At 36.5% G+C, this 44403-nt stretch carries 28 protein-coding genes (1 of these 28 cut by a window edge); 13 read left to right on the top strand and 15 right to left on the bottom strand.

The window, feature by feature from the left end; translation table 11 throughout:
* Nucleotides 1-47 precede the first annotated feature (47 nt).
* Nucleotides 48-1106 carry a nucleoid-associated protein gene (locus tag QZ657_RS03785; protein WP_276471959.1) on the top strand — a complete coding sequence of 353 codons (1059 nt, stop codon included), beginning with the start codon at nucleotides 48-50 and terminating at the stop codon, nucleotides 1104-1106.
* An 82-nt stretch (nucleotides 1107-1188) separates the two neighbouring features.
* Here QZ657_RS03785 and QZ657_RS03780 read toward each other — a convergent pair whose 3' ends face one another.
* Nucleotides 1189-2277 carry a hypothetical protein gene (locus QZ657_RS03780; RefSeq protein ID WP_291959811.1) on the bottom strand — a complete coding sequence of 363 codons (1089 nt, stop codon included), beginning with the start codon at nucleotides 2275-2277 and terminating at the stop codon, nucleotides 1189-1191.
* A gap of 161 nt (nucleotides 2278-2438) precedes the next feature.
* Between QZ657_RS03780 and QZ657_RS03775 the strand changes: the two genes are divergently transcribed.
* The 7 genes from QZ657_RS03775 to uvrB all read left to right on the top strand — a co-directional run bounded on the left by QZ657_RS03775 (nucleotide 2439) and on the right by uvrB (nucleotide 24671).
* Complete coding sequence (locus QZ657_RS03775; RefSeq protein WP_291965062.1) at nucleotides 2439-15272, top strand: T9SS type B sorting domain-containing protein; 12834 nt, start codon at nucleotides 2439-2441, stop codon at nucleotides 15270-15272.
* A gap of 409 nt (nucleotides 15273-15681) precedes the next feature.
* Nucleotides 15682-17457, top strand: coding sequence for a DUF11 domain-containing protein (locus QZ657_RS03770; RefSeq protein ID WP_291965061.1), 1776 nt, complete (start codon nucleotides 15682-15684; stop codon nucleotides 17455-17457).
* A 65-nt stretch (nucleotides 17458-17522) separates the two neighbouring features.
* Nucleotides 17523-18425, top strand: a complete 903-nt coding sequence (locus QZ657_RS03765; RefSeq protein WP_291965060.1) for an ABC transporter ATP-binding protein — start codon at nucleotides 17523-17525, stop codon at nucleotides 18423-18425.
* A gap of 12 nt (nucleotides 18426-18437) precedes the next feature.
* Nucleotides 18438-19271 carry an ABC transporter permease gene (locus QZ657_RS03760; RefSeq protein ID WP_291965059.1) on the top strand — a complete coding sequence of 278 codons (834 nt, stop codon included), beginning with the start codon at nucleotides 18438-18440 and terminating at the stop codon, nucleotides 19269-19271.
* A gap of 97 nt (nucleotides 19272-19368) precedes the next feature.
* The gene (locus QZ657_RS03755) at nucleotides 19369-21138 is read left to right on the top strand and encodes a T9SS type B sorting domain-containing protein (RefSeq protein WP_291965057.1); all 1770 of its coding nucleotides are present in this window, start codon (nucleotides 19369-19371) and stop codon (nucleotides 21136-21138) included.
* A gap of 18 nt (nucleotides 21139-21156) precedes the next feature.
* The gene (locus QZ657_RS03750) at nucleotides 21157-22623 is read left to right on the top strand and encodes a T9SS type B sorting domain-containing protein (protein ID WP_291965055.1); all 1467 of its coding nucleotides are present in this window, start codon (nucleotides 21157-21159) and stop codon (nucleotides 22621-22623) included.
* Nucleotides 22624-22682: 59 nt separating this feature from the next.
* Entirely contained in the window at nucleotides 22683-24671 is a 1989-nt protein-coding gene (gene uvrB / locus QZ657_RS03745) for an excinuclease ABC subunit UvrB (protein WP_276471951.1), read from the top strand.
* Nucleotides 24672-25322: 651 nt separating this feature from the next.
* Here uvrB and QZ657_RS03740 read toward each other — a convergent pair.
* Complete coding sequence (locus tag QZ657_RS03740) at nucleotides 25323-25748, bottom strand: Hsp20/alpha crystallin family protein (protein WP_291965053.1); 426 nt, start codon at nucleotides 25746-25748, stop codon at nucleotides 25323-25325.
* Between the two features lie 205 nt (nucleotides 25749-25953).
* Between QZ657_RS03740 and QZ657_RS03735 the strand changes: the two genes are divergently transcribed.
* Complete coding sequence (locus QZ657_RS03735) at nucleotides 25954-27222, top strand: DUF2254 domain-containing protein (protein ID WP_291965052.1); 1269 nt, start codon at nucleotides 25954-25956, stop codon at nucleotides 27220-27222.
* On the opposite strand, the gene QZ657_RS03730 is transcribed toward QZ657_RS03735, so the two are convergent.
* Both QZ657_RS03730 and QZ657_RS03725 read right to left on the bottom strand, forming a co-directional pair.
* On the bottom strand, nucleotides 27219-27620 hold the full coding sequence (locus tag QZ657_RS03730) for a TerB family tellurite resistance protein (protein ID WP_276471948.1): 402 nt from the start codon (nucleotides 27618-27620) through the stop codon (nucleotides 27219-27221). The genes QZ657_RS03735 and QZ657_RS03730 overlap by 4 nt on opposite strands.
* A 112-nt stretch (nucleotides 27621-27732) precedes the next feature.
* The gene (locus QZ657_RS03725) at nucleotides 27733-28125 is read right to left on the bottom strand and encodes a hypothetical protein (RefSeq protein WP_291965050.1); all 393 of its coding nucleotides are present in this window, start codon (nucleotides 28123-28125) and stop codon (nucleotides 27733-27735) included.
* A gap of 787 nt (nucleotides 28126-28912) precedes the next feature.
* On the opposite strand from QZ657_RS03725, the gene QZ657_RS03720 reads away from it, so the two are divergent.
* Entirely contained in the window at nucleotides 28913-29290 is a 378-nt protein-coding gene (locus tag QZ657_RS03720) for a DUF1456 family protein (RefSeq protein ID WP_276471946.1), read from the top strand.
* 47 nt (nucleotides 29291-29337) lie between these two features.
* On the opposite strand, the gene QZ657_RS03715 is transcribed toward QZ657_RS03720, so the two are convergent.
* From QZ657_RS03715 to QZ657_RS03700, 4 genes are all read right to left on the bottom strand, one after another.
* Complete coding sequence (locus QZ657_RS03715) at nucleotides 29338-29673, bottom strand: hypothetical protein (protein WP_291959794.1); 336 nt, start codon at nucleotides 29671-29673, stop codon at nucleotides 29338-29340.
* A 362-nt stretch (nucleotides 29674-30035) separates the two neighbouring features.
* Nucleotides 30036-30371 (bottom strand): hypothetical protein, encoded by a 336-nt coding sequence (locus QZ657_RS03710; RefSeq protein WP_291965048.1) that lies wholly within the window; start codon nucleotides 30369-30371, stop codon nucleotides 30036-30038.
* A gap of 227 nt (nucleotides 30372-30598) precedes the next feature.
* Entirely contained in the window at nucleotides 30599-31792 is a 1194-nt protein-coding gene (gene sucC, locus QZ657_RS03705) for an ADP-forming succinate--CoA ligase subunit beta (RefSeq protein ID WP_276471943.1), read from the bottom strand.
* Nucleotides 31793-31943: 151 nt separating this feature from the next.
* On the bottom strand, nucleotides 31944-32582 hold the full coding sequence (locus QZ657_RS03700) for an LON peptidase substrate-binding domain-containing protein (protein WP_291959788.1): 639 nt from the start codon (nucleotides 32580-32582) through the stop codon (nucleotides 31944-31946).
* Between the two features lie 154 nt (nucleotides 32583-32736).
* Between QZ657_RS03700 and lysA the strand changes: the two genes are divergently transcribed.
* Nucleotides 32737-33975 (top strand): diaminopimelate decarboxylase, encoded by a 1239-nt coding sequence (gene lysA / locus QZ657_RS03695; protein ID WP_291965046.1) that lies wholly within the window; start codon nucleotides 32737-32739, stop codon nucleotides 33973-33975.
* Between the two features lie 60 nt (nucleotides 33976-34035).
* Nucleotides 34036-34572 carry a thioredoxin family protein gene (locus QZ657_RS03690; RefSeq protein WP_291965045.1) on the top strand — a complete coding sequence of 179 codons (537 nt, stop codon included), beginning with the start codon at nucleotides 34036-34038 and terminating at the stop codon, nucleotides 34570-34572.
* 60 nt (nucleotides 34573-34632) lie between these two features.
* On the opposite strand, the gene guaB is transcribed toward QZ657_RS03690, so the two are convergent.
* The 7 genes from guaB to QZ657_RS03655 all read right to left on the bottom strand — a co-directional run bounded on the left by guaB (nucleotide 34633) and on the right by QZ657_RS03655 (nucleotide 44189).
* Nucleotides 34633-36105: an IMP dehydrogenase gene (gene guaB / locus QZ657_RS03685; protein WP_291965044.1), complete on the bottom strand. Its 1473-nt coding sequence runs from the start codon at nucleotides 36103-36105 to the stop codon at nucleotides 34633-34635.
* Nucleotides 36106-36249: 144 nt separating this feature from the next.
* Nucleotides 36250-38721: a TonB-dependent receptor domain-containing protein gene (locus QZ657_RS03680; protein WP_291965042.1), complete on the bottom strand. Its 2472-nt coding sequence runs from the start codon at nucleotides 38719-38721 to the stop codon at nucleotides 36250-36252.
* A complete protein-coding gene (locus QZ657_RS03675; protein ID WP_291965041.1) occupies nucleotides 38702-40069 on the bottom strand; it encodes an HTTM domain-containing protein in 1368 nt (455 codons plus the stop codon). Before QZ657_RS03675 ends, QZ657_RS03680 begins: the two co-directional genes overlap by 20 nt.
* Nucleotides 40069-41202, bottom strand: a complete 1134-nt coding sequence (locus QZ657_RS03670) for an imelysin family protein (RefSeq protein WP_291965040.1) — start codon at nucleotides 41200-41202, stop codon at nucleotides 40069-40071. The genes QZ657_RS03675 and QZ657_RS03670 overlap by 1 nt, the downstream gene beginning before the upstream one ends.
* A gap of 95 nt (nucleotides 41203-41297) precedes the next feature.
* Entirely contained in the window at nucleotides 41298-42533 is a 1236-nt protein-coding gene (locus tag QZ657_RS03665) for a DUF4856 domain-containing protein (protein WP_291965038.1), read from the bottom strand.
* Nucleotides 42534-42675: 142 nt separating this feature from the next.
* Complete coding sequence (locus tag QZ657_RS03660; RefSeq protein ID WP_291961466.1) at nucleotides 42676-43545, bottom strand: hydroxymethylglutaryl-CoA lyase; 870 nt, start codon at nucleotides 43543-43545, stop codon at nucleotides 42676-42678.
* Nucleotides 43546-43598: 53 nt separating this feature from the next.
* Nucleotides 43599-44189 (bottom strand): LysE family translocator, encoded by a 591-nt coding sequence (locus QZ657_RS03655; protein WP_291965036.1) that lies wholly within the window; start codon nucleotides 44187-44189, stop codon nucleotides 43599-43601.
* A 205-nt stretch (nucleotides 44190-44394) separates the two neighbouring features.
* On the opposite strand from QZ657_RS03655, the gene QZ657_RS03650 reads away from it, so the two are divergent.
* Nucleotides 44395-44403 carry the beginning of a Dabb family protein gene (locus tag QZ657_RS03650; RefSeq protein ID WP_412759672.1) on the top strand. The gene runs 312 nt beyond the window's last position, so only the first 9 of its 321 coding nucleotides appear in the window; the start codon lies at nucleotides 44395-44397; its stop codon lies off the right edge, out of view.

The raw sequence follows: 44403 nt of genomic DNA, 5'->3' as shown, positions 1-44403 counted from the left end.
AACAAAAAATATTTTTCGATTACTAACCATTTAATTTAGAACATTTTATGATTAACCTATATGCTACCCAAATTGAGAGTATTTCAATACATAGAGTTGGTAACAAAAATAAAAACGAAGGTATCTTTCTTTCAGAAGAACCCTTTAGACTTAATGATGAAACTACCGGTCTATTAAAAGAATATTTTTTTAAACCTTTTAGAGAAAAAGAAGAGAATTATTATAAGCTTGCAAACGAAGTAGATGTTGAGTTTAACGAGCTATATAAAATAGTGACCGAAATTTTTGAAGACCCGTCAAAGGCTCATTTAAATTCAAAGAAAGTAGCTTCGTTACTTTTTGAGCAATCTAACCACCCCCATATTAAAAGTGGGGAAGTCTATGTAGCTTACCTTTCTAACTTACTTTTAGATAATAAGAAGGTTGATGCCATCGGAATTTTTAAAAGTGAGTTAAAACACGATTTTATTCAGTTTGAAGAAAAAAACAGCAACTTGGATATTGTTATTCAACAAGGTATCAATATTAATAAGTTGGATAAAGGCTGCTTAATTTTCAATGTTGAAAAAGAGGAAGGTTATAAAGTACTTTCAGTTGACAGCAATAAATACGATACCAAATACTGGATAGAAAACTTCTTAGGTGTTGAACCATTATCAGATGACAACTTTAAGACAAAAAACTATTTAAAATTTTGCCAAGACTTTGCCAAAGAGGTCGTTTTACCTGCCGAGGATAAACAACAAGAAGTTTTGTTCATGAACCGTGCAGTAAACCATTTTGCAAAGAACGATGCTTTTGAAGAGTCTACGTTTTTGAACGAAGTAATGGAGAACCCAGAATTGATACCGGAGTTTAAACATTACAAAACAGAAAAAGGACCTAAATTTAGTATAGAAGATGTTTCTACTTTTGATATTGCCAATAAAGCGGTATCTGATGCTCGTAAGAAAATTAAAAATGTTATTAATCTAGATACCAATATACAGATTAAAATGGATTTTATAAACCCGGAATCTGCGGAGAAGTTTGTAGAGAAAGGATGGGATGAAGAGCGACAAATGTATTACTATTTAGTATATTTCAATAAAGAACAGAAGAGCTAAATAAACAATTTGTATAAAAAAAAGCCCGTTATTTAAATTTAAATAACGGGCCTTTTTATTTTCATGATTAACTGATAATCAGTTAGTTATTTATTTTAATATTATGTTCTATAATCTGTTTTAAACTTACGTCTTCATAATTTCTTCGCACAAAATTCAGTGCTAGATCCAGCACTTCTCCCATTGTTTTACAATTCTTAAAATCCATATCCATGGTAAGAACTTCAATTTGCTCTCTTAACATTGCTATATTTTCAGGAGTAGAAATATCATCTGTCTTACAGATAGCCCGTAATTTTTTTATTCTATTGCCGGAACTTAAAATTCTTTTGGCTACCATAGACCGTTCTTCCAATTTGTATTGATCTACAGAATCATGTGTTAGTTTCTTTCTAACCAATTCAACCATCTGGTAATTTTCCTTAAAAAATTGAGGCCTATAGACTTTCAACTTTCCTTCAAAGCACTGTTGGTCAAAATCTATGGCCCTTATTTTGTATACTACATGGTCAAAATCGTGTGTAGGCACAATTACGTAATTATATGAACGCATATCGCCCAATAAACGGATCATGCAACGTTCATTGAATTTTACGAATTCCTTAGCCAATTGCGCCTTTTCACGTGGTGTACATTTTGGTAAATTATGCTTTATAAATTCATCACCAGGTATACCTGCAATATGCTCTTCGATCAACGTATCCTTATAGACCAAAAAGTTAAGATTGTACGGTGAAAGCATGTGCTCTAACTCTAGCCCATAAATACGAGATGCATCGGTCTTTTTAATATAGAAATATGTGAAATTGTCATTTAAGATATTTCTGATCTTAATTCTAAAGGGTTTAGAGTTTCCGAACGTACAGAAATCGACTGCATCGACATTTAAATATTGATGAATATTATCGCTTCCATCAGAATGTAAAATAGAATAAACTTTTTTTAAGCTATCGTCAATTTCCTTTCTATCAAACTCAGAATAATATGCACGTACCCAAAGTGTATCCTCATCATTTTTATCGTACACAACGACCGATCCCGAGAACCGAAGTAAATCATCATAAAAAATAGGTATTTCTATCTTTCTACTATAGTGCTCCAAATAGCCATCTAATGCCTCACTTACAGGGTAAGCAGGTTTTTTTTTGGACATTAATCTTTCTTCCGACATGCTGCAAATTTACTGGTAAATTACACAAATAGACCAAATAAATTTCATCAAGCATATATAATTAGCGTGTTCAACAACATATATGAACCTTATACAACATTTTTTTAGTTAGGACCCAAAAGGTCACTTTATTTGTTTTAGTACTACTTATAACCACACCGATGACCACTCTGACTAAATCGCTTATTAAATTATTACTGTTTTTTATAATTGCGTTCAGTTCTTTTTTAGGGACCGCACAGTTGAGCGACCTTCATTATTTACCACCAATGAAGCAAGGTCAAAATAATGCAGCTATACAAAACCAAGCAATTCATTTATCTACTCCAGAAACCACACCTTTCAACGTTTATGCTTATCAAGGTACCTCTAACACAATTGTAAGAACATTTACTATTGATAGACTTAACCCAGGTGTTTGGACCTTACCAAATGGTGATAACAATATTACTTTAGTAAACAATGCAAATACCGGTACAGTACTTTCCAATAGTGGTTTACGTTTTATATCTGCGGGCGGAGAAAAGTTTTATGTGAATTACAGAGGTAATTCTGGTGCACAAGCTGCGTCACTGACAGCAAAGGGTAGACAAGCAATGGGTACGAACTTTAAATGGGGCGGTGTACCCAACAAAGGTGCACAAGTATCCAAATCTAATACGTTAGGTATTATGGCCACTGAAGACAACACCACAGTTGTCTTATCCGGTTATGATCCAGGTTGCGAGTTTAGAGTAGGTAATAACAGAGCGGGAATTACCGCCAATTCACATACTATAACCTTAAATGCCAATGAGTCTTTCGTTTATGAAACTTATATAGGAACCTCACCTACACAAGCACATGAAGATGGTTGGATCGGTGCTTCTATAGTAGCAACAAAAGATATTGTAATCAGTAATGGTTCTATGAACTTTGGTAGTCAAGATGGCCAAAGTCACAGAGATGCCGGTATTGATCAGCCAGTACCTATTAATAAATTAGGAAAGGAATATGTATTTATTAGAGGTAACGGTTCTAGTAGCGGCCTTACAGAATTTCCATTGGTAATTGGTACCGCAGATAATACCCAAGTATTTGTAAATGGCAGTACAACACCAATTGCAACCATTAATAATGGTGAATATTTTAAAATACCAAGCTCTTATTACTCTAGTAACTCTGCAGGTGCAAACATGTTTGTTACAACGTCTAAAGATGTTTACGCGTACCAGAGTTTAGCAGGTGCAGCTGCAAATTACACTCAAGGTCTAAACTTTGTAGCCCCGGTAAACTGTTTGTTACCAGATGTAATGGACAATATTCCAGATATTAGAAACATGGCCGGTACTGATGTTACTGGCGGATTAACCATTATTGCTTCGGTAAATACGTTAGACGCAAATATTAAGGTATACGAAGATGGTGTAGAGGTTTCTAAACCGGCCTCTGACCCAGTAGCGGGATCAGATGACTGGAAGACTTTTTACATTCCAAATTTGGATGGCAATATAAACGTAACTTCGACCGGGCCAATGGCTATCGGTTTTTTTGGGTTTAATGGTGCACGTGGTGTTGCCGGCTATTTCTCAGGTTTTGATACCGTACCGGAAGTTATTTTACAAATCAACGGCGGTGTTGAAGGTGAGTGTTTTTCTGGCTCAAGTATCTTTGAAGCATCAGATGATAATTTCGATGCCTACCAATGGTATTTTGATGGTGTTGCCATACCAGGCGCAAATGCATATGATTATGCAGCAACCATTGCCGGTGATTACTATGTAAGAGGTACAAAAGGACCATGTACCTACGACTCGCAAACTATTAAGATTTTCTATTGTGAACCAGATGTTCAAATTAAAAAAACAGTTGACAAACCAGAAATTACAGAAGGTGAAACTGCTACTTTTACCATTAGAGCAGAAAATTTATACTTTAATGATATTACCAATTTACGGGTTACAGATAATATTCCTGAAGGATTAACATTGGTTCAGGCCAACACAATTACAGGAACATTTAATAAAAATGTTTGGAATATTGGAACTTTGGCTCCTGGTGAAGTTGCTATATTAACGTTAGAGGTAACCGCAGATGAAATAGACATTTTGCCATTATTAAACCTGGTAAACATAGCTACTAACACCCAAGACCAAACGGATGCCAATATTACTAGAGATGAACCCTCTGCCCGTATTATAGTGCATAACGATTTTGATAATGACGGTGTAGTAGATAGTGTTGATTTAGATGATGACAATGATGGGGTGTTAGATGCTGTTGAGCAAATGTGTCTTATATCTAATGACGTAAATTTCACATCACCTTCAAGCACAGTTCAGGGTGGTACCGCCGTAACCGAAATTTTCTCTAACTTCAATGGCTTTTGGAGAAGTTCTACAACTTCAAGAAATCCAGTTTTACCGAATCTATCACATGAGTTATTGGCATTCACATCAGGCGGCACAACATTTTCCACAGGCGTTGCAGACGATAATCTTTATGATTCCAACGGCAATGGTTTATTTGACGGTATAGACGCCAACAATGACGGATTTTCGGACATTTCAGCTACAGAGTCTAGCTGGATGGCCTTGACCCCTTCAAACAACATTTATGGTGAAGCAACTTTTGAAGCGAATTTAAATGATGGAAATAATGACAATGCTCTAGGATTAACCATTGTTAACGACCCTACTACAGATGCATTGAACCCTTTATTGACACATGGACAAAACGGGTTGGATTTAGGATCCGGCATAGTCAACATTGGCGATACTTGGACTTATGAAATAGATCCTATAGTAGCTACCAATGTTGGTGATGGAATACCAGATATATTACTTACCCAAGTGGCTGACCCAAATGGCGCTAGTCACGTTGTAAGTCTTTACGATGCTACAGGTGCCCCGTTAGGAAACGCCGTACGTGTACAAGCGTATAGTGGAGGAGCCCTTACCGGTGTTGTTGGCTCTTACAGATTAGATGTTTACCACGCAAACGGAAGCGTATTCTTTGATAATACAACAAGGGATTATCGCTTGGCCACCGTAGAATTATCAGAGTTTGGCATACCTACCGCCAATTTAGCCGATGTTGCTTATCTAAGATTACAACTTAGTTCAAATGCAGATGTTGCCTTTCTATCCTATAATACAGCGTCCTTTTCTGGATTTTGTGCAAATCTAGATACTGATATGGATGGCTACCCAGATCACTTGGATTTGGATAGTGATGATGACGGATGTAGCGATGCCAATGAATTTTATAAAGATGATGCTGCGGACGGTGGTGATGGCGGCGAGTATGGAACGGGAATTCCTGCAGTTGACCCTACTGATGGTACGGTAAATGCAGCTTCTTATACTCAGGTTTTTGCACCGGTAATTGTTTTGGGCAATACTTCAGAATTATTGGGCGGTACCGATATTAACGGGGAAGATGTAGATTTAGGAGATACTTACAATTATGTATTAAGATTTCAAAATACGGGAGATGATCATGCAACCGGTTTCACCATAAAAAATGTGTTGCCCGACAATGTAAGTTTAGATGACATAAACATTGACGACGCACCGGGTGTAACCAACACCTATGATGAAAGCTCCAGAACAATTACGTTCACCATACCTGACAATCTAGTTCAAATAGACGATCCAGAGTATAAAATAAAGATAACGGTTTCCGTTGCAGGCGACTGTTCTGAATTTGTAGCGGCCTGTGCCTCTCAACTAGAGAACCATGCCTATGCCAATTACACCGGCACTTTAAATACCAACACCTTTTCGGACGAAGATGGCAGTAACCCTGCAGGTGCATGTACAACGACTTTAGAAGTTGCCGCCAATAATGTATCAGATGCATTGGCAAATTGTAACGTTGCCCGTACAGTAGAACTTTGCGGCGCCAGCGGAACACTTTCTGCCGGTATAGGTTTTGACAGCTACACTTGGGCGATTGATAACAATAATAATGGATCAATAGATTCTGGTGATACTATTTTAGATAATGGTACATCAAACACGCTAACGGTTACAACAATAGGCAGCTATATTGTTGAAAAAACATCGGCTTCAGGTTGTGCAAACCATACGGAATTGATTACCGTAGAGCGTTATGGCGAAACACAGACCAACCCGATCATCAGTTACTTTAACCAAGTTAATGGTGACAGCAACCCAGATAATGATATTCAAGGTGAAATTGTAACCTGTTCTAACGATAACAACTCAATGCCACATATTTTCCTATGTGGAGATACCGATAGTGCATTTATACAGTTAGGTATTACCGATGCTTTGAGCATTAAGTGGGAAAAACTTGACGAAACAAGCTGTAATACCGCTACTTGTGGAGATGTAAGTGATGATTGCGCAAACACAAATGGTGGGTGGACATGGAACCAGGTAACCGATGCCGATAATTTTACAATAACCGAAAGTGGTAAATACAGGGTGGTCATAGGTTATGAGGGCGGATGTTTCAGTAGGTTCTATTTCAATGCATATCAAAATACATTGGACATCCCGGAACCAGATTCATCCGATATTATTTGTGATACCGAAGGTTCTATACGAGTAATAGACCTAGGTAGTGGTTACGGATACCAGTTATTCGATGTAGAAAACAATGCTATAGCTGTACCTTTCAGTGCGGCACAAGGTCCTAATTTTGCTATAACGGCCAGCGGTACCTATAAAGTGCAGATTACGCAGTTGAATCCTACCACAGGTGCACCCATTGAAAATAGTTGTGTATTTGAAACAGAGGAAATTGGGATTGCCGAAAGAATTTTTGATACAACGGTAAGTTCAGTACCATTTGATTGCAACGATGCGGGAACAATATCCATACAGGCACTGAACGTTTCGCCAGAGTATAGCTATGAACTATATTTTGACAACGGTAGCGGTGGCAAAGGAGACTTGGTCGCCAATAATCTACTTTCAAAGGACAATACACATACATTTACCGGTCTTTCTGCAGATGACTATGTTGTGGTAACGACTACCATAGATGGCTGTAGTGATGAAAGTACTATTACGGTCGACGAAATTCCCGAACTAAGGTTAACCGCTACAAATCAAGATAATATTACCTGTACTCCCGGTGTAATTAATTTAACGGCCACTGGCGGCACAACAGGTTATGAATATGCCATATACAGTAAAGATGGTGTCGCTCCTTACGTGGATGAGACAACTATACCAGATTCAGAATTTACGACCAATCCATCGTTTTTATTCGGATATGATGGTACGCCTTCTACATATGTACCTAATGAAGATGGGGAATATGTTTTTGTAATTAGAGATGATAACGGATGCTACGGATTGTCGAATATTGTACAGATGCAAGATCTGGGCACCATAAGCATTTCAGCATCAAATACGGCTATTACGTGTGCAGATTCTGCTACCGCTGTATTGACCATTACTGCTTCTGGCGGTAATGCCCCTTACCAATATAGTATTGATGATGGCGCAACCTTCCAGACAGAAAACTTCTTTAACAATATAGCTGCGGGTGTATATAACATTACCGTAATGGATTCCAATAGTAATCCTGGGAATGCATGTAGAGAGACTATAGCTTATGAGGTTGCCCAACCATTTGCATTAACGGCATCACCTTCAATTATTGAAGATGCCTCATGTGATACGTCTGGTGCGGCAACGCCTACGGCTTTGGTAAAGATTTTAAATGCAAGTGGTGGTCAAGCACCTTACCAATATAGTTTTGACGGAGGTAATACATTCTCTACGGTAGATGAACAACGTTTAGCACCTGGCACCTACCAATTGGCAATTAAAGATGCTTTGGAATGTTCTACAGACCTAGAAATTACCGTACCTACGTCTACTATTGCACCAACCTTTACAAATGACATTACCTATGAGTGCGATGGAGACGGCGTAGTAACGATTACCCCTTCAAATACAACGGATTTTACCTATACCTATAAATTGAACGGTACGGACAACGCGCCATTGAACAGTAATATTTTCAATGATGTTGCTTCAGGTACTCAAACCATAACTGTTGGATACACGAATACCATTGCAAGCTCTCAAAGTACCTTGTTCCTTGAAAATTTTGGAGCGGGTGTAACTACACAGATCGCTGAAATTGGTGCAGGATATTGCTACGAACCACAGGATGGCACTGAAACGGATTGTAACTTAGGACCTGCAGGAATACTTGTAAATGCGGAATATGCAGTTACCAACAGAATAACCAACCCTAATGCATCTTGGAGAAGCCCTAATGACCACTCTGGTTTAACCGATGGTAGATTTATGGCAATTGGGGTAAGCACCTCTGCCGGTGATAACAACATTTTATGGTCAAGAACAGGATTAGAAGCACTTGCCGATCAAGAAATCACGATATCGTTCTACGCTTATAACATATTAATAGATAATGCTTCTGGTAACGACCCAGAAATATTGGTAGAATTGGTAGACGGTTCAGGTACTGTAATTAGTAGTCAGGCAACTGCCGCTATTCCTCAAAACAACAATGCAGATGACTGGCACCAAAGAACGGTTACTTTCAATCCTGGTGCAAATACCACAGTTGGTGTTGTATTGCGTACCAATTTAAATAGTGATAATGGTAATTTCTTGGTATTAGATGATATTCAGGCATCACAAACTCCAGAAATTTGTGAGCAAACCAAAGATATTACGGTAATTGTAGAATCCGGAAAAACTTTTGAAGTAGCCATTTTAGGTAGTACAGACCCTACATGTAACGGTAGCGATAACGGTAGTATTCGTTTTGAAGTTTTTAATTTTGATCCAGTCTTAGGATATCAATATTCTGTAGATGGCGGAGCAACTTGGACAGCAGAAACTACATCACCTATTACTACCCCTGCAACATTTTCAGATGGTACGTACACTGTAATGGTAGAAAAAATAGATGACAATTCATGCACCGCAACCTCAGCAACATCTGTAACGCTTACTTCTCCAAATGCATTAACGGCAGATCTTAAACAAACTGCTGAATTTACGTGCTTTAATACTGGGGCAACTTTACAAGCATCTGCAAATGAAGGCACACCAGGTTATGAATATCAGTTAGAATTAACGGATAATACCGTAATAAGGACCTACACTACCTCAACACAGTTTTTGAACGTACCCGCAGGTACCTACCACGTAAGAGTAAGGGACGATAATAATTGTGAAGCAGTTTCAACGGCCACCGTAACCGTTTCTCAGCCAGAGACAATTGCTTTTGGTCTTACCGCTACACAGTGTTATGACGGTCAAAACAACGGTACAGTTACTGCAACGGTAACCGATGGCAATGGTAACTATTCATTTAGAATTAACGGCGGAGCATGGCAAACACCTTCTCCAATAACCGACGTTACCTATACATTCAGCAACTTATCCGAAGGTACTTATGATGTAGAAGTAAATGATATATATGGTTGTGTTTCAGCGCTACAATCCATTACCATTGCACCTTCAATTTCACTAAGTGTGGTGCCTGTAAATGCAAGTTTATGTGCCGATGGTCGTTTAACGGCAACTGCATCGGGTGGTGACAATAATTTCATGTATGCCTTTGTTCCTAATGGAACTACGGTTACGGATGCTGATTTTTCAGCAAGTAATTCTACAACAATTGCCTTGGCAGATATTGGAGATTATGATATCTATGTAAGAGATAAAGCAAATGGTACGGATGCTTGCCAAACGATGGTAACCGAAACCATATCCGCAAATCCGGTATTGGACATTACTGCCGTAGCAACAGACCCAGATTGTCATGACGGTACAGGAAATATAGAAGTTACAATTAATGACGGATTATCTCCTTTCGATTATAGATTGATAGACATTACCAATGGTACACCAGACCAAGTACAAACCAATGTTGTTGGTTCTACTAAAACCTATTATAATCTAGCACCAGGTGATTACGATGTAGTAATTACCGATGAAGCCGGATGTTCTGAAACAGAATCTGTAACGATTACAGCACCAGCTGAACTTACAGCAGATATTGTATTAGCTTATGCAAGTGATTGTAGCGGAGCCGATACTGATTTTGGTTTCGATTTTACAAACGTAACTACAGGTTTAACCGGTACTATAGAATATAGTCAAGACGGTGGTAGTACGTGGCAAACAGGAACTAGTTTTAGATCAGGATTATCTTCTGGAGATGAAGTTTTCCCTTCCATTAGAACAATTGACGGTAGCGGCAATTTAATTTGTCAAACAGATTTACCAAGAGAAATCATTCCTTATCCATTGGATGATTTGGATATTACGACTTCATCCGTAGTTGAAAATTGCGATGAATTAAAAGTAAAAGTACAAGGTGGCGAAGGAGTTCCAGGTTACGAATATACTTTTTCAAGTTATCCCGCAAATTTTGATGAAAGCACCGCAACATGGTACCCCGGTGGCGCTATTGCTTTGGACGGAAGTACGGTGACTGCAGGTCATGGTATGTATGAGTTCACAAATTTGATACCTGGTAGAACGTATGTTTTCTATGTTAGAGATAATAATACACCAGTAACTTGTATTAGACAAAGTACAGTAAACGTAAATGAAATTGCAGGTGGTCTACCAATGACCATTACTCCAGAAATCAGCCCTTCTTGTAGTACATCTAACAATGGCGAAATCACTTATACGATAGTTGACGAAGATGGTTTGACCGAACCTAGTATGCAATGGACTTTATTTGACATCGACAATAACATCGTTGATCAAAGTGCAGGTGTAATAGCCTACAATAACACCATTACCGTAACGGGTCTTTCACCTAACGAATATTATATTCAAGTAACACAAATAGACAGCGGTGGTGCACAACAGTGTATCAGTGCCAGTGAAAATGCTATTCTAGATGAATTGGATATTATTACCGGAAACCCAAGATCGATCCAAGATATTTCGTGTGAAAATCCTGGTCTAATATTAATAGACAATGTTCAAGGAGGTGGTGGTACCTATGCATATACCATTACAGGTCCTTCACCTTTTACTACCATTACGGCAACCGGAGATAACCCTATTGAGATTGCTGCAGGATCACCGGCGGGTACTTACACGGTAACGGTAGAAGATAAATATGGTTGCTCCTATAATTTGGGCAACGTTACCATGAGCTTTATGGCAGCACCAACTATTGACGATGTGGAAATAGCTAATTGCGCTACCAATGCTTCTGTAACCATAAATGTTACAGGTACGGGAACCGTTCTTTATTCTATTGATGGCGGTAGCACATATCAAAACAATAATGGCATATATAATACCGTACCGGCCGGCAGCTATACCGTAGTTGTTAAAGATGCTACAGGTTGTACGGTAAACACCAATATAGTGGTGCACCCTACTCTACAAGCCTCTGCAAGTTTAGATAAGCAATTAGGTTGTGGTGCGGGTTATGAAGCTGAAATAGCTATTGAAGGTATTTCAGGTTCAGGCAACTATGAATTCGAAATTTTAGATAGTGCGTCTGCCAATGTGGTAGCAAAGCAAACGCTTACCGGCGGTGCTATGAACGTACCGGTAAGCGTACCGGATGATACGGTAGACACCATTTACACGATAAATGTATATGATATAGGCACGGCATCACCAAATTGTAGTAGAACTTTTGCGGTAACCATTCCTGCTGCCGTACGTCCAGATTTCACGGCAACCCCTACTAAGGTTAGTTGTACCGGTGCCGAAAATGGCACAATAGAATTGGTTCAGGTCAATAACGGCAACAATCCGCTAACTTATACTCTAACACCTATGCCCGCAAGTGCATCGTGGGATGCAAGTACCCAGTCATTTATAGACTTACCGGGTGGCACATACGATGTTACCGCTAGAAGTCCCAATAATTGTTCTACGGTAAAATCTGTTATTGTTGAAGAAAATGTAGCTATAGCATTTACTGCTCCGGTTCCTGCTCAATTTGGCTGTACTACCGGTAATAACCAAGATAATGCCACTATAACAATAGACCCTATTACAATAGTTGGTGGTAGCGGAACATACAATCGTTTTGAATTTATAGACGATGCAACCAATGTTGTTCTTCAAAACAGCAATAATTTGACCTATACACATACAGATGCCGCTGGCGGGGATATAATTGTTCGTGTTTATGACGACGAAGGCTGTTCTGCGGAACATGTAGTTACCATAAATCCTTATGATATTTTTGTGGACGCAACAGTAACTGTAGACAGGGACTTGGACTGTGTTAACAGTGGTGAGAACATAACTATAGTTGTAAATAGTAGCGTTACCAATACTACTGCAAATCTTGCAAACTATGAATTTAGAATATTGCCATCCGCAAGTTATCAAACTGGTGACAATACATTTACAGATTTGGCAATTGGTACCTATACTATTGGTATTAGAAATATTACTACTGGTTGTGAAATAACACGAACTCATATCGTAGAAGACCCTAATACATTTAGTATTGAGGTTAATAAGCTTTCTGATGTAGTATGTTTTGGAACCGATGGGGCCATTGAGGTAACCTTTACCGATGCTACCTATACAGGCGATTTCAACTGGGAAGTTTTGAATGCCGATGGATCAGCTACTGCACGTACAGATGATGCCGATACTTTTGCAGGAACAGGTACAACAGCTTCTATTCCAGTAGCTGCCGGTAGTTATATTTTAAGAGCTTCACAAGTTGGAACTCCTGAATGTGTTCAAGAAAGAGCATTTACGATTACATCACCTAGCGCAGCAATTACTTTAGCCGCAATAGAGACAAAAGATGTTGGTTGTAGTAATGATATGGGAAGTGCAAATATTACGCCTAATGGCGGCGAAGCTCCGTTCAATATTGTATTAACGCATGTAAGTTCTTCAACAACTTATACTGCAAATCAAGTAAACGGTAATTTATTCACAGGTTTAAGTGATGGTCAATATACAGTAGAAATTACGGATAGTCTAGGTTGTACAGAAACCTTTACCAACGCATTTACGTTGACCCCTCCAGAACCAATTGTTGCAAATATTCAATCTGTAGTAGGTTTGGAGTGCGAAGGTGATACCGACGGAATAATTACCGCGGCATTTACACCAAGAACAGTGTCTACAAATTATAGATACATTCTTAAAACATATGATAGTGACGGACCTGGAGCAAATCTTTTACAGACATCCAGTTCACAGACTACGGCAACCTTCATGAATTTAAGATCAGGCTATTATAGTGTTACTATACTAGATGAACTAAATTGTTCTGACGAAACTAATATTGTTGAGATTGCAGAACCTGTACAAGTTAGAGGTCAATTGGTTACGGCACAAAGAGCAACATGTTTAAATGATGCACAATTATTGTTGACCGCTTCTGGTGGTACGGGGCCATATATGTGGAATACGGATGGTACCTCAACATTCAATGCCATGAATGAAACTAATGGACCTAACACCCATTTGTTCACAGGTGTTCTTCCAAATACATATGAGTACTATATTCAAGATAGTTTTGGTTGTGTATCTGTTGTAAGTAATAGCGTAACAGTAAATCCGATCGTTCCGTTGACGGTAACTTTAGAGAACAACAACCCAACAATTAGTTGTAACGGTGATGATAGCGGAGTTATAAATGCTGAAGCACAAGGTGGTTTGGGCAATTACGAATATGCATTGTTCTCTGATGCAGGTTTAACAAATGTGGTACGATCTGGTCAACCAACCGGTTTGTTCACCGATCTATTGGCAGGAACATATTATGTAAGGGTTCAAAGCGATGATTGTGAAGTATCATCTGCACTAATAAATATTACAGAACCGGAAGCATTGGTTATTGACACCGCTAATACAACCATTAACGATGTTACCTGTAATGGGCAAGAAGATGGCAGTATAACGGTGAATATGATAGGTGGTTCAGGAATATACCAATATGCAATTTCACCAAATTTAGATCGCTTTAGTGATGACAATACCTTTGATGAATTGGCACCTGGCGATTATGTAATCATAGCACAAGATTCCAACGGTTGTTTTGAGCTTGTTGAAGCAACTATTGTAGAACCGGAAGTATTAGAAGTAATAACTGAAAGCACTCCAGAAATATGTGTAGGCGAAGAAGATGGTACAATTGATTTGACTATAACCGGCGGTACCGCTCCATATAGCACACGTTTAGAATCAGAAACAGACTTTGTACAAGACAGGTTAAGCTTCACGAACTTGGCGGCCGGTGACTATATCATATATATAGAAGATGCACAGGGTTGTGAAGAAACAATTATAGTTACCATAGACGCAGGTGTAGATCTTGGAGCAACTGTAGAGCCGGTATATGGCTGTAACGGCACAATACCAAGTAACTATGTAAGCATCACACTTAACGATCCTAGTATAGAAAATGATGTACTATTTGGCTTAGATACCGTTGATCCGTTAGAGATGCAATTGACACCTATGTTCAGGGACCTGACTCCCGGAACGCATTACATCAGTATTTCTCACGCAAATGGTTGTTTAACCACATATGATGTTGAGGTATTGGCATTCGATCCTCTTGTGATTACCGTTGCAGAAAGTAATATCAATCAGATAACCGCAACTGTCGTTGGAGGTAGAGAAAACTATACTTTCTACTTTGAGGATGAGAATAGAGGCTCTGAAAATGTATTCTATATTACAGAAACGGGTACCTATGCAATAACCGTAGTAGATGATAACGGATGTGAAGCTACAGCCAGTCTGTTCATTGAATTTATTGACATTGAAATCCCTAATTTCTTTACTCCAAATGGTGATGGTCAGAACGATTTTTGGATGCCGGATAATATTGAAATTTATCCAGAGATTTTTATAAGTATCTATGATAGATACGGTAGAGCGGTCTACACATTTAAAGATAATGAAGACGGATGGGACGGATTCTATCAGGAAAACGAACTACCTACCGGAGACTATTGGTATGTCATTAAACTAAACGGCGCGGCCGACACTAGAGAGTTTGTAGGAAACTTCACTCTATATAGATAAGTAAATTAACAGAGTTAGCTAAAATAGCTACCTTTGTTTTTTTACACATTAACCACTTAATATCAACATTATACAACTATTAATTGTGGTTTTATGGCAATTAAAGTTTCTTTAACCTTATACCTGGCAGGCTTATAATGAAGCAAAAGTATATTTTATTAATACTACTACTAATGATTTCGTCAATTGGTTTTTCCCAATTGAGTGATTTGCATTACCTGCCACCTTTAAAACAAGGGGGCAATAACCAAGCTGTAACCCAACAAAGCATCTATCTATCCCCCCGGAAACAACCGCATTTACGGTAAATATCTATCAAGGTACATCTACCACCTTATTTACTACTGCATCTATTTCCAAAACTACGCCACAAGAAATCATATTGGCAAATGGTGATAATAATATAACCATGATGACCAACGCAAATACCGGTATTGTTCTTACCAGCGGGGGGTTAAGATTGGAGGCTCCAGGCGGAGAAAAATTCTATGTCAATTATAGGGGGCGATCTGGATCACAAGCAACCTCCTTGACCAGTAAGGGAAGACAAGCAATGGGTACCCACTTTAAATGGGGAGGTACACCTAATAAAGGAACACAGAACAGTTTAACCAATTCGCTTGGTATAATGGCCACTGAAAATGGTACTACGGTAACACTCTCAGGGTATGATCCGGGGTGTGAGTTTAGACTGGGCAACGATCGTGATGGTATAACCGCAGATACCTATACCATAAACTTAAATGCCAATGAATCTTTTGTATTTGAAGCGTATGTTGCAGAAACTCCCGCTAATGCAGATGGTTGGTTAGGTGCAGATGTAATTTCAAATAACCCTATCGTTATCAGTAATGGTGGCCTTAATACCGGAGCAAGGGTAGGTTATTCCGGTAGAGATGCCGCCATTGACCAACCCGTACCTCAAAACAGATTGGGCAAAGAGTATGTATTTATTAGAGGCAACGGTACAAGCGAAACAGAAATACCGATTATAATTGGCACCCAAAACGGTACGGCCATTTATGTAAACGGTTCTACTACTCCGATAGCAACTATCAACAACGGCGATTATTTTGAAATTCCCGAAAGTAATTATTCTGTTTCTTCTGCCGGTGGAAATATGTTCGTAACTACATCAAAAGATGCCTACGCCTATCAATTAATGGCAGGTGCAAGTGCCATCTACACCCAAGGCCTAAATTTTATAGCCCCGGTCAATTGTTTGTTGCCGGATACGGTAGATAATATTACACATATAGAAGATGCGGCAGGTGTAACCATGACAGGAGGTGTTACGTTAATTGCCTCTACCACTACCCCAGATGCGAATATTACCGTTACAGACGGAACGGGAACGGTAGCACTACCTCCTTCATCTGCAGTAGCGGGCACAACGCTTTGGAAAACGTACTATGTAGCAAATTTAACGGGAGATGTAACAGTAGAGTCTACAGGCCCTATTGCCGTAGGTTTTATAGGTTTTAGTGGCGCAAGAGGTATAGCAGGTTATTTTTCAGGTTTTGATACCGTACCGGAAGTAGATTTAGCGGTTACCGGAGGCGGATGCCTACCGACCGCACAGGTAGAGGTTATAGATCCTAATTTTGATGATTACCAGTGGTTTGAAAACGGTTCTTTGATAGCAGGGGCCAATAGCCCCACCTATACGCCTACTACAGCAGGCGATTATTGCGTAAGGGTAACCAAGGGCGGTTGCACCTATGATTCTCAACCACTTACCGCATATTACTGTGAGCCGGATATTGTAATTAAAAAAGTAGCCGACCAAAATACGGTAAATGATGGCGAGGAAGTCACCTTTACCATTACCGTAGAAAGCTATGGCATCAATTCAGTTTCAAACCTTATGCTCACAGATGTTTTGCCAGATGGTATCTCCTTAATATCCGCATCAGTGTCAAAGGGTAGTTTTACTTATCCAAATTGGTCCGTGGGCAGCATGAATAGTGGTGATTTGGAAACTTTGACATTGGTTACTAGGGTCAGTTTGCCAGATGTAAATACCACAACTGCAACATATACCAATAATATAAGTAATTCTCAAGACCAGACCGATACGAACATTACTGCCGATGACCCATCAGAGACGGTAACGGTCAATTTTAATACCCCCACTACGGTAATTACCAACCGCAGAATTACCTTTAGGGCAACAAGAATGTAAGAATTTTTGTAACAAATGATTAAGTAAGTCGTCAAGTAAGCATAATCAATCAAAAAACACTTGACGTGAGTACTATTCTATCAGTCAATCATCTTACTAAAAAATTTGGATATCTAACTGCAGTAAAAGATCTCTCGTTCACCATTGAAAAAGGGAATGTTTATGGTATTTTAGGCCCTAACGGTAGTGGAAAATCAACCACCCTGGGCATTGTATTGAACGTGGTCAACAAAACTAGCGGAGAATTTGCTTGGTTTGGCGGCGACACCTCAACACATGAAGCATTGAAAAAAGTAGGCGCCATTATTGAGCGCCCAAACTTCTATCCGTATATGACCGCTTTGCAAAACTTAAAATTGGTTTGCAAGATCAAAGATGTATCAGAAGATAAAATAGAGGAAAAGTTAGATTTGGTTGGGCTTCTAGACAGAAAAAACAGCAAATTCAAAACTTATTCGTTAGGCATGAAACAACGTTTGGCTATTGCCTCTGCCCTATTGAACGATCCGGAAATACTAATTTTAGACGAACCTACAAATGGTCTAGACCCACAAGGAATTCATCAAATCAGGGAAATTATCAAAACCATAGCCGCAAAGGGCACTACTATTCTTTTAGCTTCCCATTTATTGGACGAAGTAGAGAAAGTATGCACACATGTTGTTATTCTAAGAAAAGGAGAAAAACTCTATTCTGGCAGGGTAGATAGTTTACAGGCCAGTTTCGGTTTTTTCGAATTAAAATCAGACGATTTGGAAAAACTTAGCTCGTATTTACGAACTAACGAACATTTTGGCAGCATTAAACAGGAGAATGGTTTGGTCACGGCAATTCTAACTTCGGAGTTAGATGCGCAAACATTAAACAAGCTACTTTTTGATAAGGGAATCATTGTATCTCATTTAGTAAAACGAAAAGAAAGTTTAGAAGAACAATTCTTAGCACTAACCAAAAATGTTAACGCCTAACTACCTACCATTATGATACGATTGCTTCAAATAGAATTTATAAAATTATGGAACAACAGGGCCAGCAAGGTGCTGATCATTTCCTATTTTGCCCTTTTAACCTCTATAGCGTTGGTAGCGGCCATTAAATTTGATATTGGTCCTATAAAATTTCACTTGGCGGATCAAGGTATTTTCAACTTTCCGTACATCTGGCATTTCAATACATTTATAACAGCATTTTTTAAATTGTTCTTGGCCATAGTCATTGTTTCAATGATGTCTAACGAATACAGTAATAAAACGATCAAACAGAATTTAATAGACGGACTCTCAAAAAAAGAATTCATCCTTTCAAAATTCTTGACCGTCATTACTTTTTCATTAGTATCCACATTTTTCGTTTTTATAGTTTCTTTGATTTTAGGAGTTATTTACTCAGATTTTAATGAATTATCTATCATTTTCACCGATTTAGAATTTCTTTTAGCCTTTTTTGTAAAACTAACGGGCTTCTTTTCTTTTTGTCTTTTCTTGGGCGTTTTGGTAAAACGCTCGGCCTTTGCCCTTGGTTTTTTAATATTATGGCAAGTTTTTGAAGGAATCTTCAGGGGTATTATCAGATGGAAATTTTTTGATAGTGAGACCACTGATATGATCATGGGCTTTTTTCCCTTACAAGCAATGTTCAATCTTATAAAAGAACCATTTTCTAGATTGGGTGCTGTACAATCCGTTGCAAACCAAATGGGCGAAAAGCTTGCATTAGATTATTATATTCATTGGTATGAAATTGTAATCGTTTTAGCTTGGATCGCTATATTCGTTTACGGTTCGTATGCCATATTAAAGAAACGTGATCTTTAATAGCTTCATTAGAATTAAGACTTAAAATCAATTAACCAGAGCACTAAAGCCGTAGAGTTTTCAATTTGTGGTATATTGTATTGATTACAAATATGCTATGAAAAAGAAATGGGACATGAGAATACCCCCAATATTGGTTGCGCCAATATTTTTCATGGCCATTATGTTGAGCATATGCAAAACCTCTGCACAAGAATGTCCTGCACTTATGAGTCCTGCCGATGGATCTACCTTGGTTTCAGTAGACGCCACTATTACTTGGGAAGCCGTAACGGGTGTTCCCGGTTATATTATTTCATTAGGAACCACTCCCGGAGGAAACGATATTCTGAATGAAAGAAATGTAGGTACAGCTACCAGTTTCACCCCAACCACAGGTTTGCCAGAGAATACGGAAATATTTGTTACTATAACCTTATTTTTCTTTAATCAACCAAATATAGTATGTGACAGTCAACGTTTTACAACAGCTGCTTTGACCGGAGTACCACAATGCACAACATCGACCTTGCCGGTAAATGAAGCTACGGACATAAATACTGCTACCAATATTTCTTGGATGGCAGCACCGAGCGCTACAGGGTATTTTATATCCATTGGCACTACGCTGCTAGGAAACGAAATACTTACGGATACCGATATAGGCAATTCACTTAATTACAACCCACCAACAGATCTACCTGCAGAATCGGAAATTTATGTTACAATAATACCATACAACAGAATCGGTATGGCCGTGGGATGCACTACGCTTATGTTCACTACGGCCCAACAGGCTGTATTACCCCTGTGCGCTACAATGCTCTCTCCTATGAACGGAGATACCAATGTACCCTTAAGCCCTACCCTTGAATGGAACGCAGCGCCCAATGCAACCGGCTACAGGGTCTCAATAGGTACCTCGCCATTTGAGACCAACATCCTAGAAAATGCTATTTTTTTCAAGACCTCCACGGTAGTCATAGACTTTGAACCCAACAGAACCTTTTTTATTTCCATTATTCCTTTCAATGCAGCAGGTGAAGCTATAGGCTGTACACAACAAACATTTTCCACATTACTTGGCTGCGGTCCTTATTATGACCCACTTAGTGGAGAATTATTAGTTTTAAACCCCGAAATAACCTTACCGGACACCGTTTCTATTTGTTTGGATAATGATTTTAGCGTTGTTACTGCAACCGATGAAGCTGATGGTTATAGATGGTATAAAATAGATGCTAGAGGAAATGAGACCTTATTATCAACTACAGCAGAAGTAACCATAGACGAAGAAGGAGCATATGTGTATGAAGCCTATGTAAATTTTGAAGAATCTGGCAGAACATTTGAATGTGCATCTTCAAAAACATTTGAAGCCAAAATATCACAAGCACCTGAAATAAAGGATATAAAAGTACAGTTAAGCGCAAGCTCACTTAACTATGAAGTAATTACAGGCATTAATGGCAATTATGAATATGCCATAGATAATAAGGACGGACCATATCAAGATTCTAATCGTTTTACAGATCTATCATTAACGGACCATATAATTTATGTTCGTGATAAAGATGGGTGTGGAACTACATCTAGCATGGTAGAGCAGGATTTAACCGTAAGCGGTTTTCCCAAATTCTTTACACCAAATGGCGACGGCATTAATGATTTTTGGCAGTTTATACCACCAAATGATACTGATGAATACAAAGTTTCCAAAATATTTATTTTCGACAAGTTTGGGGCGTTTACAGCGCAGATTTCACCAAATAAAGACGGCTGGAACGGTAGTTTAAACGGAAGACCGCTACCTGAATCTAATTATTGGTTTAAAGCCATAGCTACCAATAACAAAACCATTATAGGCTATTTTAGCTTAAAACGGTAGGTGTATAATAGTAACCTAATGGAAAATAGAAAAATTTTACTTCTAATAATGTATGTATATGTCCTATTTACATGCTCAATATTTTATGGACAAGATTGTACATCTTTCATTTACCCTGCTAACGGCTCAGATAATCTTCCCTTAGATGCCACCATAACTTGGCAAGAAGTGCTTGGGTACAATGGGTACTTGTTATCTATAGGCACTACACCGCAAGGGACAGATGTATTGGATAGAAAACCAATTGGCGTAAACACATTTTACAAACCACAGTTGGGCTTACCTGCCAATACTACACTTTATGCAACATTAAGCCTTGTACCCTATGACGGCGCACCTATACTTTGTGATGAACTGGTATTTACAACGGCACCCATCACCACTATACCGCCATGTTCGCAATTAATAACCCCGGACAATAATGCGGGCAGTGTAACCATAATAACTGATATAGAGTGGGAATATGCACCCACGGCAACTGGTTATTTTTTATCTATTGGAACAACACCAAATGGAAATGAAATTTTGGACAAAGAGAATGTAAAGAATGTTCTAAGCTATAACCCACCGGAAGACCTTCCACAGAATTCAAATATTTACGTAAAAATAGAACCCTACAATGACCTTGGTAGCAACACCACATGCCCTGAAGAAGTTTTTACCACAAGTTTTGCCCTATATGTGTGCGACCCCTATATATCCGAAACCAACGGCGAGCTAATTTATAGGGCACCACAAATAGATTTACCTAGTATTGTTGGTATTTGCAGTGACGAGTTACCTTACACCATTTCATCTACCGATATTGCGGATGGCTATAGATGGTACCAAACCAATAGTGGCAGCGAAGAAACTTTACTCTCTGAAACGAGGGATGTAGCAATTTATACACCGGGAAAATATCGATTTGAAGCTTATAATTATATAAATACGGATGCAGGCGATATTGCCTGTACAAGTTCAAAATTAATTGACGTTGTAGCTTCCGAAGCTGCCATCATCAACACTATAGATGTCTCTAACTTACCACTTGGAAAAACGATAGTAATCTCGGTAACAGGCAGTGGACAATATGAATATTCATTGTCCGGTAGAGATGGCCCATATCAAGATTCTTCCATATTTACCGAGATGCCATCCCGTAATTACACTGCTTATGTACGTGACAAAAACGGCTGTGGGATAACAGAAAGATTGGTAAACAGAGATATTTCACCAAAGGATTTTCCGTCCTTCTTCACCCCTAACGGAGATGGCATTAATGACCACTGGCAATATGTACCACCCGTTGAAAACTTTGAACCTGTTATAGAAGTCATACACATTTTCAATCAATTTGGTAGTCTAATTCAACAGATCAACCCAAATAGCATTGGTTGGGACGGTACTTTTAATAATAGGGCCATGCCCCAATCAGACTATTGGTTTAAAGCAACTTTTAGTAATCAACCACCCATACGTGGCCATTTTACCCTAAAACGATAGTAGTAACTAAACTTCCTTTCGAGTCCATTTAAATCATGCTTCTTTCGTAATTTTATAGTATGAAATTTAAAGTAGTATCAGAATTTAAACCCACTGGGGATCAACCAAATGCCATTAAAGAATTGGTAAAAGGCATAAATGAAAATGAAAAATACCAGACGTTACTAGGGGTCACGGGTTCCGGTAAAACGTTCACAGTAGCCAACGTAATAGAAAAAGTTCAGAAACCAACATTATTATTGGCTCACAATAAAACCTTGGCAGCCCAATTATATTCTGAGTTTAAACAATTCTTCCCTGAGAATGCTGTGGAGTATTTTGTTTCGTATTATGACTATTATCAACCAGAAGCATTTATACCCACAAGCGGTGTATACATTGAAAAAGATCTTTCAATAAATGAAGATATAGAGAAATTACGTTTAAGTACTACATCTTCTTTATTATCAGGTCGTAGAGATGTTATCGTTATAGCCTCCGTCTCATGCCTGTACGGTATTGGTAACCCAATTGAATTTCAAAAGAATGTAATCTCCATAAAAAAAGACCAGGTCATTGCCAGAACTAAATTGATGCAGCAATTGGTGCAGTCATTATATTCCAGAACCATGGCAGATTTTAAAAACGGTAACTTTAGGGTTAAAGGCGATGTGGTAGATGTTTTTCCAAGTTATGCGGATCACGCCTTTAGAATACACTTTTTTGGTGATGAAATAGAAGAAATAGAGGCATTTGATCCTTTCAACAATAATGTTATAGAGGTGTATGAAAACTTGAACATTTATCCGGCAAATATGTTCGTTACCTCTAAGGATGTTTTACAAAACGCCATACATAACATTCAAGATGATCTGGTAAAACAAATTGACTACTTTAAGGATATAGCCAAACCCTTAGAAGCGAAACGGTTAGAGGAACGTACTAATTTTGATTTAGAAATGATACGCGAATTGGGATACTGTTCGGGTATTGAAAACTACTCCAGATATTTAGATGGCAGAGAACCGGGTACCAGACCCTTCTGCTTATTGGATTATTTTCCAGATGATTATTTAATGGTGATCGATGAAAGCCACGTGACCATTCCACAGGTTCATGCCATGTATGGCGGTGACCGTTCAAGAAAGGTAAACTTGGTAGATTATGGTTTTCGTTTACCTGCAGCCATGGATAATAGGCCTTTAAAATTTGAAGAATTTGAAGCACTACAAAATCAAGTGTTATATGTAAGTGCAACTCCGGCAGATTATGAATTACAATTAAGCCAAGGTGTATATGTAGAACAGGTAATTAGACCAACGGGACTTTTGGATCCGATCATTGAAGTTAGACCAAGTTTAAACCAAATAGATGATTTAGTGGAAGAAATACAAATTCGCGTTGAAAAGGATGAACGTACTTTGGTGACCACTTTAACAAAAAGAATGGCAGAAGAGCTGGCAAAATATTTGGATAGAATAAATATCAGGTGTAGATATATACACAGTGATGTTGACACTCTAGAGCGTGTAGAAATCATGCAGGATTTAAGAAAAGGTATTTTTGATGTACTCATAGGCGTGAATTTATTACGTGAAGGATTAGACTTACCTGAGGTTTCTTTAGTGGTAATTTTAGATGCCGACAAAGAAGGTTTTTTACGTAGTAACCGATCTTTGACACAGACCGTTGGTAGAGCTGCAAGAAACTTAAACGGACGTGCCATCATGTACGCAGATAAGATAACTGACAGCATGCAAAAAACCATTGACGAAACAAATTACAGAAGACAAAAACAAATACAATACAACACGGAAAATAACATTGTTCCAAAAGCACTGAACAAGAGTTTGGACAGTGTGCTTTCTAAAAATTCTGTCTCTACCTATCACTTTATTAAAGAGGAACTACGAGCTGCCGAACCAGACATGGATTACCTTACAAAAGAGCAGATAGAAAAGCTGATAAAAGAAAAAAGAAAGGCAATGGAAAAAGCTGCAAAAGAGCTCGATTTTATGCAAGCTGCTAAGCTAAGAGACGAAATTAAGTCTTTACAGGAGCAGGAATAAGGTAAGCTTTCAATAATTGATAAAAATCGAATAAGATATACTTAAACTTTATATCAAACACCTTAAAATACTGGAATTTAAATATTTAAATTAAATTTTTAGACATGACTAAATTTTTAATATAAGTTGAAATATGAATTTTTAAGCAAATTTTAAATGAACGTTTCAATTTATCAACAACAACTACTGCTTCTCCTTTATTAAAATCTCCTGAAGATAAATAATGCCTTCATGAAAGAAATATTTCATGCGAAGATATTACGAATTTACGTTAATTTTTCAAAGAATAAAATCGACTTTTTTATTGATCAAAAACCAGTTAATTATTACTACTAAAATACTGTTTCAAAAATCACCAAAGCCATGTTTTTTGAAATCCTAAAAAGGGGATGAACCTACTTAATTATTCAACAAAATATGAACATAAAATAATCAATTAACAAAATCACATTCAAGGAAAAAATTTATAAAAAAATTCATCTTGTATCATTTATAAACGAGCTAATTTATCAACTACAATAACTACAAATTACGTTCGGTTTTAGTATAAAAATTTTACACTATTAAGAACGTTAAAAAAGTGCTTTGATCCCTCAAAGCACTTTAACCAAACAACTCAAACCAACCTAAAAAAAGGCAGTAACTTAATACTTATTTTAATTCTATCATTCTTTTTGGCTTAGGTAAGGCCTCCTCCTTTTTTGGAAGGTTAAATTTTAGAATTCCTCCTTCATACATTGCCTCAATTTTATCTGTTGCAACGGTATCAGGTAATGTAAATGCACGTTTAAAAGACGAGATACTGAACTCTTTTCTTGTAAAATTTTCTTTCACTTCTTCACTCTCCTCTTTAATTTCTGCTGAAATCGTTAACACGGCATCATCAATTTCAATCATAAAATCTTCTTTTACCCTTCCAGGCACAAAAAGTTCCAGTTCAAAATCTTTTTCATTTTCTTTAATGTTCACCGCTGGAACGGATGATCTAGAATTTTCAATTCCACCAAACCAATCTGGTTTAAATATCTCATTCATTAATGCAGGGAACAAAACATCATTTCTCTTAGTTAAATTCATAATAGTATCTTTTAAATTAATTTGTTTTATTATTTGATTTGAATAAGACAAATTATATACCAACGTAATTTTAACGACATTTTGTCACTATTTTACCAGTATACAATGTCATTTTGTCACTATTAATGCATATGAGTTTGGAATTTTGGCATATCAGCCTTTTTTCAACAGTCACAATCATTAGATTTAGGGATAGATTTTAAAAATGGACAGACTAACCAACTTTATTGACCAAATTCAATCCAGAATTGCCTTTTTTCCCACAATTATCTCCTTAGGCGGATTACTCACTGCCTTTTTTATGATTTATCTGGAACAAAAAAATATCTCCGCACATATTATGGAAGTTGCGCCAGCTCTGGTTATAGACAACACGGATACGGCCAAAACTATTCTAAGCACACTAATTGGAGGTTTAATTTCATTGACCGTATTTAGTTTCTCTATGGTAATGGTATTGCTAAATCAAGCATCAAGCAATTTTTCTCCAAGAGTTTTGCCCGGCATTGTATCAGATCAAAAACATCAAATTGTATTAGGCCTCTATATTGGTACAATTCTTTATAACATTTTTATTCTCATCTCTATAGAACCTACCAACAACTCATACCAAACTCCTGGCTTTTCAGTGTTATTAGGTATCATATTAGCTGTAGGCTGCCTTGCGGCATTTATCTATTTTATTCATCATATCTCTCAAGCAATACAAGTAGGCAATATTTTGACCGCAATTCATACCCGAACAAAATCTGAAATAACATCAGTAATTGAGAATCAGGAAAAAAACACTTTTAACTTTCCAGATCAGGATCATTGGTATGCCTATGAAATTACCAAAACGGGTTATTTCTACGGAATTCTAAGTGATGATCTGCTCGATTTATGTAAAAAAAACTCACTAAAAATTGCCATTGAATTACATAAAGGTCAATTTATATTAGATGGGACAATTGGTTTTAAAACCCAAAATCCATTAGATAACCACGTAGAACAGAAAATAATGAATACGCTTTTATTTAGTCATGAAGAATTGATAGGAGAAAATTATATCTACGGCTTTAGACAAATTTCAGAAATAGGTGTAAAAGCGATGTCCCCGGGCATTAATGATCCAGGTACGGCCCTAAATACTATAGACTACCTAACTTCACTTTTTTTACGTTTAATGCACAAAGCGGATTATGAGTATATAACAGATAAAGATGGAGAAAATTTTGGCCTAATAAAATGTTCCAAATTTTCTGAAATATTATTTAATGTTATGGCAACGTACAGGCTTTATTGTAAACATGACATCACCGTTATGAGGAAATTAATGCATATGCTAAACACTCTTAAAAATCACGTAATAGACTCTAATCAATTAGAAGTCATAGAATTGGAAATCAATGAATTAATAACAGACGCCAATAAAAACATTGAAAACAAAAGAGACCTTGAACAATTAAGTGCCAATTTTATCTCTTGGTCCTAATTGTAGTGCGATTTAAATATAGAAATCAACATATCTGGTGGCACAACTTTATTTGGGTATTTATGCATTATAGAAAGTACCTGTTGAATTGCACCTGGTGGTAATCCCATTTTTAAACCGATATCATAAATTCGCTTTACCTCGTTAATATCTTGTTCATTATCAACGTTCATTAACAGCACTAACCTATGAAATTGTAAAATACGTTCCGATTGGGATTTAGGGATTACATGCTCCACGTGAGATGTAAAAAGACTATCAAAAGTTTTTTTACTGACTTCCAATTGCTGGGCAACTGAAAAAAGAAAATCATATTCTGATTCTTTCACCTTATTGTTTACTTTGGCAAATGAAATCATTTCTGATAAAATACTTAGCTTTTCTTTATTAGTAGGCATATTCTTACGTAATGATTTGATATTCAGCAGCTACATATTTTAACGTAAAATTTGCCCTATTTATTTCATATTTGATAGATGATACTAAACTCCCCTCAATATTGTGTGCCTTTTACTTTAAAAAATAGTTCTTAATTATACGTTCTCCTTGAATACCATCTTCAGAAAAATGCAAATCATATATAAACTTTCTTATTATTTTTTTTGGTAGGCCCATGGCCATACCCTGACGGTAAGAATTTCTGATCCATTTATAATAGTTTTGGCATAGATTCTTATCACGTAAAGCCGTTTTGTAAAATTTTAAAATTTTACTTTCCATAGAATCAGGTAATATAAATATATCATTATCCTCTACATAGGTATCAATAACTTGCTGGTTAAGACCCAATTGTTGACCTATACAACAAATGAATTCATATTCAGTTTGCTCTAAGCCATTATTAATTATTGAAGATTTAATCATACCTGATATAATCTTAAGCTTTATCATATCTCCCCCCATAATCTGCAATTATATATTCTTCATTCTCTATATTCGCTATCCTTCATATAAATGCTTACTAAATGCCTTTTATAACAACATGCATTATTGTTTGTGCAATTAATGGCTAATATGAACCTCAACTAAAAATCAAATAGCCTAAGGTTACAAGAATTGCCAAAATGAATAGTAATGACAATTCAATTTTATACAGCTAACTTGGTTATAGTTCTACAAAAACAGATCCTACACTAATTAAAAACACAACAAACACTAAAAAAAGCAATAAGCCATTTATTAATTTTCTTTTCATTTATAAACATATAAGATAATTCCTACAAATATAACGGTTGAAAAGCATGAATAATATATAGGGAAACCTCTTTTTGGATAATCTGAAAAGTGTTCTCGACGAAACACCTCATATTATCGATTAAACGACCTGCCAATCAATAATATTAACAAAATATCTAATCCAGAATTATAGAAAATTGTAAGATTATTCTAAGAAATTAATCAGTAAGAAGCTAAAAAACCGCTAAAGAATTTCTAAGGTGGTCGTAAGCAGGTTAACATAACTTATAAATAGTCGTGCGTATGGGTCATTTAACCTGGAAACAGAAATGATAAATTTATCATTTCTACATTCATGGTTACATATGTATGCGGCATAGGAATAAATTTCTACCGAAAAAATTGGTCTCTTTAGTACCATAAATCTATCTATGTAGACAACAGGTCTATAAATACGACTAAGCCGTTAACAGGTCATATTTTTATAATAACTTGCAGTCCTTAAAATTGCGGTATGACAAATAATGATATATTTAAAAAACTAAGGGTAGCGTTAAAATTCAGAGATGACCAAATCGTTGAAATTTTACAGCTGGTAGACTTCAAAATTTCTAAAAGCGAATTGGGTGCCTTCTTTAGAAATGAAGATCACCCTAATTACATGGAATGTGGTGATCAGGTTTTACGCAACTTTTTAAACGGTTTAGTTCTTCATCTACGCGGCACAAAAGATGCTCCTAAAATACCGGGAGAAGTTTTGCTGGCTATGTCAACTAGCAGCAAAAGACCCGTTCAAAAAAATAATGAAAGAAAAGATTTTAAAACAAAGCAAATGAAAAAGGTAGATACTGCCATTAGCTCCGTAAAGTATAAAAACAAGAAAAAATCATAATACACCGCCGGGGTGTATTATGATTTTTTTTAGCCTAAGTCCATAAACTACACCTCTATTCGTACAGGTATGGTATACACTTTACCCTCCTTTACGTTTGTCAAATTAACCTTTTTATAGTTTAATTTATTTTTGACAAAACTTTCCATCTTATCAGATTCAGAATTTACGGATAACACAACAATTTCCCCCTCAGCGTTCAAAGTAAAACGAACCTGGGCGGTTAAATCTTTATGCTCTTCAGAGAAAGTATTCTCCGTTAACATTTCTGAAATCTGTGTGGATAGATTTTTAGAAGGGTTCTCACCTTTTACATCGTTTGCTAATACATTACCTGTTGCAAGTAGCATTGCAGCTACGACTACTAAACTTAATTTTCTCATGACTTTTTGTTTTTTTACCTCAGATTTTCTGAAGTATGATTATTAATTGATTGATGATGAATTACTAAAAAGACGATTATAAAATAAGAATGTTACAATTTAAATTCATTTTAACATCTCTTTAATAGTAATTCTTCAATTACATTTCAAATTTAGAAATACAAATCATTCAAAAAAATAGGATTTTAAAGCCTTAACCATAATTTCATTTAAGTAACATAAAATATAGATTGCCTTGTTTTATAATTACGATTACTTAAAATAAAACATACAATAATTTCCATCCAAGCAAATATTTCATTTTTATAAATAAAAAAAGAACGCCTCTAGGCGTTCTTTAAAATTGATAAACAGTAATTAATCTAATCTGCTATTTCTATTGGAATAACGTAGACTAAGTCCGTATTTCCCGGTACAAGATTTTCAAAATCTATCCCTTTCTTTAAAAATTCCTTTAAATGACTATTGTTAGATTTAATGGATAATAATCTGTACATACCATCATCGGCAACAGCAATTTTAATCTCGGCTTTTGCACCTCTAATTTGATTAGGTATATCCTCATTGGCCAACATTTCATGAATTTGAGTGGTTATCCACTTTGTTCCCTTATCATCATTGAACTCTTTATCATGTGCGGCAATTGTTCCTGCGCTAAATGTGAGCATTGCGATTAATAAAATTTTGACTTTTTTCATATTATATATTTTTAAGGTTAGAAATTATTGATATATTACGTATATCACAAAATAAAGGATTAAAAATAATAATATGATAATTTTAACATCAATTTAATATTGAAATAATAATATATGCAGATTTATACATTATAAACTACATTTTCAATAATTTGAACGTATAATTAAGGTCAAAAAAAAGACCACTCTAATGGAGTGGTCTTTAAATTGTACTAAAAGAAACGGTACTAAGCCAATACTTCTTTTACCTTATCAGCAGCTTCTTGGAATTGTACAGCCGATTGAACTGCAAGACCAGAATTGTCAATAATCTCTTTCGCTAATTCTGCATTGGTACCTTGCAACCTTACGATGATTGGCACCTGCATTGAATCTCCCATATTTTTATACGCATCAACAACACCCTGTGCTACACGATCACAACGAACGATACCACCAAAAATGTTGATTAAAATTGCTTTTACATTAGGATCTTTTAAAATAATTCTAAAAGCTTCTTCAACTCTTTTTGCATCTGCAGTACCACCAACATCTAAAAAGTTAGCTGGCTCTCCACCTGCCATTTTAATCAAATCCATTGTTGCCATTGCAAGACCAGCACCGTTAACCATACAACCAACGTTACCGTCTAGGTCAACATAGTTTAATCCTACTTCCCTAGCTTCTACCTCAATAGGATTCTCTTCTCTAAGATCGCGCATTTCTGCATATTGCTTTCTACGGTATAGAGCGTTATCATCAATAGAAACTTTAGCATCAACAGCCATGATCAAATCATCCGATGTCTTTAAAACAGGGTTGATTTCGAACATGCTAGAATCACTTTCAACATATGCCTTATATAGAGCAGCTACAAATTTGGTCATCTCTTTAAAAGCAGTACCGGACAAACCTAGGTTAAAAGCAATCTTTCTTGCTTGAAATCCTAAAAGGCCCGTTGCTGGATCAATTTCCTCTGTAAATATTAAATGCGGAGTACTTTCTGCAACCTCTTCAATGTCCATACCACCTTCGGTAGAATACATGATCATGTTCTTACCAGTAGCCCTATTTAATAGAACTGACATGTAAAACTCGCTCGTTTCACTCTCGCCTGGGTAATAAACATCCTCAGCAACCAATACTTGATGTACTTTTTTACCCTCTGCAGAAGTTTGCGGAGTAATCAAGTTCATACCAATGATTTGGTTTGCTATTTCTTCTACCTCTTTAAGGTTTTTGGCCAATTTTACACCACCACCTTTACCACGACCACCTGCGTGTACTTGTGCTTTAATAACGTGCCATCCAGTTCCGGTTTCAGCGGTTAATTGCTTTGCAGCTTCAACAGCCTCTTTTGCATTTTGGGCAACTATTCCTCTTTGGATGCGCACCCCAAAACTTGCTAATATCTCTTTTCCTTGATATTCGTGAAGGTTCATATATATGGTGAATTTAAATGTTAAGCAAAAATAGGAAACACGAAGTAATTATTTAAAAATACAGGAGATTAATTAGAATAACTAACAGAATTATCTCCTTAAAAACACAAAACAAATAGAAAACAAGTGAATTTTTCATTTAAAAATTGGTTTAAATCTCCAAATCTTTAAAATCTAATGGGTCAAAATTTTTAAAATGACCATTTAACTCAATAGTCTTTTTAGTTCTATTTACTTCTGACAATACTGTTATAGTCGACGTCAGATGAAGACCTATAAAATTAAGCCGGTCATTTTCTGTAGGTATCTGTAATAATTGGTATTCTTGTTCAAAAGACAACCCAATTTTATGTGCCAAGGTAAAACTATTAAACTCCTTTACATTAAGTTTTGTATAGGGTACGTCCATAATAGCATATAATTGTTCTATACCGTTAATTATCGTCTGTTTTTTTTCATCGGTTGCCTCATAATCGTATTCCATCAATTTTACAATACCGCCGGCGTACAATTTATCATCCATTACATTATCAAAAGCCAACAATTTAAATACTTGCCGAGCTACACAGACTACATCCATCTCTCCGCCCTCATAGGTTGTAACCACTTCTACCAATTGTACCTCTACCCCATATTCCATTTTATTATTGATGAAAACCGGTATGCCAAATGTAATGGCCTCATTTCTGCAATCGTTAATCAACTGTTTATAACGATCTTCAAAAACATGTAACGGCACGGTTTCTCCCGGAAAAAAAATAGACTGCAAAGGAAATAATGGTAATCTCATGTGCTAAATGTACAAAGAGGTTTATTGAGCACCAAAAATTAATACCCTGAAGCCATTGTTCCATATATCACAATTTGTTATTTTTATTGTATTTATGTTATTATTTTTGTTCTTAAAGATTTAGAAAAGTATTTTAGCAAAAAATATAGATAGCATGAGAAATGAGGATTTATTGCAAATTGCAAAAACCTACGGTGATCCGGTGTATGTTTATGACTCGGAAAAAATAGTTTCACAATTCAATAGATTGACCAAGGCATTTGGCTCAGTAAAGAAACTGAAACTTAATTATGCAGCAAAGGCACTATCTAATATTACTATTTTAAGATTGATGAACAGTCTTGGAAGTGGCTTGGATACCGTATCTATACAAGAGGTACAATTAGGTTTATTAGCTGGTTTTAAACCGGAGTCTATCATTTTCACCCCCAATGGAGTTTCTTTAGAGGAAATTGAACAAGCCGCTAAATTGGGTGTTCGCATAAATATAGATAACCTTTCCATATTAGAGCAATTTGGTAGCAAGCATCCAAACATTCCTGTTTGTATAAGAATTAATCCACATGTAATGGCAGGCGGTAATTCTAATATTTCCGTAGGTCACATAGATTCTAAATTCGGTATTAGTATTCATCAGATTCCGCATCTTCTAAGAATCGTAGAATTGACCAAAATGAACATTAACGGTATACACATGCATACCGGAAGTGATATTTTGGACATTGACGTATTCTTATATGCATCTGAAATATTATTTGAAACAGCACGTAATTTTAAAAACCTTGATTTTATTGATTTTGGCAGTGGTTTTAAAGTACCCTATAAAGAAGGTGATATTGAAACCAATGTTGAAGAACTAGGAAAAAAATTAAGCACACGTTTTAATGAGTTTTGTAACGAATATGGCAAAGATTTAACCTTAGCTTTTGAGCCTGGTAAATTTTTAGTTAGCGAAGCCGGTGTATTTCTTGCCAAAGTAAATGTGGTAAAACAAACCACTTCAACCGTATTTGCAAGTGTAGATTCTGGATTCAACCATTTAATAAGACCTATGCTTTATGGTGCAACACATACCATTAAAAACATCTCTAATCCAAAAGGTAGAGAACGCTATTACTCTGTTGTAGGTTATATCTGCGAGACCGATACCTTTGCAAGTAACAAAAGAATAAACGAAATAACCGAAGGTGATATTCTTTGCTTTAAAAATGCAGGTGCATATTGCTTTACAATGGCAAGTAACTACAATTCAAGATTTAGACCGCCAGAAGTTCTTTGGCATAAAGGGAAGGCAATTCTTATACGCGAAAGAGAAACTTTTGACGATTTAATTCGTAATCAGGTTGATGTAAAAGATTTGTTCAGTGTTAAACAAACTGCCAAAGTGAAATAAAGCTGTGCAAAATACGTTAGTTTTGGTATAATTGTTGGACTAAACACTCAAAAAAAAACCATGAAGGCGTATTCTTTCTCTTTTTCAAAATCAGTTTTATTTTTAGCCGTACTATTTGTTTCGGCCGCAAGTTATGCACAAGAGGTAAATTGGATTTCTTGGGATGAAGCTGCTGCATTATCAACAACGGATGAAAACCCAAAGAAAGTCTTCATTGACGTGTACACAGATTGGTGTGGTTGGTGCAAGAAAATGGATAAGGATACATTTCAAAATCCAGAAGTAGCAGCTTATATGGCTGAAAACTACTATATGGTAAAGTTTGATGGAGAAGGCAAGGATCCTATAGAATATAAAGGAAAGACATATAAATTTGTGCCATCAGGAAGAAAGGGGTACCATGAATTTGCAGCTGCCTTGATGCAAGGTAGACTAAGTTACCCAACTACTATTTTCTTGGACGAAGAATTAAACATGCTTTCTCCAATACCTGGTTATCAAAAGCCAGAACCATTCTTAGAAATTGCACGCTATTTTGGTAGCGATATCTACAAAGAAAAAGACTGGAAGGCCTATACTGGTGAAGCCGGTAAATAAGTATAAAAAAAAGAGGTCTTATAGACCTCTTTTTTTTTTATACCTAATACTATTTATTTTCTATCTACTATAATTAGGACTTTCTTTTGTAATGGTAACATCATGCGGGTGACTTTCATTGATACCGCTTGCCGTAATTTTAACGAACCTTCCATTATCTTGTAAAGTAGCAATATCCTTTGCTCCACAATATCCCATACCAGCTTTTAGACCGCCAATGAACTGATGAATACTTTCGTATAACTCTCCTTTATAAGGTACACGACCAACAATACCCTCCGGTACCAATTTTTTGATATCATCTTCAACATCTTGAAAATAACGGTCCTTACTACCCTGCTTCATAGCTTCAACAGAACCCATACCACGGTAAGACTTAAATTTTCTACCTTCATAGATAATGGTTTCTCCAGGAGATTCTTTTGTACCTGCCAATAGTGAGCCTAACATTACAGTATCAGCACCTGCGGCAATAGCCTTTGGAATATCTCCCGTGTAACGTATACCTCCATCTGCAATTACAGGAACACCAGAACCCTTTATGGCCGCTGCAACTTCCAAAACTGCAGAAAATTGAGGAAAACCAACACCCGCTACTACCCTAGTAGTACAGATAGAACCAGGTCCAATACCAACCTTAACTGCATCTGCACCAGCATCTACTAAATACTTGGCAGCCTCGCCCGTAGCAATGTTACCCACGATAACATCTAATTCAGGAAATTTCTTTTTTACTTCTTGTAATACGGAAACCACACCTTTTGTATGACCATGGGCCGTATCTATAACTACCGCATCTACCCCTGCATTGACCAAAGCTTCAGCCCTATCAACTGCATCTGCGGTTACACCTAGCGCAGCTGCCACACGCAAACGACCATACTGATCTTTGTTCGCAATTGGTTTTTGAGTCAACTTCGTTATATCTCTAAAAGTAATTAACCCTACTAAAATATTATCTTTCGTAACTACCGGTAATTTTTCAATTTTATGTTGTTGTAAAATATCTTCTGCTTCGGCCAACGAAGTGCCCTCATCGGCGGTAACCAAGTTTTCAGAAGTCATTACTTCAGCTATAGGTCTTTCATTATTTTTTTCGAAACGTAGATCCCTATTGGTTACAATACCTAATAATTTACCATCTGCATCAACAATGGGAATACCACCAATGCTAAATTCTTTCATATTGGCTTTGGCATCTTTCACCTTAGAATTTAAAGGAAGCGTAACCGGATCTAAAATCATTCCGCTTTCGGCTCTCTTAACCTTTCTCACTTTCATGGCTTGCTGCTCAATGGTCATATTCTTGTGCAACACACCAATACCACCTTCTTGAGCCATGGCAATTGCCATTCTAGATTCGGTAACCGTATCCATCGCCGCCGATATGATAGGTACATTGATTGTAATATTTCTTGTGAATTTTGTCTGAATACTTACTTCTCTTGGAAGCACTTCAGAATATGCAGGTACTAATAATACGTCATCGTACGTTAGACCTTCTCCTAGAATTTTATTTTGGTGGGCTTGCATAGCAATTAAGGATTTAATTGCGTGCAAATATAGTGAATATAGTTAAGATATCTTATTTACTAAATACCTTAACGATCACTTCATATTCAGGTCTTTCTTTTGTTACAATAAATTACTGGAAATTTATGTCAATTATTAATTGAATTATAGCTTAAACTGCAACGTTGCATAAAAGGTTCTAGGTTCAGAAGGTATGATACCCGGGCCAGGGTAACCAGTTGCCCTTCTGGTAAAATAACTATTATCCAAGACATTGTTAATACCGGTTTCCAATTTCCAATTTTTATAGGTGTACGACAACGAAAAATCTAAAATATCATATGCCGGGATTTCCCCCTCAATACCACGTTGATTATCATTAATATCTTGAGGTGCATTGGTAGCATCTGTAAACTGACTTGACAAATACGTATATTGTAAACTACCCAATATGTTACCATAACCAAAATTAAGACCGGTCTTTAAATTTACATCTGGTATAAATTCCACTTTATTCCCCTCTACATTGGTTTCTTCTGAAGACAAATACTCGGAATTGGTCAACGCCAAATTCATGAAATAATTCAGTTTCAGCTTGTCACTAGCCATAAAGAACGTTTCTTTAACGCTCCAATTGGCAAAACTTTCCAAACCGTACATAAAAGCTTTACCAATATTACCCCTGAACCGAACTATGCTCCCTGTTTCTACTTCTTCGCCCAAGGCATTTGTCTGTGTTTCGCTTTTTAAAATCTCTCCTAATCTATTATCGTATAACAAGCTGAACGCACTAACATCATAAGACAGCACATTTTTATATCTGCCGCGAAACCCTAAATCAGCAGTAAAGCCATCTTCATCAGAAATATTCTCATCAATTTGAAAAGTAGGGTTAACCACCCTGATATCACTAAATGTTACCGATCTATAGTTTTGAGAAATATTACCGTAAAACTCAACACTTGAATTTAACCTATAAGTAGCTCCTAAACCTAATAACAAGAAAGTTCTATCAAATTCCCTATTATCTTCCACTTCTTCATTTAAGAGTGGATTACCAGCCAAATCAAGCACAATATTCTTATAACTACCAATACTTTCCGTTTTAATATGCTCTAACCTAAAACCAGGTGTTAGCGTTAATTTGGGAGTTATGTTAAATATATTTTCACCAAAGAATGCCAGATTGGAGTTAGGAAAATTAAATTGAGATTGTCTTTCATAATTTGGAAATTCATCATCTGCAAAATTAAAGTCTGCATTTGCAGCCGTTGAACCCGGCCCTTGCCTTTGATCATTATCTGTTCTATAAATTTTAGAACCAACCAATAGCGCAGATTCTGTATCACCAAGCTTATACCTAGTAAGCAACCTAGCTTCTGCACCCCAATTCTGAAAATTATCTATTAACAATTCTCTTGGTTCTTCCAAATCATCTGGCTGTGATACCCTATTGGTACGAAAACCAAGTGCGCTTCTAGAAGCATCTAATCCAAAGACATTCAAACTAAAATCCATTTTGGATGAAAATTTATGATCTAGACGTAAAGAATACAATTTCCAATCAATATCGAACCAATTTCGCTCCCTATTACTAAAAGTAGGATCTTCTATAAACTGGGCATCTGTTAGACCACCTGGCTGTTGCGCTAAATAATTAAGAAATGTGGTCTCAAGGGTAAGTTTTGTATTATCAGAAACCTGATACCCTACGTGAGCAAAATAATTTCTACTATTATAATTAGAATTTGGTCTAAAACCACTGCCCTCTTTATAATTAAAATAAGTGTAGTAACTTATTTTACCTACCGTACCACTAAGGCTATTGAACGAAGTTTTTAAATCATAAGACCCTACCGTTTGCCTGCTTACCCATTCTATTTTTTTATTAGGATTAGGCTTCTTGAACTTAAAGTTTACAAGACCACCAAATTGTGTTCCGTATTGCAAGGAAGCCGCCCCCCTCACTACCTGAATTTCCTCCAAAGCTTCTGCCGGTGGTGTATAATAACTTTCTGGATACCCTAAAACATCTGCACTAATATCATAGCCGTTCTGCCTTGTATTAAAATTAGCCGTTCTATTAGGATCAAGACCTCTACCACCAATATTTAACTGTAATCCGGCATCGCCATTATCATATATATTCAAACCTACTACTTGGCTATATATCTGTCTAGGATTATTGGCCGCTAAGTTACCGGTAATACCTTCTAAAAGTACCACTTCGCTCTTTTTACCGGCATAGATTGCAGTACCTTCTACTTTTTTTAACTGCTTTAAGTTAAAGACCTCCTCTCTCTTCTGTGTTAAGACAACTTCAGACAGATTGTTTACTTTAAGCCGCTGCAATGTTACGTTAAAAGTAGTATTACCGTTTAAGACCACATCCTGCTCCAAAATTTCAAACTCATAGGCAAAAACAACAATGGTGTAGGTACCTGCCAACAAACTTTCTACCGAGTAGTAACCTTCTGAATTTGTAGTTTCTAAACGCTCTAGCTCTTTAATATATAATTCTGCATCAGAAACAGGCGTACCATCTTCATCGGTTATTTGGCCAGAAATATTAAACTGACCAAATACTGGAAATGCTACAAATAATAAAAGCAAATAACTAAATTCCTTTAATTTCATCTCTAAACGGTGTTATCCAATTTTTATGTAAAAAAGATTCTTTTTCTTTTGCCAAATCAATGGTGGGATCAATAAATTCTGTACTTAATCGCCCATTAAGACTAACTTGGCAATTTACGAATACCTGCACGCTCTTGTGACCGTTTTCTTCAAAATGATTTTTTAGAAAATGCGCGTATTCCAATATAAAATCTGGCTGAAATGCCATTTGTTTTTCTTGAAACGGAGTTATAAAATCAGTATTATCCACATAAAACCACCGACCAGATTCTTGGTCCACAATTTTAAATTGGGCGTAGCCAGATTTTTCCATTAGCATTACGCGCCATGAAAAACGATAGCCTTCTTCTGTCCAAAATAATTCTCCCGGATAAAACAAATACCTAAAAGGGACGGTCAGTTGTAGCATAAAAAACAGAATGACAATCATATGCTTTAACCTCAATTTATTGGATTGTAGCTCCTTTAAAACATCACGACCAATAAATCTACTACCGTCTATTTGAAAAATTTTAAACAAAAAATTCAAAATTTTGCGATGAACCGCTGCATCAAAAAATATTAAAGCGGATACGATCATTACATATGGGAACATACCAATAGGAAACAATACCCTTGTAAGCACGTGAAATACCACCACCATAACAAATGCATATGGCCTAGTTTTTTTATATAGTAATAAAAAAGGTATGGAAAGATCGTAAATTGCCCCAGACCAGCAAAATAAATACTGTACCCATTCTTCTCCCATAAAACTCCCAATCAAAGGAATATCAAACTTGGAGGGCAACCAGATTTTTAAGGGCATAGCGTTCAACAACCAATCTGAATTCAATTTCGCCAGACCGGCATAGAAATAAACAATACCTAAAAGCAACTTAATACTATTGACTGTCCAGCTTGGAATATATTGAAAGCACCTTTTGGGATTTAAATAAGCATCTAGAGAATAGTTTGCGTTAGCTGGCAAAAATATCATTAAGAAGCTTAGAATACTAATAAAGTAATAATGGTTTAAGTATGTGGTTTTGTCCATGAGCTCTATATACGTAAAGCTCAAAAAGAAAATGATCATACTTAATTTATAGCGATAGCCAAGAGCTACTAAAACTGCCGCCAAGCCACAAATCAGAAAAAAAAGGTAGGTATAAACACCTAATGGTTTTACCCATTCAAACCCGTAATAAGAAAAGAAAAATTGTGGTTTAATATAAAGTTTATCGATCCAGCCATAGCTCCAAAACCTAACAATACTAAAAAGCATCATTAGACCAAACAAAATACGAAAGACCGCCAAAGGGGCGGTCTCTATAGGAGCTTTTATATATTTAGCTATTAACGATTCCATTAATCACCATCGGCATCAACAAAATCAATACTTATACTCATTGCTGAAACCATATCTACCTTTAACATTGGTACGGCTTTTTGCACTTCATCATACGCCAATAACATGGAGGTTGGTGGATTGCTATTCTCAATTTCAGCTCTAAACGCAGAAAGATCAAGCACCATACTTTTTGCCGTATTAAATTGACCGTTGATCAAAGTAGACAAATCCTCTCCACTTTTTAAGGTATTCAATGCATCCAGATATGATGCCAAACTTTCACCTTGGGTACTAGAATTAAAATGAGTACCGTTGAAAAAGTCTTGAACAGCAGATAAACCTTCTAAGAACAAATCGTTAGAAATAGTAGCTTCATAATAAGCCTCAACATTTCTAGGTAAGGTACTACCGGAAAAAACACCTAAAGGAATTCCCATTTTACCAGCTCTTAAATACTTCTCGTAATAAAAAATATAATCGTTCACCATACGGTCAACAGATGCCGTAGATGATGCTCCGTCATTGGCAACGAATGTATCCCTATAACCATTTGTCCAATCAGATACCACAGTTTGCGTCAAAGACTGCATATCCATTAAAATATCTTCGGTATATTGTAGGTAAGCCTCTTTGTTGTCTCCATTATAGAATGCAAGTACTTCCGCATCGGTATCACCTAATCCGTTCAATAAGTAATCTAAAGCAGGAAATCCTTTTGCGCTTCTGTTAGAGGATAAGGTCAAGTCATAACTTCCATTCACAATAAACCCATCAATCTTCTCATTATCCGTTGGATATATATTCATGTTCAATTGAAACCCTACAGTTTCTGCAGGACCAATTTCAAACATCTCAACATGCTGCCAAGACTTGTATGCGGTTAACCATGATGCACGCAAAGCGATTAAATTACTTTCATTGACATCTGCTTTAAACGTATTGAATGCACTCAACAAACCTTCCATATCAGCAGAAAAGGCTTCGTAGGAAGGAATAATAATATTATCTGCCCAATTGATCAACATTGCACTACGCTCAAAAGAAACTTCTTCTTTCTCACCTGGAATTATTACCTCTTCATCCTCTGTACTATCACTAGAACATGCCCATGCCAGGGCTAAAACACAAAAAATTACAACAACCTTTTTCATTTATTATTTTTATTTATTCTAATTAAATGCAAAAATAAAAAAAGCAATTCATTCTATATAAGATTGAATTGCTTTTTTATTGAATTTAAACCATCTTATTCAGCAGCTTGTTCTACCGTAAAACCAAATCTTGCGGCAATGTCAGCGGAAATACCATCTAATGTAGCTGCTTCCACATCCCAAAGTCCGTTTTCTCCGTCATCCAATAAATCTACAAGTAACGCATCTACTTCTTCCTTTGTAAAATAGGGCTCTGAAGTATTAGGCTTTCTTGTAAACTGTAAACTATAAATAAAACCATAAGCTTCTGAAAGTGCATGGAACGCACCGCCTATGTTCGCTGATTCTCCTTCTAATTTAGTTTTACCATTTTGTAAATAATAAACCCCTCTAACCGCAATTACCTTAGAAATATTCTCTTTGATGATTTCCGCTTGTTGATTTCTAACCGCGTAATCTTTTGCAACGATTGCGGCACGACCTAATTTATATGCATCAAATATATCCTCTGCTATACCTTCAAAATCAGCATCTGCATTGACACGTTCCATATATTCGTTCAAGAAACTATCTGCTCCCAAATCTGCGTTAGGGTTAGCTTGATCAGCATTTAAACCATAGGCATAACCATAAGCTTCATCCCATTTATGCTCCATTGTAGTATAATCTTTACCCTCTTCCACTACATCGGCGTCATTATTTTCAACATTATCGGCCTCGTCCAAAACAGCTGTACTTAAATAGTTGTTAAGTATTTGGTCCGTCATTAGTCCACCTATCAATGATTTTGCAAATAGTTGGTTGTATTCCAAACCATTGGCATTTACATATCGTGTACTTTCCCCATCAGCTAATTGCCCTGGTTGACCAGCAACAGCAGCTACCTCAAAATTTGGATAAACCTCTGTAACCTGTGCGCTAATAAATTCATCAAAATCACTTCTAATTAAAGCTTGATCGGTTGCATTTGTAGAAAAATAATCTGCAGAAGCTGCCACTTTACTACGAAGGTTTTTATCGGATTCGTTTAGTGCCGCTTCCTCAAAATCAATTTCTCCCTCAACATGAGCGAACATTCTATTTAAATCTTCTACCGTTTTGGTTGGAATATTAAAGTTGGACAAAAGCTCCTGCCCCATTTTAATTCTGGTTGTTTGCCCACCAAAATTAACCGTAGAAACACCGTTTCTAGTAAATTCATAAGAATCCGGCACATCAAATTCAACAAAACAATTATCACATGGTGATAGCTCCAAACCATCATCATCAGAACTACAAGAAGCAAAGGTTAAACCAACAACTGCGGTAATTGCCAAAAAATATTTATTCATTTTACTATCAATTTTTATTTAGACTTGTTTCAAATAACAATGCAAACGTATAACATGTTTACATACAAAACAAGCTTATCTTTAGTAAATCTAAATAAAATTAGAAAATACGAACTATCTGTGTGATTTCTAAAAGATTGCTTTAGTGATAAGCGGAAAATAACTCTGTAGCCTTGTTATAAGAAGCCTCAAATGTCATTGCATTTACCCCTGTAACAACTTTTTGAGCAGTAAAGTAAGATAGCATTTTCTCTGTTGGCATGTTACCGGTTAAATCATCTTTGGCCATAGGGCAGCCACCAAAACCTTGAACAGCACCATCAAAACGTTTGCAGCCAGATTCATATGCCGCAGCAACCTTTTCATGCCATTTTGTAGGTGTGGTATGCAGGTGCGCACCAAATTCAATATTAGGGTATTTAGGGATTAAGTTAGAAAACAAATAAGAAATAGTTTCTGGATCAGATGACCCCACGGTATCTGACAACGATAATATTTTGGCTCCCATTTTCGCCAGTCTTTCTGTCCATTCACCAACAATTTCAACATTCCAAGGATCACCATAAGGATTTCCAAAACCCATGGATATGTACGTTACCACCTCTTTGTTGGCTGCATCGGCTATATTAAAAATCTCTTGTAACGTTTCAACGGATTGAGCAATGGTCTTATGGGTATTTCTCATTTGAAAATTCTCTGAAATGGAAAAAGGGAAGCCCAAAAAATCAATTTCAGGATGCATAACGGCATCTTCCGCACCACGAACATTTGCAACTATAGCGAGTAACTTTGAGTTAGACTTCGATAAATCTAGTTTTGACAAAACCTCGGCCGTATCTACCATCTGCGGTATTGCTTTTGGCGATACAAAACTTCCAAAATCTATAGTATCAAATCCACAACCTAATAAAGATTGAATGTACCTTACCTTCTCATCTGTAGGTATAAATTGTTTTATGCCTTGCATGGCATCTCTAGGACACTCTACTATTTTAATCTCTGAATTAGACATTTCGTAAAAATACGAACTCTGAACAAGTATCTCCTATTAATACCGTAAATAAACTAACCAATTAATAAATAAATCGCAATAGCTATAAAGGCGATAATTTGCCCCCACTTCAGTATACTACCAGTCCTTTTATTTGAAGATAAAACACTAGATATGGTACCTGCCAATATGGCTATAGCACTAAAGACAATAGAAGCAACCAAAATAAAAAGAAAGCCCAGCACATAAAATTGAATCACAGTGCTTAAAGTATCCGAAAATAAAAAGCCCGGAAAAAAAGCAAGAAAAAAAATAGTCACTTTTGGATTAAGTACATTCATAATAAATCCTTGACGAAATAATCTGGGTACACTTTTAGCATTTTCAACATTTCCATTTAATGCGATAGCATCTCCGGCCCTATATACCATAATAGCCAGATAAAGCAAATAGGCAGCACCAAACACTTTGATCGCCGTAAAAACGGCCGGACTATTTTTAATAAGGGCCGAGACCCCAAAAGCAAGAAATGTGGTATGCACCAAACAACCGGTCATTAAACCTGCAACAACTGCCAATCCGTATTTTTTACCATTGCCAATACTTTGAATAAGTACAAAAATATTATCCGGACCCGGTGAAAGTGCCAGAACAAAAGTTGCCATAATAAAAGCTAGTAAGACCTCGTAATTCAATATAAGGGTTGTAGTTTAATTCGTAAATTACGAATTACCGTTAATTACACCTACATTTAATATCTAAATTAAAAATTGATACATTATGAAAATTAAAGCACTTCTATTATTCATTACCATATCCTTTACCGTAAAGGCTCTAGCCAATCCGTACAAACATATAATCCCTACTATTATGATTGAA

This window comes from Maribacter sp. (genome assembly GCA_020629415.1).
GTDB classification, from domain to species: Bacteria; Bacteroidota; Bacteroidia; order Flavobacteriales; family Flavobacteriaceae; genus Maribacter; species Maribacter huludaoensis.
The sequence above is the reverse complement of the archived record's forward strand: the minus strand, read 5'-3'. Positions and strand labels throughout refer to the sequence as shown.

Excerpts from the sequence above, each read along its gene's own strand:
- QZ657_RS03785 (WP_276471959.1), top strand. The coding sequence starts at position 48 with ATGATTAACCTATATGCTACCCAAATTGAGAGTATTTCAATACATAGA.
- QZ657_RS03780 (WP_291959811.1), bottom strand. The coding sequence starts at position 2,277 with ATGTCGGAAGAAAGATTAATGTCCAAAAAAAAACCTGCTTACCCTGTA.
- QZ657_RS03775 (WP_291965062.1), top strand. The coding sequence starts at position 2,439 with ATGACCACTCTGACTAAATCGCTTATTAAATTATTACTGTTTTTTATA.
- QZ657_RS03770 (WP_291965061.1), top strand. The coding sequence starts at position 15,682 with ATGATGACCAACGCAAATACCGGTATTGTTCTTACCAGCGGGGGGTTA.
- QZ657_RS03760 (WP_291965059.1), top strand. The coding sequence starts at position 18,438 with ATGATACGATTGCTTCAAATAGAATTTATAAAATTATGGAACAACAGG.
- QZ657_RS03755 (WP_291965057.1), top strand. The coding sequence starts at position 19,369 with ATGAAAAAGAAATGGGACATGAGAATACCCCCAATATTGGTTGCGCCA.
- QZ657_RS03750 (WP_291965055.1), top strand. The coding sequence starts at position 21,157 with ATGGAAAATAGAAAAATTTTACTTCTAATAATGTATGTATATGTCCTA.
- uvrB (WP_276471951.1), top strand. The coding sequence starts at position 22,683 with ATGAAATTTAAAGTAGTATCAGAATTTAAACCCACTGGGGATCAACCA.
- QZ657_RS03740 (WP_291965053.1), bottom strand. The coding sequence starts at position 25,748 with ATGAATTTAACTAAGAGAAATGATGTTTTGTTCCCTGCATTAATGAAT.
- QZ657_RS03735 (WP_291965052.1), top strand. The coding sequence starts at position 25,954 with ATGGACAGACTAACCAACTTTATTGACCAAATTCAATCCAGAATTGCC.
- QZ657_RS03730 (WP_276471948.1), bottom strand. The coding sequence starts at position 27,620 with ATGCCTACTAATAAAGAAAAGCTAAGTATTTTATCAGAAATGATTTCA.
- QZ657_RS03725 (WP_291965050.1), bottom strand. The coding sequence starts at position 28,125 with ATGGGGGGAGATATGATAAAGCTTAAGATTATATCAGGTATGATTAAA.
- QZ657_RS03720 (WP_276471946.1), top strand. The coding sequence starts at position 28,913 with ATGACAAATAATGATATATTTAAAAAACTAAGGGTAGCGTTAAAATTC.
- QZ657_RS03715 (WP_291959794.1), bottom strand. The coding sequence starts at position 29,673 with ATGAGAAAATTAAGTTTAGTAGTCGTAGCTGCAATGCTACTTGCAACA.
- QZ657_RS03710 (WP_291965048.1), bottom strand. The coding sequence starts at position 30,371 with ATGAAAAAAGTCAAAATTTTATTAATCGCAATGCTCACATTTAGCGCA.
- sucC (WP_276471943.1), bottom strand. The coding sequence starts at position 31,792 with ATGAACCTTCACGAATATCAAGGAAAAGAGATATTAGCAAGTTTTGGG.
- QZ657_RS03700 (WP_291959788.1), bottom strand. The coding sequence starts at position 32,582 with ATGAGATTACCATTATTTCCTTTGCAGTCTATTTTTTTTCCGGGAGAA.
- lysA (WP_291965046.1), top strand. The coding sequence starts at position 32,737 with ATGAGAAATGAGGATTTATTGCAAATTGCAAAAACCTACGGTGATCCG.
- QZ657_RS03690 (WP_291965045.1), top strand. The coding sequence starts at position 34,036 with ATGAAGGCGTATTCTTTCTCTTTTTCAAAATCAGTTTTATTTTTAGCC.
- guaB (WP_291965044.1), bottom strand. The coding sequence starts at position 36,105 with ATGCAAGCCCACCAAAATAAAATTCTAGGAGAAGGTCTAACGTACGAT.
- QZ657_RS03680 (WP_291965042.1), bottom strand. The coding sequence starts at position 38,721 with ATGAAATTAAAGGAATTTAGTTATTTGCTTTTATTATTTGTAGCATTT.
- QZ657_RS03675 (WP_291965041.1), bottom strand. The coding sequence starts at position 40,069 with ATGGAATCGTTAATAGCTAAATATATAAAAGCTCCTATAGAGACCGCC.
- QZ657_RS03670 (WP_291965040.1), bottom strand. The coding sequence starts at position 41,202 with ATGAAAAAGGTTGTTGTAATTTTTTGTGTTTTAGCCCTGGCATGGGCA.
- QZ657_RS03665 (WP_291965038.1), bottom strand. The coding sequence starts at position 42,533 with ATGAATAAATATTTTTTGGCAATTACCGCAGTTGTTGGTTTAACCTTT.
- QZ657_RS03660 (WP_291961466.1), bottom strand. The coding sequence starts at position 43,545 with ATGTCTAATTCAGAGATTAAAATAGTAGAGTGTCCTAGAGATGCCATG.
- QZ657_RS03655 (WP_291965036.1), bottom strand. The coding sequence starts at position 44,189 with ATGGCAACTTTTGTTCTGGCACTTTCACCGGGTCCGGATAATATTTTT.